Consider the following 57,671-nt stretch of genomic DNA (forward strand, 5'->3'; position numbering starts at 1 on the left):
TTTTCAGGTGAAAGAATTTGGCCAACAAACGGAAAGATGGTTCCGCGAAATGGCGTAACAAGAACGTCTAGAGGGGCAATAGAAGTAAAATCATCTTCTGTTAGCCCTAATTCTTCGCACAACTCTCTTTTCGCGGTTATTTCTTCAGTCAGGTCCGATTTGTCGACTTTACCACCAGGAAAGCAAATTTCACCAGGCTGATGGGTTAATCGTTTCGAACGGACTTCAAATAAAATGTGTAGCTCATTATCTTTTTCAATAAACGGAACAAAAACGGCTGATTTTAAAGCACGTGCATCTTTCAATACACCAGCATCTCTTTTCTCGAGAAGCTGCTTGATTTGATCTATAGTGACAGACATTTCCCCCATCTCCTTAAAGTTTTTATTCTTATTTTAACAAGAAAAGCTGTATGACGGAAGGTGTCATACAGCCTTAGACCTACAGTTTTTCGTTAAACCAGTTGACGATATGGTTTAAACGTTCGATTCGTAGATGTGGCGGGCCACTTCGTGAAAGTTCATGGTTCGATTCAGGGAAACGAACAAACATAGTGTCTTTCTTTTGATGTTTTAAGGCAATATAAAGCTGTTCCGCTTGTTCAATTGGACAACGATAGTCGTTTTCACCATGTAAAATTAAAAGAGGTGTTTCTACATTCTTCACATAGCGAAGCGGTGAGTGGTACCATAACTTTTCAGGATCGTCTTGGAAGCAAGCACCAATTTCCCATTTTGTAAAGAAGTATCCGATGTCACTAACACCGTAAAAGCTCGTCCAATTAGAAATCGAACGTTGCGTGACAGCAGCCTTAAAGCGATGAGTATGGCTGACAATCCAGTTTGTCATAAACCCACCGTAGCTACCTCCAGTTACACCTAGTCGATTTTCATCGATATAGTCGAGGTTTTCTAATGCATAATCGACAGCAGACATTAAATCTTCATAATCTTTACCACCATAATCCCCACGGCAAGCATTAACAAACTTTTGACCATAGCCATGGCTACCCCGTGGATTTGTATAAAGGACGACATATCCTTGAGCCGCTAAAAGCTGTAGTTCATGGAAGAATGAATTGGCATACATCGCATGAGGACCACCGTGGATTTCTAAAACCATCGGGTACTTTTTACCTTCTTCAAAGTTATAAGGTTTCATAATCCAGCCATGCACTTCCCAACCATCACTAGCTTTTGCAGTTAGTGGCTCTGGGATGGATAGGTGAACTGCTGAAAGGAAATCTTCATTTACATTGGTCAGTCTTATTTTCTTTTTCTCACCTACGACGATCTTGTAAAGGTCGCCGGGGTTTGAAGCATCGCTAAGTCCTATGATGGCAAATTCTCTTTCTTCGTCAAACGCATAACCGAATACATGACCTTCTTCTGCGAATATAGAAGTAATTTCATTATGTTCATCAATCGCATAAAGACTTGTATTGCCATTTTCACTAGCAGAGAAGTAAAGTGTTTTCCCATCTTTTGACCAGACAGGACCTGGGTTTGGATGACCTGAACGCATGTCCGAAATAGCTGCATCCGTAATATGAACATCCCATGTTTCAGTGATGCACTTTTTCTGTTTCGTTGTTATATCAATGATATAAATTTGGTTGATTGTTGCACCTAAAAATTCTCGTTCATTGCCGAAACAAGCAATATAGTTTCCATCTGGAGACCAAGATGGATTAAAGTAAACTCCGTTATGGTCTGTTAATAATGTGAGTTCTTTTGTTTTAACATTTAATAAATAGAGATCAGAAACAATTTGGAAATCTGCATCTTCTGTCATATTTGCTGAAAGCGCTATATATTTTCCGTTTGGTGACCATGAACTAGGCTCATAAGTGTATCTACCAGAAGTAAGTTCAGTGATTTCTTTTGTATTCACATCAATTAGTGCAAGTTGTTGATACGTTTCGTTATGGAAACCAGCACCGTCAGATTTATATTTTAGACGATTAATCACAAGGGGCTCTGATTTTTTCTTTTCCTCGTTCTTTTCCTCTTTATCAAATATAGATTCATCTTTGTCTATTTTTAAAGATGTTTTATATAACAATTGACTTCCACAAGGTGACCAAACTGGGTGCGATGCCCCGTTTTTATTTTCTGTAAGTTGTTGTGGCTCTCCGCCTTCAGTAGACATCACCCAAATTTGCGATTTTCCGGAACGGTTTGAAACAAAAGCTAGTTTTTTACCGTCTGGTGATAAACGTGGGGAATGATCTCTAACTTTTCCGAACGTCCACTGTACACTTGAAGAATCATCGAAGCGTTGGAAATATAAATGAGAACGGTATTCTTGATCTTCATCAATCGTTGTTTTTACAAATACAAACTTGCTGTTACATGGAGCAAGTTGCGGTTCCCCAACATTAGCGATTTTAAGTAGATCTTCACTTGTAATCGGTCGTTTATTTGGCATATGTATCCCCCTTAATGAATTTCAAATGTATTTTTGTTAACTTCTAACTGAATCATAACATTGGACTTGCTAATACCAGAAATGGCATTTAACTGTTTCAAATATAACGTTAAATCATCATATGTTTTAACATTTACTTGAATGAGCAGTTGATATTCCCCGGTAATTAAAGAAATATGTCTAACTTCTTTAAAAGCCGCAACTTGTTCCATCACATTATTTAACTGTTGGGAATCGACCGCGAGTTGAATAATAGCTGAAACTTTTAGCCCTAGAGATATTGGATTAACGACCCCCACCACTTCTAATATTCCTTGATCTACGAGAGCTCTATAACGCGTCCGAACGGTTTTTTCGGTTACATCCATTTGGTTAGCAATTTCTGTGAAAGACATTCTTCCATCTTTTGATAAAAGTCGAAGGATGCTCTTATCTAGGTGATCGATTTCCTTCAATTAGCATTTCCCTCCTTTAGGCGAAAATATGAAATAGTGGGTCTAATTAAGATATCAATATGCAATATTATTCCTAAAAATAGAAATAAGCAATTAAAATATGACTTAAATTAGGAATATATAAAGTATATAAAAAACATTTCTAAAACTCAAATGTTTTACTATTTTCTAGGAAGTTCTATTTCAATTACATATTTTTATCAACCTAAAAGAATGTGACATATTTTTCTTGTTCTTGTAAATCATATGATTAGGTAGAAAGGAAGGGTTGAATAATTATGGACAAAAAGCAACAAATGGAGCAAATCGTAAATCATTTTTTAGATCAAGCGAATACAATTCCTGAGGATTTGAACTCAAAATTAAATAATGTAAAAGAACAACTTCAATCTATGTCAGCAGACGACGTTCATATGATGAGTGACCATGTGTTTTCTTCTCCTGCGGGTGAGCATGATCACGAAGATAATCCTCAAGCAATGCTGCAATCGATGTATGGAGAAATGGAGAGAGTAGCTCGTCAACAAGGAGACAACCAGCAATTACAAGAAATCATGCGCCAAATGAGGTACTTTTTTAATATTCAGGAAAAAGATGGTTTTTTTCCGTAAACAAATCTCACATAAATACTGTTAAAGTTATTTTTATCTTTTATACTAACGTTACAAGGTGCTCCTTAACAATGAGTTGGCTTCTAACTGTTCTCTCTCCAACTCCCCCTTATTGGCTATCCAACTCCCATTGGATAGCTTTTTTTTTGAAATAAAAAGGCTCTTTTCTCAAAGATTGTTGCTTTTAGCTTTTGGACTGTAAGCCAAGCGGATGCTTGGCTCTTCACGCAAAGCGTGAAGGTTTTGAAAATAAAATAGCCGTTCAGACAAATGAATTTGTCTTGAAAAGGCTATTTTATTTTCAAAAAACGGTCCAAAAGCAACAAAGTTTACGAAAACAGCCAATAAAAAAAGTAATCGACTAAAGAGGAATGTTTTAAAAAAATATTGAATTGGTATGAATACCGAAAAAGTCTTGTCATTTGCTAATAATTAAAAGAAATGAATAATAGGGTGTTAGTATGAGACTTTTTCAAAGAGGGGGTCACAGCTTATGCAACTTACAATGAAAGATATTATGAATTTTGATTTGTTGGATTCGGCTCGTGTCCTTTCTGGAGAAAAGTATTTAAATGAACGTTTTGTTGAGTGGGTCTCCATAACCGAAAGTCCTGTTGAGAACTTTGTCCGGAAAAATGAACTTGTTCTTACAACAGGAATGGGCTGTGAACAAAGTATTGAAGCATTTGAGCAGTATGTTCAAGATGTTGTGGACTCAGAAGCGAGTGCATTGGCTGTTGCGACCGGGCGGTATATTTATGACATTCCTACAGAAGTTATTCAATTTGCCGAACAAGCACAGTTTCCAATTATCGAAGTTCCTTGGGAAATTCGTTTTGCAGACATTACTCATGAAGTAATGAAAGAGCTCACACGGCGGCAGCAGCAAGAATTGAAAGAGTCAGAAAAAGTGCAGCAACAGCTCCTAAATATTTTATTAAATGGTGGAAACCTTGAAAAAGTCGCTCAATACGTTGGAAAGCAAATTCATACGCCTGTGTTGATAACGGATAAGGATGGCCAAGTAAAGGGAAGTGCAAGACAAAATCAAGACATTCGAGTAATGTGGGAAGAGCTCAGGTCAAACAACAAAGTTCCTGAACAAGCCTCTATAACTGAAGAGACAACCCACCATCCATTTCACCAAAAAATTCATAAAATAGACCATTTCCCATGGACGATTGTCCAGCTCCCGATCATCCAAGATGTTCACCGAGTACTTGGTTACTTGTTTATTTTGTTACACTCTACGCATTCATTAAAAACCGAGCTTACTAGTTTTTCTATTAATCTATTAGAACATGCTTCAACAGTTAGTGCTTTATGGTTTTTACGTGAAAATGCGATTCTCGAAACAGAGCTAAAACTACGAGATGATTTTGTCTGTAGTATTGCTAAAGGTGATCTTACGTCTTGGGAGCGAATTAGCGAGAGGGCAAGATTACTCGGTTACGATGTGAACGTTCCTTATGTCTGTATTGTTGGCTATCCTGAAAACCTCCGGGCAATGTATGAAAATAGTGATCAAATCAAGCATTCGAGTTATGAAAAATGGCTGCATAGTATGATTCATTATATTGAAGAAGAAATTATTTTTGCGTCTCAATCGTTAGAAAAGCAAATTTTAATGACGTATCAGTTAGACGAATTGATCATTTTTTTAGAAGCGTCGGTAGTGACTAGAAAGGATGGAGTTCATTATTTTCTAGATCTCGTAGAACGCAGACTAGGCAACTTACTTCCAGGTGTTGAAATGTCATGGGGCATTGGTAGAGTATATGATGAAGAGTTGAAATTCACAAAAAGCTATCGCGATGCCCAGCAATCATTAGAAATTGGCAGACGACAAAAAGGCCCAGGACATAGGATGTATTACGACGATTCGAAGGTGGAACGAGTGTTGTTATCATTAAGTGATAACGAAGAAGTACAGCAACTATCAGATACAGTTATTACACCTTTGATTAAATATGACCGCGTCCGGCAAATGGAGCTCGTTCGGACATTTATTATTTTTACCCAACATCATTTCAATGTTAGTAAAACCGCGCGCACCCTGTCCCTTCACCGGCAATCACTACTATACCGGCTTCGAAAAATTGAAAAGCTTACGAGTTTGTCTCTTGTTAATCCAGACGATTTATTTTTACTAAACCTTAGTATCCGCATTTGGCTAGCGACCGCTGCCCCAGAAGATGCTAGGCACTATATTTACTCTCAAAAGCCCGCGATTGAATAAGGCGAAAATAACCATCACAGGATTTAACAAGTTAAATAGCAAAAGAAAAAGGGTGTCCCCAAGCTTAGCTTTAGGGGGCCCCTTAACACTTTTTTAAAATGAAAATGAAACCATCCTACAACTAAAATGAAATTAAAATGTTTCTGCATTAAAATTTTGAAAGACATATTTATTATAGATCGGAAAGACCTCTTTTCCAATTAAGTGGTTAATAATAATCTTATTTCTGTGAACGGCAAGCCCTAAGTTTGTTGACCCTACCCCGTGAGAATGAGATATCCCACTATGAACATAGATTTGATTGGGAATATCTAGACGTAAACGATAATCAGCCTCGACCTCATATCTTCCTTTATCATCCCAATGAATATGTGACTCAAGATTATGAATAAAATCAGGTATATTCGGCCGGTAGCCAGTCCCTACAATAACGATTTCACTTTCATGAGTAAAATCTTTCTTCTGTTGCCACTGGTGACATAGAATTTCGTAGTGATCCCCTTTTTCTTGAATTCTTTTAACTTCTGTTAACACCTGTAATCCGACATTTATTTCTTCACCTGAAACCGAATGTTCATAAAGTAAATTATAAATATCAGTAATCGTATGCGAACTAATTCCTTTATAAAGTAAATCTTGTGTTGCAAAAATTTGATCCTTTTGTTCTTGTGGAAATTGATAAAAATAATTCACATAATCGGGAGAAAATTGTTCTACACTCAATTTCGATTCATCCATGGATAAAAAGCTTCTCGATCGAGTAATCCAATTCAATTGATATTGATGCTCCATCTGTTCTTTTAACAGTTCACGAAACACTTCGGCTGCACTTTGACCGGACCCAATCACAGTAATGGATTTAGCTTTTCGGCATCGGTCTTGATGATTTAAAAACTCTGCCGTATGAAAAACATGTTCAGGAGAAAGACCTTGAAAGGATTTCGGCATAGCAGGAACACTGCCAGTACCTAATACAAGGTTTTTACACCGATAGGTTATTGTCTCCTTCGTTTTTATCTCCTCAACTCTTACTAAAAAAATTTCTTCATTTTGTATGTAATCTAACTCAACGACCTTATTTCCAAAACGACAATTTTTTAATTCATGTGCAACCCATTGACAATAATCATTATATTCTCTCCTTGGGATATCCAATCTTTGTAAAAAGTAAAAAGGGTATAAGCGATTTTTTTTTGACAAATAGTTCAAAAAGCTGTATTGATTCGTTGGATCAGCTAATGTTACCAAGTCTGCCATAAATGGAACTTGAAGCCTTGTCCCTACTATTAACATCCCTGGATGCCAATCAAATCGGGACTTTTGATCGAAGAAAATCGTTTTCACTTCCGGAATGTCATCGAGTAAGGCGGCAAGACTTAAATTAAAAGGCCCTATTCCCACTCCTACTAAATCATACACATGAGTTTCCAATATAATTTCCCCCTTAAGTTCTTTTCTTTCTATTATGAGGAAAAAAGGAAAAAGAATTCATAAGGGTAGTATTCAGTGCGTTTTTCCATAATGAACACAAGCTCAACAGCACGCATTAATAGGTCTTTCAATACAAAGTGTCAATATGTAATATGATAAAACAGAATATTCTTACACTTTTTACAATATCGTGTCCGCTATGTAGCGAGTATGATAATAACAAATAACGAAAAGGTAAGGAAAATTGAAGAAAGGGGCGAAAGGAGTGGAGGAAGATGCTCCATTTTACACATGGGGAATATCATGAGCGTTTGCGTCGTACAAAAGAAAAAATGATGGATGAGGGAATTGAAGTACTCATTGTCACCGATCCTGCCAACATGAATTACTTATCGGGATATAACGGCTGGTCGTTTTATGTACATCAAGCACTCGTTGTCATCATTGATGAACCACAGCCACTTTGGATTGGAAGAGAGATGGATGCAAATGCAGCGAAAGTAACGAGCTGGCTTTTCCATGAGCATATTATTCCGTATCCAGATTATTACGTAAACTCGCCAGCGAAGCACCCTTACGATTTTATCGGCAACATCCTGAAAGAAATTGGTCAAAGTAAGCGGGTCATTGGGCTTGAAATGGATAATTACTACTTTTCAGCGAAATGTTTCGAACGATTAGTTAAAATCTTGCCGAAAGCCGTGTTCAAAGATAGTACGAACTTAGTCAATTGGGTGAGAATAATTAAATCTGATACGGAAATTGAATATATGAAACGCGCCGGTCAAATTGCTGTTCGGGCGATGGAGGTAGGAATTGAAGCCCTCGATGTCGGTGTCCGCGAATGTGATGTCGCAGCTAAAATCTTTGAAGCACAAATTAAAGGTACACCTGAATTTGGAGGGGATTATCCAGCGATAGTTCCACTTATGCCAGCAGGTGAACGAACATCAACACCTCACATCACATGGACAGATGAAACGTACAAACCGAATACGACCGTTCTGATTGAATTAGCTGGATGCTATCAAAGGTATCACGCCCCACTTGCTCGAACAGTCACGATCGGCGAGCCAGAAGAAAAAGTGAAAGACTTAGCTGCAGTCGTCATTGAAGGAATGGAAGCGGCACTACAGGCTGTAAAACCAGGCACAACTTGTGAGGAAGTTGAGCTTGCTTGGAAAAAGTCTATTCAAAAACGAGGCTATAAAAAAGAATCAAGAATTGGCTATTCGGTCGGCTTAAACTATCCACCCGATTGGGGAGAGCATACAGCAAGCCTACGTCCTGGAGATAAAACGATCCTTCAGCCGAATATGACATTTCATATGATTCTAGGTATTTGGCTAGATGACTATGGAGTAGAGCTAAGCGAGTCATTCCGTGTGACAAATACAGGGTATGAATTATTAGCAAGTGCACCAAGAAAGCTGTTTGTGAAAGATGCAGGAAAGAAACTATGGCCAGGGGGAATGGGAGCGTAATTTAATTGAGGGAGGAGATCGCAAATGGAAAACAAAATGACGAAAGCACAGATGGGAACGAAAGCAGTTTGGGCTGGGGAGAAAGACTATCTTGTTCACGGGGCCACACAAGTCCCTGTCATACCGAGCGTCGCTTACAACTATGATGATATGGATGAGTGGTATGAGGTTGCTGTTGGACGAAAAAAAGGACATATATATGGAAGAAACACTAATCCTACAGTGCAAGCCTTTGAAGACAAATTAAAGAATCTAGAAGGAGCGACAGTGGCAACAAGCTTTTCAACAGGAATGGCTGCGATTAGTAATACTCTATATACGTTTTTACGGCCAGGTGATCGAGTTGTTACGATTAAAGACACGTACGGCGGCACGAATAAAATTTTTACTGAGTTTTTACCGCAAATGAACGTTGAAATTACGTTTTGTGAAACGGGCAACCACGAACATATTGAAACCGAAGTCGCCAAAGGTTGCAAAATTTTATATTTAGAAACACCAACGAACCCAACGGTAAAAATTACGGACATTGAGCAAATGGCGAAAGCTGGTCATGAAGCAGGGGCACTTGTTATTGTCGACAATACGTTTGCCACCCCATTAAACCAACAACCTCTAAAGCTTGGCGCTGATATCGTTATTCATAGCGCTACGAAGTTTCTCGGTGGCCACGCGGACGCATTAGGTGGAGTGGCGTGCAGTAATAATGAAGAATATATCGAAAAAATCTATCATTATCGCGAAATTAATGGCGCAACGATGGACCCGTGGGCTGCCTACCTCATTTTAAGAGGGATGAAAACACTAGAGCTTCGCGTTCGTCGGCAAGAAGAAAATGCATTAAAGCTAGCAAACTATTTAAAATCGGAGGAAATGGTTGAATCCGTTTTCTATCCTGGACTTGAGGAACATCCAAACCATGAAATTGCTAAAAAACAAATGGTTGGCTTTGGCGGTATGTTAAGCTTTGCTGTTAAAGGTGGAATGGAAACAGTAAAAGAACTTTTGCCTAATCTCACATTTGCTCACCGGGCCGCTAACTTAGGAGCAGTTGAAACGACAGTCGGTCCAGCGAGAACGACGAGTCATGTGGAATGCACACCAGAAGAACGAAAAGCGATGGGGATTCCAGAAGGGCTAATCCGTGTTTCGTGTGGAATTGAAAATGCTGAAGATATTATCAACGATTTTAAAGAAGCCTTTACGTACGTAAAAGAGGCAGTTCGCTAACCATTTCAAAAGGAGGCGAGGGTTTTGCAAAAACTAGCATTATTAGGGTTTGGCACCGTCGGCCAAGGATTAGCGGAAATTTTACTTCAAAAAAAAGCTGCATTAAAAGCTGAAACGGGTTGGGAAGGGCAGATCGTTGCCATCTCAGATATGATGAAAGGATCCATTTACGATCCAAATGGTCTCGACCTAGAAAAAGCATTATCGATAGTTAAAAAGACGGGGACACTTGATGATTATCCAGATAGTGAAGCACTTATCCGTGATTTAGACAGCTTTGAAACGATTGAACAGACGAATGCCGATACAATTGTGGAAGTAACATTTACCGATGTAAAAACAGGCCAGCCAGCGATCGATCATTGTAAAGCAGCATTTGCAGCAGGTAAGCATGTCGTGATGAGTAATAAAGGACCTGTTGCCCTTGCTTATAAAGACCTCTCACAATTAGCAAAACAACACGGTGTCAGGTGGGGCTTTGAAGGAACGGTGATGAGTGGTACACCTGCACTTAGAATGCCACTCACGGCTCTCGCTGGAAATGACATTAAAGAAATCTCAGGCATTTTAAATGGAACGACGAACTATATGCTACTCAGAATGGAAGAAGGGCTTTCCTATGAAGAAGCGTTAACAGAAGCTCAAAGCTTAGGCTATGCAGAAGCAGATCCAACGAGTGATGTAGAGGGCTTTGACGCGCGATATAAGATTGTTATCCTTGCCAATACGGTCATGAATGCGGCGTTAAAAGTCGAAGATGTCGCATGTGATGGAATTACTCAAATTACTCCGTATGATATTAAAAAAGCGCAAGAACAAGGAAAGCGCTGGAAGCTCATCGCACGAGTACGGAAGGAAGATGGAGATGTTAAGGCATCCGTTCAACCTGAAATGATAGATAAATCGCATCCATTAGCTCAGGTTCAAGGTGTTTTAAATGCCGTTTCATTTAACTGTGATTTAGCTGGGAACATCACGTTATCAGGTCCAGGAGCTGGGCGAACAGAAACAGGGTATTCGTTATTAATTGATCTTTTGAACATTTACAGAAACCATATATAACTTGAAATGGTTGTTGAGATGGAGCTTTGGTTCTCCATCTCACTGCGGACTTAATAAAAGGGACAAACCGGAAGATAAAAACTTTTAGCTAAAATGAAAGGTGGGAAAGCCAATGAAAGTACGAGTGGCACAACGGAAAATGTTTCTCGCCGGAAAGTGGGTGGACCGAGACAGGACGATTACAGTAACGAATCCAGGAAACAATGAAGCGATTGCTACCGTTCCAGCAGCGACTAAAGAAGATATGCTTGAAGCGATCCATGCCGCGAAACGAGGAGCTGAAATTTCAGCAAAGCTACCTGTTTTTAGAAGAATAGAGATTATCCAAAGTGCGGCATCATATATCGAGGAGGAAAAAGAGGATTTTGCGGTTACCATTGCTCTAGAAGGAAGTAAGACGATTCGCGAAGCACGTAAAGAAGTAGAACGATGCATCCAAACGTTGCGAATTAGTGCAGAAGAAGGTCGTAGACTAGAAGGAAAGACCATTCCCTTTGATCAAAGTAGTGGAAATGAAAACCGCTTAGGATATTACTCTCTTTTTCCAATCGGGATTATTGGAGCGATTACGCCATTTAATGATCCACTTAACTTAGTTGCCCACAAAATCGGCCCTGCAATCGCATCAGGAAATGCCATTATCGTAAAGCCAGCGACCGTGACTCCGTTAAGCGCATTAAAACTAGCTGATGTTTTTTCACGAGCAGGACTTCCAAATGGCATACTATCAGTCATTACCGGTAGAGGAGGAGAAGTGGGGGACACACTTGTGACTCACCCTGATGTACGGATGATTTCATTTACTGGTGGATTAGAAACAGGGACGGAAATTGCGAACAAAGCAGGTCTCAAAAAAATCAGCATGGAATTAGGATCTAACTCTCCAGTGATCGTACTCAATGATGCTAACTTGAAACACGCGGTTGAATCGACGGTTTCTGGTGCATTCTGGGCAGCTGGTCAAAATTGTCTAGGCGTTCAGCGAGTTTATATCGAGCAAGACAGCTATGAAGCATTTACTAACCAATTTATTGAACAGACAAAAACGTATCGAACCGGCGATAAGCTGCTAGATAGTACAGACATGGGGCCATTAATCAATGAAAGAGAAGCCATTCGTGTCGAAAAATTAGTCGAGGAAGCATTAAAGCAAGGGGCGAAGCTTGAATGTGGTGGTATTCGAGATGGGGCTTATTATGAGCCGACGGTATTAACGAATGTTCCAACTGACGTAACAATTGCTAGGGAAGAAATATTCGGTCCCGTCGTTCTCCTCTTTTCCGTAGACAGTTTACAAGAGGCAATTGAAAAAGCGAATGACGTGAATTACGGATTACAAGCAGGCATTTTTACAAATCATCTACAAGCGGCCTTTGAAGCGATTCAACAGCTCAATGTCGGTGGGGTAATGGTGAATGACAGCAGTGACTTCCGTATTGACAGTATGCCGTTTGGCGGTGTAAAAGGATCAGGACTAGGAAGGGAAGGAGTTAAACACGCTATTCAAGAAATGACAGAACCAAAGGTCGTATGTTTTAATTTATAACCAAGCTAAATGTAGTGATAGGACAGATTCATTTTGTTCTATCACTTTTTTGTTTACAAAAAAAGTGATTCATCAAGCCTGGATACTACCTGCTAGATTAAAGGGGAAAAATATTTCAATATAATATTATTATTCAATAATACCTTAAATCTCTTCCTTAACTGGTCTTAAGAGGATGTTTTTTTAATAAGTTAGAAATAAAGAGTTAATGTAAGCGTTTTTAAGATCAGTCGTTCTTTATAAAGAATTACAGTACCTTTGTATCATTTACTATAACGAACGTTTTATAATAAAATATTCTTTATAAAGAACATTGATGTTGTTGGGGGAGATGAAAGGAGGAAACATGATGCAGGCGATTAATTTAGGTAGGCCGCTCCAGGCTGAATTACTAATTCACGTCGTGAAAGATAAAATAGTCAATTCGAAACGAACGAATGTAAAAGTAGTCGAATTTACAACAACATCATTAGAATTTATTAGTTCTTTGCGCTTCCCAGTTTCAGAAGATGTAATATATAAATTAACGATAAAAATGTTTAGCAGAAATATTGAGGTATATGGGATGATTTTAACGTCGATAAAAAGAGATCATTCCAACGATTATTATTATGAAATGAACTTCAAGGTGAGTTAATAACAACGAATCTGAAATGAAGACTAAAATAAAAAGGGTGAGGTACATATGAATGGGGGGAATATCCGAGAGTTACGAAAAAGGAAAGGAATGTCTTTAGATCGGCTCTCTGAGTTGTCAGGTATATCAAAGTCGTACCTAAGCTATATTGAACGCGGTTTGCAAACGAACCCAAGTATTTCTGTGCTAGAAAAAATGGCACAAGCTCTTGGGGTGGAACTCGTCTTTCTAATTGAAGTCATGAATGCGCCAGAAGATAAATATCCCACCTCGATGTAATGAGGTGAGATATTTTTTATCTTTTAATTCTAATCGATAAAATGAAAAAAATCTAAACAGCTGGGAGATAATACAAGTTAATTATTGTTTTTACGCCATTTATTGAATTCTAAGTATTCACGGAATTGCTCTTTGCTCACACCAGACTCCATCGCTTCTTTTACTAACTCAACCCACGCAGAGTCTAAGTCATATTCTGTTGCAGCTTTCCTATCTTTATTTTCATTTAATAATGTTTCAACACTCACACCTAAAACTGAAGAAATCTTTTCCAGAAATTGAATGGAAGGATTAGATTGGATATTTCTTTCAATAGAACTTAAATAAGACTTTGCAACACCTGCAGATTCTGCTAATTCTGATAAAGATAAGCCTTTTTCTAATCGAAGTTTTTTGACTGTTTCACCGATCATCTGTATCGTTTCCTCTCTCAACCTTTATACTTATAGGAATTATAACAGTTTTAGGCGTGTTCTGTAAATAGAACTGAGAGATCATGTCTTTTTGCTTTCTTGAAGGTATTTTTTAACTTCTTCAATCGTTAAACCTAGATTTTTAGCTTCTACCATTAAAGCCGTCCACTCTTTGTCTAAAACTTCGCACGTCTTAGTGTTCATAATATTACCTCCCAGTTCCATTACACAGTATTATCTTTCAATTGGCTGTATGACATTAGTATATTTATCACATTGGATTTAATGACTAGATGTGAATTTGCGACTATATTTATTTAAGACATCTTAATCATATATAAAAATGTTAAAAACTTTTAGTTACTGAAGTCATAATTATAGTAATTTTTCTAAAAAATTCCATTCGACATTGTTCTACAAAACGCTTGAACACCTACTATAAAGATCCTACGTCAATTTTTATAGCCAGAAAGTGTGTTTAATAGGAGATAATTTCCGTAAAAATCTACTAAAAAAGGAAAAAATTCTACAAGCTTTATGTAGGTAAAAAGACGGTGTGACTAGTCAAATATACCTGCAATCTAGATGGCAGTAATCGTGTAAATTATAGATACGAAGCATTTTTCCTTTTTAAATGATATAAGGTATTTTGATATAAGACTATATTCGTATCTTTTCTTTGTTGCTACATTACAGGGGCTTGTTTTTCTCCTTGTTAGGATTAAATTGGTCTAAATACAATTGAATTTCACTTGGTTCAAAGCCAAGCTCTCTTGCGTGTTTCATAAGTAAAACCCATTCAAGGTCTAGTTTCACTTCTTCATGATTTGACTGGGAGCGATCCATATCGTTACCTCCATTACATTATCCAAAAAATTCAAATAACCCAATATACGTTCATTATATAGAACATATAATTAAAATCAATAGTAAACAAAATATTAATTACAGTTAACTAGATTTTAATGTTTTGTGTTCGTTTTAAAGCCCATAAGTCAAAAAAACAGTCAATATAAGTGTGTATAGTATTGATTATATTACTTGTGGTTCTATAAAAAGAACTAATGGTTGGATAAATAGAAAAAAATTTTGTTTTCATATTGTTCATTTTGACAATTGATGATATAGTTGTTTACGAAAGTTGTTCTTTTTAGTGAACGTAATGATTAAAATAGTATTAAACATTATATTAAGTAATACTGAGGTGAAAAGGTATTGAATTATATTGGTGAGAGAATTAAAGATTTAAGACTGAAACATGGCATGACTCTAAAAGAGTTAGGAGATGCAATTGAATTTAATTATAGTAATTTATCAAAAATAGAAAGAGGAAACCGCAAGCCTGCAATTGAAGTTTTAGAAAGTCTTTCAAAATATTTTAAAATTGACATATCCTATTTTTTTAATGGACATATAAGGTTACATAATGATGGAAAGACAGATGATAATCAATTGATTTACTTAACAGAAGAAATGAAACGGAAAAATATAAGCTTAGAAGAATTAAAAGAAATGATTCGAGAACTCGATCAGTCAAAGAATTCGGGATCGAACAACTATATGAATAAGTTTTCTGATAATGATTAATTTTCTATTGACATGTTCTTTATAAAGAACTAAAATGACACTATAAATATTTTCCAAACTGAACAATTTGTTGTTTTAACTAAGAATCGAATGGTGGGTCTTAGAAATTAAAGATTCGGGAGTTTTTTTTGGTCACGTCGTTCTTTAAAAAGAACATCATTGATATATTCAAATATTCATGTCTTGGTGGAGGATGATATGGCAAAGGAAATTAATTTAAGAGAAATATTTATCATTTTGAAGAAACGACTATGGATCATTATGATCATTACAGTAATAGCTACATTAGCTGGCTATTTGCAGAATTCATCTAATACCACCTTTCTTTATCAATCTTCTAGTCGAATTATCGTTGGAGCTAGTTCAGACTACATGAACACACTTAGAGTGATTATGAGAGATACCGTTATTATGGAAAAAGTAGTAGAGAAGTTAAACTTAACAAGAACTCCAGAAGCTCTAGCGGGACAAATTAGTGTAGATAGTATAGACAGTTCTCAAGTAGTAAGGATCTCTGTAGTGGATACAGATCCGAAACTAGCAGCTGACATAGCGAATACAACGGCTACTGTTTTTAAAAATGAAATTGGAAATATTGTAAATTTTAATGATGTCAGTTACTTATCTGAAGCTAAAGTTAACCCTCACCCGATTAATAGTCGAGGCAATCGCACCATTTATATTGCCTTTATTATGGGGCTTATTATAGGAATAGGGTTTGTATTTTTACTAAACTCCTTAGATGACACAGTCAATTCCGATCGTGATGTAGAGGAGTTAGTAGGGCTTACCGTTTTAGGATCGATATCAAAAATGAACAAAAAAAATATTAACAAGAAAAAGCAAAAGCAGCTCGAAATCGAATATCGAGGTGAGACAGTTGATCTTGAAAAAACTTAGAAGCTTAACTAATAAAAATCAAAAAAGAAATTTAATCACGTTCTCTAATCCAGAATCGATTATAACAGAAGAGTTCCGGACGATACGGACAAATATTCAGTTTTCATCTGAACAAAAAAGAACTAAGACGATCCTTATGACTTCACCATCTTTACAAGAAGGGAAGTCAACAACGGTCGCCAATCTAGCAGTTTCGATGGCACAACAAAAAGAAAAAGTTCTTATCATAGATGCCGACTTAAGAAATCCAAGAATACATTCTATTTTTAAGCTTGAGAACTCGATTGGCTTATCGTCTGTATTGACAAATAGAAACTGGTTTGAAGAAGCAATAAAGGAAACGAATATTGGAAAGCTAGAGATCTTAACGAGTGGACCGATTCCGGATAATCCAACAGAATTGTTAGGATCGAACGTCTTTTCTCGACTATTGGAAGCAGCATCACAAACGTATGATGTCATTCTAATAGATTCACCGCCAGTTCTAGAAGTTTCGGATACAAAGCTTTTAGCGAACCAATGTAAGAGTGTCATATTAGTTTTAAGACATGGAAAGAGTAAGGTAGACAAGGCAATAGAGGCAAAAAAAGTGCTCAAAATTGCTAAAGCTGAACTAATAGGCGTAATTATAAATGAAAGGTCGTAAATATATTTTTTTTACCCTTTTCGTTCTTTATTAAGAATAATAGTGTGCGTTAAAAGAAAAGATGTGGTGATATCTCCTTACCATTATCAACGGAGGTACTCGATCATGCTGTGGGTTGAACAAACCTTAGACGCAAGTCGTCGGTAGTATGGTGTGAGGAGGGGTTAGATGCCCCGCTTATTTTAATAAAAGTTCTTAAGTATGTGGTCTAGCAAAGACCGTATACTTAAGAACTTTTAATACCCAACTAAAGCAAGGAGTGTTTGCTATATGATGAAAGACTTTGATAAATTCCCTAAGTCAATTAAAAAGGCGATTAGGTACATAAAACAAGATGCATCGAAAGAGGAACTCGATGAGATAAAGAAATTAGTGGAATATGCGATTGAAAGAAGGACGTTAACGTTAGATTAAAACCTAGAGAAAGGAGGGGGATTATGACTTATCGGCAAAGGCTGTCATTATTTATTTTCATTGATTCATGTATTGTATTAACGGCGATTTTCTTCAGTCACTATCTAGTAAGTGCCGATTTCAATTTCATAACGCTCCCGATGATTACTAGTTTAGTAGTCATTTTACTTAGTCATCATTTTTTTGCAATTGGTTTAAAGCTATATAAAAAAGCATGGGAGTATGCAAGTATCGGGGAACTATTAATTATCTTTAAAGTCGTATCGTATTCAATATTAACTGCATTTCTTGTCCAGCAATTTATACTTCAAGAAACCTTCGTTCGAGTTCTAGTCATTACATGGATGCTTCATATCTTATTGATTGGTAGCTCGCGCTTTTTTTGGAGAATGTTCCGCGATACGTATATGAATAAGGAAGATAATAAAAAAAGAACACTCATTATTGGTGCAGGTTCTGCAGGCACAATGGTAGCTAGACAGCTCTTAAAAAGTAATGACGGAGAACTGCTGCCTGTTGCATTTATTGATGATGACATCAAAAAACAAAACTTGGATATATTAGGAGTTTCGGTTATCGGTGGATCTAGTCATATTGAGTCAGCTGTAAAAGAATTAGATATTGAACATATTATTATCGCCATACCATCACTTTGTAAGAAGGAATTAAATCGAATTTTCCAGGCGTGTGCGAAAACAAAAGCAAAAACCCAGATATTACCGATGCTAGAAGATTTAGTTACTGGTAAGGTATCGGTCAATCAATTTCGGGATGTACAAGTCGAGGATTTGTTAGGAAGAGAACAAGTGCAGCTGGATATTGATAAAATTTCTGGTTATGTAACCGAAAAAGTCGTCTTAGTAACTGGAGCAGGTGGATCGATCGGTTCTGAAGTATGTCGGCAAGTGTCCAACTTCAACCCAAAACAATTAGTACTGTTAGGTCATGGTGAAAACAGTATTTATTCGATTGAAATAGAGCTAAAAGAGACGTACGGTCATACAAACATAGAATTTATCACCGAAATCGCTGACCTGCAAGACGCAGACAAAATGATGACAGTAATGAATACATATCATCCAGATGTCGTGTATCATGCTGCAGCTCATAAACACGTTCCTTTAATGGAAAGAAATCCTGAAGAGGCAGTAAAAAATAATCTAATTGGAACAAGAAATGTAGCAAAAGCCGCTAGTCTCTATAATGTTGATACGTTTGTTATGATCTCTACGGATAAAGCAGTTAATCCTACAAGTGTTATGGGAGCAACCAAACGACTGGCAGAAATGATTATTCAAGATATGGATAAGCGAAGCAAAACGAAGTTCGTGGCCGTACGATTCGGGAATGTATTAGGAAGTCGAGGAAGTGTTATTCCATTATTTAAAAAGCAAATTGAAAAAGGCGGCCCCGTCACAGTAACTCATCCAGAAATGGTTCGGTATTTTATGACGATCCCTGAAGCATCACGGCTAGTCATCCAGGCGGGAGCATTAGCAAGAGGAGGAGAGATATTTATTCTCGACATGGGTGAACCCGTGAAAATCGTCGACTTAGCTAAAAACTTAATTAAATTATCTGGGAATTCTCTAGACGAAATAGAGATACAATTCAGTGGAATGCGGCCAGGAGAAAAGTTGTTTGAAGAGTTATTAAAAGAGGATGAAACAGAAGAGCAACAAGTCTATCCGAAAATATATATCGGAAAAACCGCACAATTGTATATGACAGAAATCGAAGAGATCATTAATCATTATTCCAATTTAGACAAAGAAAAACTCAGAGAGGCATTATTAAATGTAGCAAATAATAAAGTCTCACTTAAACCATTAATAACGATTCCAAGTTAAAGGGAGTGCATAAAAATGAAAGTTAGAAAAGCGATTATTCCAGCAGCAGGTTTAGGTACAAGATTTCTTCCTGCCACAAAAGCAATGCCAAAAGAAATGTTACCGATCGTTGATAAACCGACGATCCAATACATCATCGAAGAAGCAATAGAGTCCGGGATTGAGGATATTATAATCGTTACAGGAAAAGGAAAAAGATCAATTGAGGATCATTTTGATCACTCCTTTGAATTAGAGCAAAACCTACTGGAAAAAGGAAAACTGGAACTATTAAATGAAGTACAAAAATCGTCGAAGCTCGTTGATATTCATTATATCCGACAAAAGGAACCTAAAGGACTAGGACACGCCATTTGGTGTGCTCGTAAGTTTATTGGAAATGAACCATTTGCTGTCCTGTTAGGAGATGACATTGTCAGAGCTGAAAAGCCTTGTTTACAACAAATGATGGAGCAATACGAGCGCTATAATGCTTCTATTATCGGGGTCCAGCATGTAAAGGATGAAGAAGTATCAAGATATGGGATTGTCGATGCGAGTCCAATTGGTGAGCGCTTTTACAATGTTAGTAGTTTAGTAGAAAAGCCAAAGCAAGAAGAGGCACCATCAAACCTTGCCATTTTAGGACGTTATATTCTGAGTCCGAAAATCTTTGACATCTTAGGTCATCAAAAGCCAGGAACAGGTGGAGAAATTCAGCTTACGGATGCCATTAGTGGTTTAAATGAATATGAAGCGGTTTACGCTTATGATTTTGAAGGTATTCGATACGATGTAGGTGAAAAAATGGGCTTCATTCAGACAACAATCGAATTTGCGCTGCAACGTGAGGATTTAAAGCATAACTTACTCGAATATTTATCAAAAGTAATGGAAAAGGAACTCATTAAATAACCTAATGAAATTGAATGGGTGGTAAAAATGCCTAAAAAAATCCTATTTTGCGCAACCGTTGATTACCATTTCAAAGCATTTCACTTGCCCTATATGAAATGGTTTAAAGAACAAGGGTGGGAAGTTCATGTTGCAGCTAAAGGCGAGCTCGAATTGCCGTTTACCGATCAAAAGTATAACATACCAATTCAACGATCGCCCTTTAAGCTTAAAAATGTGAAAGCCTATAACGAATTAAAGTCGATAATTAATGACAATCAATTCGAAATTATTCATTGTCATACCCCATTGGGCGGAGTCCTTGCCCGTTTAGCCGCACGAAAAGCAAGAAAGCATGGAACAAAAGTGATCTATACCGCACACGGTTTTCATTTTTGTAAAGGGGCACCCCCTCTTAACTGGTTCGTCTATTATCCGATTGAAAAACAGCTGGCTAAATATACGGATTGCCTGATTACCATTAACCAGGAAGACTATGATCTAGCACTCAATCGGAAGTTTAAAGCAAACCAAGTTGACCATGTTCATGGGGTAGGTGTTGATACGAAGCGTTTTATGCCAGTCGATGAAAATACGAAAACAGTACTCAAAAAGTCATTTGGCTATCATCCAGATGACTTTTTAATATTTTATGCCGCTGAGTTTAACAAAAATAAAAATCAGCAATTACTGATCCGTTCGCTTGCATTAATACAAGACTATATGCCAAACGCCAAGCTGTTACTAGCGGGAGAAGGGCTCCAAGAAAACTGCCGGCAATTAGTTCATCAACTAGGTATCGATCATATGGTCGATTTTCTCGGATTTCGCAAAGACATTGATAGTCTCCTGCCGATGTGTGACATCGCGGTCGGTTCCAGCTTTCGAGAAGGACTTCCCGTCAACATCATGGAAGCGATGGCATGTGGCTTACCCATTGTAGCTAGTAGGAACCGTGGTCATGTCGAGTTAGTGCAGGATCAGGTGAACGGCTATATCGTATCACCAAAGGATTACGGCCAATTTGCAAGAAGCCTGCTAAGACTTTTTCAAAATGACGCGCTCCGTAACCAAATGGGAACAGCAAGTCTACATCTTGTAAACACCTATTCCCTATCACAACTCAGTCTCGAACTAAGTGACATCTATACACGCTATATGCTGGAGGAAACCAATGAAACCAAAAGTAAGTATCATCATGCCCATATATAATGTAAGAGTAGTTAAAGTAAAAGTGGAGGAAGGTACATGGAAAAGACATTAAGAGTACTGCATGTCGTTGTTAATATGAACCGTGGTGGTGCTGAAACTCTACTAATGAATTTGTTTCGAAACATCGATCGAACAAAAGTACAGTTTGATTTTTTAACTTGTAAGGAAGGGGTATTTGATGAAGAAATCAAAGCTTTAGGTGGAAAAATTCATCGAATACCATACATCACCGACCTTGGACACTTTGGTTACATTAAAGCATTAGAACAATTCTTCTCAACAAATAAAAACTATAAAATCGTCCACTCACATATGGACAAAATGAGTGGAATTGTCTTGCGAGCAGCCCAAAAGTATAAGATCCCAGTAAGAATAGCCCATAGCCACAATACGAATAGTGAAGGTAGTCTTCCTGCAAAAATTTACAAATGGTATGCAGGTCGAAACATTTTGTCGAGTGCAACCCATTATTTTGCATGTTCAACCGCAGCTGGAAAATGGTTGTATGGTGATAAAGCTAATAATGTCAGGATCCTGAAGAACGGGATCGAATGCGACCAGTTTAAATTTATACCAGAAATAAGAAAACAAGTAAGGGAAGAATTACAGTTAGAAGAAGCTAGCTTCGTGATTGGACACGTAGGCAGGTTTAATCAGCAAAAAAATCATGCATTTCTCATTGAGACTTTTGCTAAGTTGATTCATGACATCCCAAATGCAACTCTCCTATTAGCAGGAGATGGACCGCTTCGACTGGAGATTGAAAAGAAAATTAAGGATTTAAATATTGAAGGTAATGTCAAGTTACTAGGAATACGCAGTGATATCCATCGATTGTTCCAAGCAATCGATTTATTTGTTTTTCCTTCATTCCACGAAGGGTTACCCGTCACGTTAATTGAGGCACAAGGAGCAGGAGTACCATGTGTCATTTCCGATGTAATTACAAAAGAAGTGGATATGGGATTAGAATTAGTAAACTATTTGCCGTTAGACGACCAGTCAAAGTGGATTTCTACAATAAAAAGTGTAGCAACAAAAAACAACCTACGAATTAATTCGACTACTTATTTATCCAAGAAAGGCTACGATATAAAAAATACAGCCGAATGGTCGCAAGGTTTTTACTTGGCGTTGTAGTGTAAGAAAAAATAATTGGAAGTTAGGAGATCACTAATGTCTAAGGTTACATGTAGTCTAAAGTTGAGTGAAGTTCCACTTCATTTGTATCAAATTATCGCTGGTTTTAAACTTTTGTCAAAACAAGGCATAGTAGACCTCCATATCGATAGGGTAAGTAAAAATAGTCCTGATAAACTTCCTTATAACATGATGGAAGTCCGAATAAATAACCAAATAAAAGTACTATACGATGTGAACGATGGGTACGATAATTTGCTTACAGAAAATCATAGCTATGTAGATTTTATGGATGGGCTTCTTCAAAATTATGACATTTGTTTTAAAAGAAGTTTTAATAGACTCTATAATTCTAAACTAAAAAATGAACATAAAGTTTTCCCATTAGGATTAAATTATATGGTCACCATTCCTGGAAATATAGCACACGTACCAATGCCTAATGACCCTACCAATGAGAAAGTTAAGAAACTAATTCGAATGCTTCCTTTATCTCAACATTCGAATATAAAATATTATGTTCAATCTTTTGAAAGTGTACCTCTTCATAAAAAGGATCCTAAAATTCTTTTTATGGCAAGACTTTGGGACTTGAATGAAAAACATCCACTAGGAATTTCCGCTGCAAAAAAGGAAGAACGCTCCTATATTAACGATTTTAGGGCTGAGTGTATAAGACTTTGTAAAAAAGAGTTTGGAAACAAATTTTTTGGTGGTATAAGTCAAAGTGAATTTGCCAATCGGTATTACAAAGATATAGTAATTCAGGACAATAGTATTACAAAACGAAATAAATATTTGCAAATGGTGAAAAATTCTTCTATATGTATTTCTACTATGGGGTTACATCAGTCAATTGGCTGGAAATTTGCAGAGTATATTGCAGCTAGTAAAGCCATTGTTACCGAGGAACTGCATTATGAAGTTCCAGGAAACCTAAAGGAAGGGGAAAACTATTTAGTTTTTAAAACCCCGAGTGAATGTGTGGAAAAAATAAATTTGCTGTTGATTGATGAAGAATTTAGGTTTAGGATGATGAATAATAATTTTACTTACTACCAAGAGTATGTTAGTCCAGATAAATTAGTATTAAATAGTATATTGGCTACAGTACAAAAATTCAATTGCGAAAGAATATTAACGGGGTGAGTGGATGAAACCAAGTTTAACCGTTTTTACACCTACTTTTAATCGTGCTCACACGCTGCATTTATGTTATGAAAGTTTAAAAAGACAAACTTGTAAAGAGTTTATCTGGTTAATTATTGATGATGGGTCTACTGATCATACAAAGGAGTTAGTAGAAAAATGGATCCTTGAAGGAATGGTCTCAATCCATTACCACTATCAAGAAAATCAAGGGATGCATGGAGCACATAATGCAGCCTATGAACTTATTGAAACCGAGCTTAATGTATGTATAGATTCAGATGATTATATGGCTGATGATGCTGTAGAGAAGATTACTTCTTTTTGGAAACAATATGGGAGTAGTGATTACGCGGGGATCATAGGCTTAGATGCTACTCAGGATGGGGATATTATTGGAACAAAACTTCCAAGCCACATAAAGGAAGCGACTCTCACCCATTTACATGGAAAATACAAAGTGAAAGGTGACAAAAAACTCGTTTACCGCTCTGAACTTACAAGAAAGACACCTCCATATCCGCTTTTCTCGGGGGAGAAGTATTGTCCATTAAGTTATAAGTATATTTTAATTGATCAAGAATACCCGCTTCTGATAATGAATGAAGTACTTTGTCATGTTGAATATATGGACGATGGTTCTAGTATGAATATAATTAAGCAATACAAGAAAAACCCTAGGGGATTTTCTTTCTTTAGAAAGGTGGCAATGAAATATGCGCCAACTTATAAAGATAAAGTAAGGGAAGCTATACATTATGTATCTAGTAATTTGATGGTTAAAAATTATAAGTTCGTATTGGAATCACCTTGTAAAATAACGACAATACTAGCAACACCATTAGGTATTATACTTTATCTATATATACAAAATACAAATAAGTCAACAGTATTAAAAAATAGTTAGGCATAATCTATACACGCTTTATCTATGGAAAGGGTTTATTAAATGACGGTATTTTATCTTAATCTTTCTATAGTTTATTTTTTTTCGTTCTTATCAAGGTATTTTGCAAAACCGACAAATATAGGACTTACAGAGATAAAGCCAAATAAACTGTTGGCTTTTTTTGCATTATCAACTTTAGTACTAGTATCAGGGCTTCGCAACAATGTAGGTGATACTTATTTTTACATGCATTCATATAGAATAAATGATCATAGTTGGGGAGACATTGATTTTAAGGATGATTTTGGATTTGAGATTTTACAAGTACTTTTAAAGCACATTTCAAGTGATCCACAAATCTTAATTTTTGTGACTGCTTTATTAACAAATGCGCTAATAGTTATGACTTTATATCACTATTCCAGATTATTTGAAATAAGTTTATATGTATATGTAACGATAGGCTACTTCTTGGTCTCGATGAACGGTATTAGACAATATTTAGCAGCTGCCATCGTTTTTGCAGCGACAAAATTTATTATTGATGGTGACTGGAAAAAGTATATGCTTGTCGTTCTTTTAGCATCAACGATTCACCAAACGGCACTTATTCTTATCCCAATATATTTTGTCGTAAGAAGTCCTGCCTGGTCGAAGTCGACTTATATTTTATTAGCCTTTTCTATTTTTATAGTCATAGGCTTTAATGAATTTATGGATCTATTATTTAAAGCAATTGAAGACACTCAATATGGAGTCTATCAAAACTTCCAAGAAGGTGGAGCAAGTATACTAAGAGTAGCTGTAGGAGCTGTACCAGTGATCATTGCCTTTTTAGGTAGAGAAAAATTAAAGAAGCTATTTCCGAATAGTGATGTCATTGTTAATATGTCTATTTTAGGATTGGTATTTCTGGTGATTTCTACACAAAACTGGATTTTTGCTCGATTTTCGATCTACTTTGGACTATACCAACTTATTTTAATCTCTTGGATTGTAAAGGTGTTTAGAGAAAAAGACCAAAAGCTAATCTATTATGGAATTCTAGTTTGTTATTTTGTTTACTTTTTTTATGAACATGTCATTGCTTTAAATATGTACTACAGAAGTAATTATTTTAATCTTTAAAAAAATAAAAGGTTAGGTTGCGAAAATGAACATTTCAGAAAAGTTATCAGAAAAGCAATTAAAAGACATTTTAATTAACAATTATGATAAAGGACTGGAAGATAACAATGTAAATGTGATTGAACTAATAGAAGAGATTAAAAAGCAGATTATTATTTCAATAAATTCTTCAGTATAAACTACACTTTAAATTAATAAAGTAAATAGAAGTGGAGGTGATCATTATGAAACGACTATTTGATGTATTAATTGCATCAATAATACTAATTATTTTATCTCCAATTATTACTATTATTTCTTTACTAGTAAAGAAAAAATTAGGAACACCTATTCTATTTAAACAACAGCGTCCAGGGTTATATAGTAAGCCTTTTTATCTTTATAAATTTCGAACGATGACAGATGAAAAGGACCAGAATGGACAGTTACTATCCGATCATCAGAGGTTAACTCCTTTTGGGAAGTGTCTAAGAAAATATAGTTTAGATGAATTGCCTCAACTGATTAATGTGTTAAAAGGCGATATTAGTTTAGTAGGCCCGAGACCATTATTAATGGAATATGTACCATTATATTCAGAACAACAAATTTCTCGTCACAATGTGAAACCAGGAATTACAGGGTGGGCACAAGTTAATGGCCGTAATGCAATTACTTGGGAAGAGAAGTTCGAGTTAGATGTTTGGTATGTTAATCACCAATCTTTTTTTCTAGATTTGAAAATTTTGTTGTTAACGGTATACAAGGTAATAAAATCGGAAGGAATCAATCAACAAGGAAATGTTACGATCGAACGATTTAGAGGTTCAAACTATGCGATGAAAGAGGGAGTAAAATGAAAATAGTCATCGTAGGGCAAGGAGGTCATAGTAAAGTCATCCAAGATATTATCCACAAAAACGACGGGTATGAAGTGATCGGTTATTTAGATGACAAATACGATGATTTAGAGATTACAAAAAATATATATACGGGCCCGCTTTCGTTAGCACCTAAAATTATTGAATACTTTAATGATGCCAAATTTGTCATTGCGATTGGAAATAATAAAGTGAGAAAAGCTGTAATTCAACAATTTAACTTTTCCAGACACTATTATGCTACATTAATTCATCCAACGGCAGTAATAAGTCCGAGTGTTGAAATAGGGTATGGAACTGTTGTAATGGCAAATGCGGTAATAAATGCAGGAACATTAATTGGCAATCACGTTATTATTAATACCAATTCTGTTGTAGAACATGATAATCGGATAGGAAATTTTGTTCATATCTCTCCTAAAGCAGCAATTACAGGTACGGTAGAAATTGAAGAAGGTGTGCACATTGGAGCAGGTGCAACGGTTATACCAAACAAAAAAGTCGGTCAATGGTCTATTATCGGTGCAGGGGCAACAGTTATTCATGATATCCCACCTCGCTGTACCGCCGTTGGGACTCCTGCTCAAATCAAAATGAAAGAGGGGGTAAAAATTGTATAAGGATCATATGAAAAAAAGAATATATCTTTCCCCACCTCATATGAGTGGGGGAGAAAAGAAATATATAATGGAAGCATTTGAAACGAACTGGATTGCCCCACTAGGACCAAATGTCGATGCGTTTGAAAAAGAAATAGCGAATTATGTAGGAGTCAATGAAGCTGTCGCCTTAAGTTCAGGTACTGCAGCCATTCATTTGGCTCTTATTTTATTAGGAGTAGAAAAAGGAGATAAAGTATTTTGCTCCAGCTTAACCTTTGTAGCAAGTGCGAACCCGATCCTTTATCAAGAAGCGGAACCCGTATTTATTGACTCAGAGCCAGATACATGGAATATGTCGCCTGACGCTTTAAAAAGAGCATTACAAGATGCAGTAATTGAAGGAAAGCTTCCGAAAGCCGTCATCGTTGTGAATTTGTATGGTCAAAGTGCCAAAATGGATGAGATTGTGGCCTTATGTCATGAGTATGGAGTTCCGATCATTGAGGATGCAGCGGAGTCATTGGGGGCGAACTATAAAGGTCAACTGAGTGGAACCTTTGGTGAGTTTGGCGTTTTTTCCTTCAACGGCAACAAAATTATTACAACATCAGGAGGTGGAATGCTGGTAACTAATAATGAAGTGGCTGCAAAGAAAGCGCGATTTCTAGCAACACAAGCAAGAGATCAAGCACAACACTATCAGCATAGCATTCGTGGATACAATTATCGACTTAGTAATATTTTAGCTGGAATTGGGCGAGGACAATTAGAAGTATTAGAAGATAGAGTTAATACAAGAAGAGCTATATTTAACAGGTATTACGAGGAGTTAGCCGATATTCCAGGAATACATTTTATGCCAGAACTTCAGAGGACAAGATCGAATCGTTGGCTTACGGCATTAACGATTGATGAAAGAGTATTAGGTGTTTCAGTGCAATCAGTACTACAAAATATGGCGGATGAAAATATTGAAGCACGCCCTGTATGGAAGCCGCTTCATATGCAGCCACTTTTTGAAGGATCCCAATATTACCCTCACCATGAAGGTAATATTGTATCAGAGAAGTTGTTTTATACTGGGATTTGTTTACCATCTGGTTCAAATTTAACACAGTCAGACCAAATGAGGGTGATCGAATGTATAAAAAACACCTTGAAATTAACAGTTAAAACAGAAAGTAACATGTTTTAAAGGTGATAAATATGAATACAGCATTGAGTAAAATACCAAAAGTAATCCATTATTGTTGGTTTGGTGGTAAAGAAAAACCTGAGATCGTTAAGAAATGCTTGGAAAGCTGGGAGAGAAACTTACAAGGCTATGAAATTATAGAATGGAACGAGAATAATTTTAATTTAAGTTGTAACTCCTATGTTAAAGAGGCCTACCAAGCAAAAAAGTTTGCTTTTGTCAGTGATTATGTCAGAGTTTATGTCTTATACCACTTTGGCGGGATTTATTTAGATACTGATGTTGAAGTTTTTAAACCATTTGATGAGCTATTACATCAGGATTCCTTTTGGGGCTTTGAGCAAGAAAACTTTATCGCAACGAGTACCATAGGAGCTGTGAAAGGAAATGAACTGATTAAAATATTTCTAGATTCATATGAAAAGAAGAGCTTCATTCGAGATGATGGTAACTTTAATCAATTAACAAATGTTGCTATCATAACCGAAATCTTAAAAAGCAGAGGAATAATTCAAAATGGAGAATTTCAAGAGTTGGTAGGGTTAGGAGCTTTTTACCCTCAAACATATTTTTCTCCTTATGATTATATTAACTGTAGGAAATTAGTTACTGAAGAAACTTATGCTATGCATCACTTTTACAAGAGTTGGCTGCCTTGGCAAGTAAGGGTGAAAGGGAACTTAAAAGTAACAGCAGCTAAATTAATTGGTGGTAATAATATAGCAAGGCTTAGAAAATTAGTTTCGAAAACGTAGGAGGTTCTTATGAAAAAGATTTTGATTGCCTCCTTTGACATGGAAGTAGGCGGTGTTGAAAGAAGTTTAATCAGCATGCTCGAAAACTTTGATTACGATAATTATCAAGTAGATCTTATGTTATATCGTCACCAAGGTGACTTTTTGAATTTAATACCAGATCAAGTAAACCTTTTACCGGAAATACCACAATATGCAACGTTTCGAAAATCAATTAGTGAAATTATGAAAGAAAAACAGTTTACGATTGGTACTGCTAGACTACTTTCAAAAATAAACACAGAAATATTAAGAAGAGTAAAAAATATAGCTGAACCTGGATACTATCAGATGCAATTGATGTGGAAATATGCGTTGCCATTTCTTCCTCAACTAGAAAAAGAGTATGATGTTGCAATAAGTTATTTATGGCCACATGATTTTGTTGGAGAAAAAGTTAGAGCTAAAAAGAAATTTGCCTGGATCCATACCGATTATTCCACAGTGGATACTGATCCAAAAGTAGATAGACACATTTGGGGTAAATTTGATCATATTGTTTCTATATCAGAAGATTGTACAAAAGCATTTTTAAGCAAATACCCATACTTTGGTGAAAAAATATTACTAATAGAAAATATTACATCACCCACATTTGTAAAGAGAATGGCAAAAGAAGAAATCAATGATGTTGAATTTACTAGTGACTATTTTAATATTGTTTCAGTTGGTAGACTCTGTTATCAAAAAGCTTTTGATAACGCAATTAAAGCTTTAAGAATATTACATGATAAAGGCTATACGAATATAAAATGGTATGTGGTTGGGTATGGTGGTGAAGAACATAAATTAGAGGAATTAATACAAACTCACAAATTAAAGGATAGTTTTATTTTATTGGGTAAAAAGATCAACCCGTATCCATATATGGCAAAGTGTGATCTATATGTTCAACCTTCAAGGTATGAAGGAAAAGCTGTTACAGTTACTGAAGCCAAAATATTAGGTAAGTCAATAATAATTACTGATTATCCTACTGCAAAAAGTCAAGTTAGTGATAGAATAGATGGTTATATTACAGATTTATCCATTGAGGGAATTGTGGATGGAGTAGAAGAAGTTTATAACAATTTTAACTTGAGAAAATCGATGGCAAATTACTGTGAAAAGGCTAATTATAGTAATAGGAATGAATTAAAAAAATTATATGGGAAAATTGAAGGTGAAAAAAATCAATATCTCATTTCAGAAACGGTGTAAGGGGGATTTATTATGGATATAAAAGTAAGTGTAATAATACCCGTTTATAATGCTGAACAATATCTCTCACACTGTATTGAATCACTTTTAAAGCAAACACTCCAACAATGTGAATTTATTTTTATTAATGACGGATCAATTGATGATAGTCAGCAGATTATTGAAAAGTATAAAAAGAAGGATCCAAGAATTAGATTAATAAATCAAAAAAATCAAGGGGTAAGCATCGCAAGAAATACAGGCATTGAAATAGCGTCTGGAGAATATATCGGTTTTGTCGATGCAGATGACTACATTGAAAGTGATATGTATGAACAAATGTACACTGCAGCAATAACATGTAAATGTGATGTAGTAATTACAAATTTTGAAAGCGAAATTAAAGGGCAGAAAGTTATAACAACTTATCCATTTCCCCAAAATCAAATACTCAATCGAAATTTTATTGTTAAAGAGTTATTAGCTTATTTAATTAAGTCTGAAAACATGAATACAGTATGCAATAAAATCTATTTAAATCAAAGGGTTATTGATAATAAAATAAAATTTCCAGAAAAAGTGGCTCTTGGGGAGGATGGAATGTTTAACATGCTTTTTTTTAGTATTGCTTCAAGTTTAGTATATATTAGCTATACTGGATACCATTATAGAGAAGTGAGTGGAAGTGCAACAAAAAATCTAGCAAAATTTAATTATTTTGATAGAGCAGTTGAAGTATATGAAAGTCAGTTACCAAGCAGATTAGCTAATACATTAGGTGAAAAAAAAATTCAAGAGTTAAAAGCAATAAAGTTTATAAATAGTGTTCTATCATATATATATATTTACTTTACAGCAACCGAACAGCTCAGTTATAAAGAACGGTACAACTTTGTAAAAACAATGATTCATCATGAAAAAGTTCGAGAGGCACTAACTATTTATTCAAAGGAATTTAATAATTTAGGTAGGTATGAAAAGTTCTTATTAGATATGGTAAAAAGGAGATCTACTTTTAGTTTATACTGTGCAACTACATATAGTAAATTACGAAATTAACGGGGGCTCGATATGAAAATTATGATGTTTGCTCACTCGGGTAGTTTAAATAGGGGCTGTGAAGCTATAGTTAGATCTACCACTTCCCTTATTAAAGAAAAACTAGAAGGCGTGAATATGTTTTTAGCTTCTGATAATCCAGATTCAGACAAAATTATTTCGACACTTGATGGAATATACAATGGATCCAGTAGGACTTTAAAAAGATATTCATCTTCATGGTTCATTTCTTCATTAAGAGTAAAACTTTTAAAAGATGAAAGTTATGCCTTAGGAAAAATTCATGACAATATTATCAAACATATAAAAGAAATGGATATTTGTTTATCAATTGGTGGAGATAACTATTGTTATGGTGAACAACCTGGATGGTATGAAATCAATAAACGAGTAAAGAGTCAAGGGAAGAAATTAGTTTTATGGGGATGTTCAATTGGTGAAGAGGATATGTCTGAGAGAAAATTAGAGGATCTAAAATTATTTGATTTAATATTAGCTCGTGAAACACTAACTTATAATATGCTTAAAAATAAAGGGCTTAATAATGTAAAGTTATGTGCTGATCCTGCTTTTACAATGGAAAAGGAAGAACTACCATTGCCAGAAGGATGGCAGGAAGGTAATACGATTGGATTGAATTTTAGTCCGCTAGTTTTAAATAAAAATCAACAATCCAAAGACGCAGTTAGAGACCTCATTGAACATATTTTAAAAACGACTAATAGCACCATTGCTTTAACTCCACATGTCATTCAAGACGGTAATAATGATTTTACCGTTCTTCAGCAATATTTTAAAGAATTTAGTGATACACGTAGAGTGATTTTATTACCACCTCATTTAAATGCTATTCAATATAAAGGATTTATTGCTAGAATGCGATTTTTCATTGGAGCTAGAACTCATGCAACAATTGCAGCCTATTCCAATTACATTCCAACGATGGTTTTAGGTTATAGCGTGAAGTCTAAAGGCATTGCTAAAGATATTTTTGGTGAGGAAAAATTAGTGCTTAATCTTGAAGAAATATCAAATAGTAAAAAATTAATTGATAACTTTGAGGAATTGGTTAATGAGGAACAAGAAATAAAACAAATTCTCAAATCTAATATCCCAAATATCAAGAGAATGTCCTATAAAGCAGTAGAAGATTTAAAAGAATTGGTTAAATAGCTGAGGTGTTCCATGAAAGAAAATATACTATTTGTAATGCCCAGCTTGTCTGCTGGTGGTGGGGAAAAAAGTTTAGTTAATTTATTATCACAAATTGATTATAACCGTTTCAATATTGATTTATTTTTATTCAACCATAACGGAATATTTATGGAATATTTACCTAGTGAAGTAAATGTATTATCTTTACCAGACACCTACACAGATTTCACTTTGCCTCTCCATAAGTCAATTGCCAAATTTATTATGAAGAGAAAGTTTAATTTAGTGTTAAGTCGAATTACGTACACTAAAATGAACAGAAGTTCAAAAAGTACATCTATTAATGAACAGTACAGTTGGAAATACATGGCCCAATCTTTAGAAAAGCTGGAGAAAAAATACGATATAGCAATCGGCTTTTTAGAAAAAACGTCAACTTATTTTTGTGTAGATAAAGTGGAAGCTAATAAAAAAATTGGTTGGGTTCACATTGACTATGATAAATTAGGCATGGATCCCCAATATGATTTGCCGTATTTTAAAAAACTAGATAATATTATCACGGTATCTGAAGAGTGTTCCAATATATTAAAAGAAAGATTTCCTAGTGAAGGAGAAAAGGTTCAGGTTATTTATAATATCGTTTCACCGACTACGATAACTAAAATGGCTAAAATGGAAAAAGTGGATAACCCCCAAAAAAATAATGAAGTTAATATCCTTTCAATTGGTAGGCTTCATTATCAAAAGGGCTTTGATAGAGCTATTAAAGCATGTAAGATCATGGTAGATAAAGGTTATAATATACAGTGGCGAATAATTGGTGAGGGAGAAGAACGTCAAAAGTTAATGACTTTAATAAATGAGTATAACTTAAAAGACCACTTCCACTTAATAGGACTTAAATCGAATCCTTACCCTTATATCAAGAATGCTGAAGTTTATGCTCAAACTTCTAATTTTGAAGGGAAGTCAATAGCCATTGATGAAGCAAAAATTCTCCAAAAGCCTATATTAGTTACAAATTTTAGTACGGCTAAAGATCAAATTCAACATGGTAAAAATGGATTAATAGTAGAAATGGATCCTTCTGCAATAGCCGATGGAATAGAAAATCTAATAATTGATAAAGATTTAAGAAAAAAGTTAACTACTAATCTAGCAAATGAAAAACTGGGTACTGAGGCAGAAATCAATAAATTATATGAATTGTTTGCGAGGTGAGGTAATTGAAGAAAAATATCTTATTTGTTATGAATAATCTAACATGTGGCGGGGCTGAAAAAGCACTTATCTCACTCTTAGAAACAATCGATTATTCCAAATATAATGTTGATTTGTATCTTTTTAAACATGAAGGGTTATTTTTAACAAAAGTTCCTTCACAAGTAAATCTTTTAAATGAACCTATGTATTTCAAATATTTTGATATGTCATTTAAAAAAGCAACTTTGGAAAGTGTAAAAATGGGTAAATTTGTTTTAACATTATCACGTATGCAAGCAGGGTATATTTTTAAAACTGAGAAAAACCCAGCAAGGTGTGAACAACGTGTATGGAAATATCTCAGGAGAAATATTAGGCCATTAGATAAAGTGTATGATGTGGCAGTTGGCTTTTTAGAAAAGAACCCAGTTTACTTTTGTATAGACAAAGTAAAGGCTAAGAAAAAATTTGCGTTTATTCATACTGACTATGAAAAGCTTGGAGTTGACTTTAACCTGGACCAAAAATATTTTGATAAGCTAGATAGAATCATTACAGTATCTCAAGAATGTGCTAACATCTTAAAACGTAACTTCCCTACGAGCAAAAATAAAGTTTCTGTAATGCACAATATAATTTCTCCAAACATTATAAATAAAATGTCATTAGAGGCTATAGATCTCGACCAAAATCAAATTAACATAGTGTCTATTGGTAGGGTAGAATATGTTAAAGGATTTGATTTGGCAGTTGAAGCATGCAAAGCCTTGAAACAGTATGGATATAATTTTAGATGGACTATTATAGGTGATGGTGGGCAAAGGAAAAAGTTAGAAAAAATGGTTATAGAAAAAAAACTAGATGATACCTTTGTAATTATAGGTACGAAAGAAAATCCCTATCCTTATTTAAGAGTTGCTGATATTTATGTGCAACCTTCGAGATCTGAAGGGAAGTCAATAGCAATAGATGAAGCAAAAATACTTCAAAAGCCAATCATAACTACTAATTTCCCTACAGCTAAAGATCAAATTAATCACGAGGAAAATGGTTTAATCGTGGAGATGAATGGTGAAGCAATTGCAAAAGGAATACAAAGAATAATTGATGATGAAACATTAAAAAGTAAACTAATAAGAAATTTATCAAAGGAAAAGCTGGGTACCGAAAATGAGATTGTGAAACTATATCATTTTATTAATGCGGGCTAGAGAGGTACTTTTTAAATGACGTTATTACTAATAAGCTTATTTACGATACTTAGTGGAATTATCATTATTATTATAATTGATATCTTACCACTCTTTAAGGATTGGTTAGGAAGAATTCATATTGGTAGATTTACTAGTAAGGAATCTTGGAATGAAGCAATAGTTAGTCGTGGTACACAATGGTTAAATCGGATACCAAAAATAAAAGTAACTGATAATACAAGGCTAGTCTTTATTGATATGTTAAGAGGAAATTATACGAAGGATGCAATTCAGCATTGGCAGGAAGCTGCATTATTACTCGGCTTAAGTGAAAATTTAAAAGCGAAAGATGATGCTGACTTAAAGAAAGAGATTAATAAATTTCTAAATCGTAAGTTTGATCAATCAGGCCAATGGATTCAAAAACCAGAGCATGTAGATGGGGCTATTCTCGCTTATGCTGTTTTAAAGCTAAATCATATTGAAACAGGTCAATATAAAAAAGCTTTTGATTACACGTGGAACATGATTAAAGAACATATGGGTGAAGATGGATTAGTAGGATATAGGAAATCTATGATGGGCTACAGATATGTAGACACGATAGGTTTCGTATGTCCTTTTTTAGTGGCTTATGGTTTGAAATATCAAAAAGATGAATGTATTAACTTGGCTGTAAAGCAAATAAAAGAATATGAACATTGGGGTATGTTAAATGATCATTTTATTCCCTGCCATGCCTATAAAGTGGAGAATAAAGCTCCACTTGGTTTATATGGTTGGGGAAGAGGCCTTGGTTGGTATGCAATTGGACTTATTGATGCATGGGTTGAATTGCCACAAGATCATTATTATAAGGCCATTCTAGAAGAGAGTGTTAAGAAGTTTGCTAAAGCAGCTATGAATTTTCAGCAAGAAAATGGTAGTTGGAACTGGACAGTAACTCGAAATGAAAGTCGTCCTGATTCTTCAGCGACAGCAACTCTAAGTTGGTTTCTACTTAATGCAGCCAAAATTGAAAGCATTTCAGATGAATGTCTAAATAGTATCAAAAAATCTATTAGTTATTTAATGAGTGTTACAAGAAGAAATGGTGCAGTGGACTTTTCACAAGGAGATACAAAAGATATTGGAGTTTATTCGATACTATTTAATATACTTCCGTTTACTCAGGGTTTTTGTATTAGGTTACTTAATTCCTATAAAAGGGAAGAGTATTAAAAATTATTTATTTTCAAGGAGGTGTTTAGTATGGAGACGTTGCGTTTAAAGAGTATATTAGTTTATCTTTGGAACAAAGGAAACGATATAAAAATAGTAATAAATAACAATTTGAAAATTTTAAAGGATTTTATCTTAAGATCAATAGTAAAAGCACCTAAGATAAAAAATATAGACGAAAGTATAGACAATATAATAGCAAATAAAGCATCTGTATGTAGATATGGTGACGGTGAGTTCAAACTAATTGAAAATAAAAGTATTACATTCCAGGTATCGAATAAGCTTTTGTCTAAACGACTTAAGGAAATATTAAATTGTCAAGAAGATCAGTTGATGGTTTGTCTACCGGATGTCTTTGGAGATTTAAACATATATTCTGAAGAACCAAAAGCATACTGGAGGCTGCATATAGCTAAATTCAGATTACAATGGTACAAACATATTAATAAAAAGATGACGTATTATAATTCATTTCTATCTAGATTTTATTATACCTTTGAAGATAAATCTCGCTGTAGTGAATGGATCTCAAAGCTAAAACAAATTTGGAGTAATCGTGACATAGTTATTATTGAAGGGAAAAAAAGTAGATTAGGCATCGGTAATGATTTATTCGATAACGTTAGCTCAATTGAAAGAATTTTAGTTCCTGAAGAGAATGCTTTCAATTTTTATGATGAGATCTTAAAAGAAGCTAAAAAATGTGATAAGAACAAGGTAATACTTTTAGCAGCAGGTCCAACAGCTACTGTACTTGCATATGATTTGTATAAGGAAGGTTATCAATCTATTGATATCGGACATGTTGATATAGAATATGAATGGTTTTTAAGAGGGGCAAAAACGAAAGTTCAAATAGAAAATAAATATGTCTGTGAAGCAGGTGCTGGAAAAGACGTTGGGGAGTTAAAAGACGAAAAATATCTTAGTGAAATAAAAGTTGTAATTTAAATATTATCTAAAGGAGATGAGGTGATGGAACCAAAAATAAGCGTTGTAATACCCGTTTATAATGTTGAAAAATGGATCTCAGACTGTATCGAAATTTTGTTAAATCAACCTTATAACAATTTAGAGATACTGCTAATAAATGATGGCTCCACAGATTATTCAGGCATTATATGTGATAAGTTAGCTGAGAAAGATAAGCGGATAACGGTTTTTCATAAGAATAATGGTGGTGTCAGTAGTGCGAGAAATAAAGGAATTCAACTGGCAACGGGTGATTACATAGTTTTTATTGATGCTGATGATAAAGTAGATAGAGAGTTCTTTGTAAAGTTAGTTTCAATCGCCCAATCTAAAAAATGCGATGTAGTAATTAGTGGATACAAAACAATACCAAATAAGCAAAATATAGTACCAGGATATAAATTAAATGAACTTCTAGATGGTAAGAGCATGATATTAAGTTCAAATAATATTCATTCTAACAATGATTTGTGCTTTTCTTGGCGTTATTTTTATAAATTAAAAGTAATAACTGATAAAAAGATTAAATTTAGTGAGAAAATTTCTATAGGAGAAGATGTAATTTTTAATTTAGAAGTCTTACTTGCTTCTTCTAGAGTTTATGCAATCCCAGAGCCCTTATATTTTTATACAATTAATAATTCTGAAAGTGCAATGAGTAAACAACACAAACCGTTACTTAACCAAAGTTTAATAGAGCAATATAAATTAAGAAGAGAGTTATCAGAGAAAGCAGGTTTATTGAAGCAAGCAAACTATAGAAAAGACATGGCTTATTATTATATTAAGAATATCTATACCTTACTAATTAATAATATAAAACATGAAGAAAGTAATTTTACTAAGTTACGTGAAATAGTTAATTATGACATGATTACTGATAGTATAAGAGAAATTGGATTTTCATACGAATGTAATAATTATAGAGAGTACATATACTACTTATCTCTTAAGTTCAAAGTATATCCATTATTAAAGCGATCATTAAAAAATATTAGTTAAAAATATGTATTATGTTATTTCAGTTAATAATAACTAATTCCCTGAAGGAGAAAAGTATGGAGACTACTAAAATTAGTATTATTGTTCCTGTATACAAAGTAGAAAAGTACCTTCATAAATGTATAGACTCAATTCTGAACCAGTCTTACCCTAACTTGGAAATTATCTTAGTAAATGATGGTTCTCCAGATAACTGTGGATCTATTTGTGATGAATATGCTGAACAAGATCAACGTGTCAAGGTTATTCACAAAGAAAACGGTGGACTTTCTTCTGCTAGAAATTCAGGCCTTGATCTAGCTACTGGTGAATACATAGGTTTTGTGGACAGTGATGATTATATTGAAAAAGATATGTATGAGGAACTATATAAAGCAGCATATGAACATTCAGCAGATGTAGTAGAATGTAGTTTAAACATTATTGAAGGAACAAGTAATCGTACAATTGAGGGTCATGGGAATATGGAAATTGGTGATAATGTGTTCGCTCTCCAAAGGTTATTGGAATTACCATACCGTAACGTGACTTATAATAAATTATATAAAAAAACGTTGTTTAACGATATAAGGTACCCTAATAAAACCTACGAAGATGGGTTTGTTGCATACAAAATATTACATAATTTAAAAAAATATGTTTTTATTGGTCTGGGTAAATACAATTACATAAAACGAGAAGGCAGTATAATGGCCGATCAAAAAAAGTACTCAATAAAAAACTTAGATGGCTTAGAAGTACAAATAGAAAGATATAAATATTTTAAGGAACATAATCTTAATTCTCTTATTTTATACCTATCTCAAAAACACCTATTTGTACAATTAATGTTTCACTTTAACATGCTTCAAAAAAATCAACAGCTAGATAGAGAATATTTGTATAGAAAAATGATTCAGCGAGTCATTTCAGAATACTATGATGACTTTATTAGTAACGAAAACCTTAGTGAATATAAGAAGATCATACAAGCTTCAAAAAAGAGGTTTTTTTTATTTCAAAAAAATATAGATTGCTTCAATATGAAACAGAGAATGAGAGAAATTAAGTACAAATTAAAAATTTCAATTAAAAGATCAATTATAAAAGGAACTTGATAGAAAGGAGTTAACAGTGACTGCTTTAAAATTAAAAAAACAATTAAGTAAAATTAATGATGTTATTCCTAGAGGATCTAAAGTTTATTATTTTGACTACCCTGTTTACAATAATGTTGGTGATATGTTGATTTGGCAAGGAACTGAGAAGTTTTTTAAAGAAAATAATATTCGTGTTATAAAAAGGTTTAGTTATCATATGGTGAAATTCATGCTAGAAAAAAATGAAATCCAGGTCCAAAAGAATATAATAATTGTTTGTCAGGGTGGAGGGAATTTTGGTGATTTGTATAAAATACATCAAGAATTAAGAATTCTACTAGTGAAAAACTTTCCTTCAAATCGTATTGTTGTTCTTCCCCAGTCAATCTACTATAAAGACAAGAGTGAAAGCGAGAAAGATTTTAAAGTTTTTAGAAAGCATGATGACTTTCATCTTTATGTAAGAGATATTGAAAGTTTCAATATTGCCAGTAAATATCTTAAAACTATTTATCTTTCACAAGATATGGCTCATGCATTATACCCAATTAAAACTAATACAAAGCCAACTATTAAAAACCTTTATTTTCTAAGAAAAGATAAAGAAAGAGTAGATTCAGACTATATAAAAGAAATTAATCCAACTCAAGAAGAGTTTGATTGGCATTTACTCTACTCTCCTCTTGATCGGAAAATATTAAATTTGTTTAGTAGAGCGCATAATTCCTATAAAATCCAAAAGTTGCTATCATCATTTATTATTTCAAAATTATATTTCATCTATACAAGTTATATTATCAAGAAGGCAATAAAACTTTTTGAAAAGCATGAAAACATTATAACTTCTCGGTTACACGGACATATACTGGCATGTTTAATGGATAAGAAAAATATTGTAATTGATAATTCTTATGGAAAGAACTCAGGCTATTATAATTGTTGGACTAATAAAATTAAAAATGCAAAATTAATTGATGAAAAAAGGAAGTAGGGAGGAAATAATAATAATGAAATCAAAGCTTAATATAGAAAATGTTAAGGTTATAGATAATAGAGTGGAAGTGTCATACTCTTGTATTGGAGATATTGCTAACTATTTAACCAATGATACTTTCTTTGTGGAATATGATTGTAAAGTAATAAATGTACCATTAAGTGTATTAGCCATTCCCTTTTTAGCTAATGTATTACCTATAGTTTGGGCTTCGGATACTATAGTTTATTGTGAGGAGATAGATAGAGAATTCTTAACCTCTATGGCAATTGTAAAGAAATCATTTCAAAAAATGTACCCTTCGCTTAAAATGCGAGGGGAAATAAAACCTAATCAAATAGTAAATAATGAAGCACATTATAAAAATGCGGACCTAGCTGCTATGTTTTTTAGTGGAGGAGTGGATTCTTTAGCAGCTTACATACAAAAGAAACATAAGAAACCAGTTTTATTAACTGTATGGGGAGCAGATATAAAATTTGACAACGAATTAGGTTGGAGACCTGTAATAGATGAAATTCAGCAATTTGCAAATTCGGTCAACACAAAAGTAAGTACAATTAAATCTAATTTTAAAGAAATTCTTAATTATAGTAATTTAAGTATTTCTTTCAAAGAGCACGTCGGTGGTCATTGGTGGCCTCAGGTACAACATGGATTAGCCCTTATTGGTTTATCTGCTCCTTATACATATGAAAAAGAAATTAGCAATCTTTATTTTGCAGCTACACATAACCCTTCAATAGTCATACCTTTTGGTTCTCACCCTGAAATTGATAGTAATATTAAATGGGGCAGTAAGAGGTATATTACAATTCATCAAGGTTATGAATTAACAAGATATGAGAAAATAGCTTTAATTGGAGATTACATTAAGTCTGGAAATGGGGATTTAAAACTTAGGGTCTGTTGGCAATCTAGTGATGGCAAAAACTGTTCGGTTTGTGAGAAGTGTTCAAGAACAATTCTATCGATGATAGTTAATGGAATTAGTCCAGAAAACCATGGATTTAAAATTATAGATTATCAAGCGTTGCAAAGTATAAAAGATAAAATTGAAAATCACAGTTATGTAACTGACCATAATATGCATTACTATAAAGATATTCAATCAAGAGTAGCCACTAATAGTGAGGCACTTCCTAAATTCTCCTATGGATTTTTTAGTTGGTTTGAAAAAGCCAACTTTATTTTAATTAATAGAAAAAAAGAACGATTAGAAAATTGGTATTCTTTTAAAGGGAAAATAAAGAATACAATAAACAAGGTAATAAACTTGAACTAATTAATAATTATAGAGGTGTTAGACAGATGAAAGATACAGTCCATAAGTTGCTCATGTTATTTAATAGACAAGAACAGAAAAGGCTAGTGATCATATTTTTAATGATGATTATGGCGGCTTTATTTGAAACAATTGGAATAGGTCTAATTGTACCCTTTGTTGGCATTATAACAAACCCCGACATGATATTAGATCAACCAATATTATCATATATATATCACCTATTTAATTTTGGATCAACTAATGCCTTTATTATTTTTTCAGTGATTGTATTACTCTTCATCTTTGTCTTTAAGAATTTATATTTATTACTCTTTCAATATATTCAATATCGAGTTATACTCAATCAACAAGTAAGGCTTTCAAGAAAACTTTTTCAAAAATATTTAAGAAAAAAATATACGTTTCATCTGCAGCGAAATACATCGGATTTATTAAGAAATGTAACAGGAGAAGTCCCGAAGGTTTTCCAAGGGATCATTTTATCTTTTTTTCATTTAATGACGGAAGTATTAGTCATTACTTGCCTTCTAGCACTATTATTAATAACAGCACCACTCGCAACACTTACCGCTTCAATTCTATTAGGTGGAAGTGTTTTAATTTTCTTTAGTATTTTCAGAAATAAGATTAGCTCACTTGGAAAAGAACAACAAAAAGTTAATGGAAAAATGATTAAGGCAGTAAATCAGGGGTTAGGTGCAAGCAAGGAAATAAAAGTTTCGGGAAAAGAACGATTTTTTGTTAATGAGTACGCAAAATATATTAAAGTACAAGTAAACAACAGTAGGTATATGAAAATATTAGAACAGGTACCTAGGCTTTTTATTGAAACATTGTTAGTTTCAATTGTTCTCATTACTATGTTAATCATAATTTTTCAAGGTACATCTAAAACTGAAATTGTATCTACTATGGCTCTTTTTGCTATGGCTGCGTTTAGACTTATGCCTTCTATTAATAGAGTAATTGCATCAATAACTTCAATGAAATATAGTTACCCAGCATTAGCATTGGTTCATGAAGACTTGTTTGATGGGAATGATGAGTCTCAAAGTCTAGGGCACTCTACTCCTGTTGTAAATAAAATATCAGAAAACAAAACATTTACTAAGTCTATACAGTTAAGTAATATATCATTCCGATATCCCAAACAAGAAGATTATTCCGTAAAGAATGTTTCATTAAACATACCGATAGGAAAATCAGTGGCATTTATTGGAGAGTCAGGTGCAGGTAAAACAACAATAGTAGACATAATTCTGGGTCTTTTCCAACCTGAAGAAGGTAAGGTATTAGTAGATGGAAAAGATCTATTTGATCAAAAATCCTTATGGCAACAGAAGATAGGTTATATCCCACAAGCTATTTTCTTATCAGACGATACAATACGAGGAAACGTTGCATTTGGACTTGATAGTGATAGTATTGATGATGAACAAGTTTGGTATACTTTAGAGCAAGCTCATTTAAAAGAGTTTGTAATGTCCTTACCTGATGGATTGGATACTCATGTTGGGGAACGTGGAGTTAGACTATCAGGAGGGCAACGTCAACGGATTGGAATAGCAAGAGCATTATATTACAATCCAGAAATCTTATTTATGGATGAGGCTACATCAGCTCTAGATAATGAAACAGAAAAGGAAATCATGAAGGCTATTGATGGTCTAAAAGGTGAAAAAACATTAATTATTATTGCACATCGATTAAGTACTATAGAGAACTGTGATACGGTCTTTAAAATGAGTAAAGGAAGACTAGTTTCAATCGAAAATAAAAATGAAAGATCGGTTTTATAAAAATTTCTATCGATAAATTTAAAGAAACATCTCATTTAATGAGGTGTTTCTTTTTCTTTTTAGAGAGGAGTAGGAGTAGGAGTATGAAAATCTTAGTTACAGGCGGTGCAGGATATATAGGTTCACATACATGTGTTGAACTCTTGAATGCAGGATATGAAGTTGTTGTAGTTGATAATTTAATGAATAGTAAACAAGAGGCATTAGACAGGGTAAAACAAATCACTGGAAAGGATTTGTTGTTCTATAATGTAGACCTACTAGATAAAAAAGCACTTAGTAAGGTGTTCTTAGAACATGATATAAGTGCTGTCATTCATTTTGCTGGACTTAAGGCAGTAGGGGAGTCTGTCTCTTTACCATTGAAATACTATCACAATAATATTACTGGGACACTCAATCTATGTGAGGTGATGGAAGAGTTTGGAGTTGACCGAATGGTTTTTAGTTCTTCTGCTACTGTCTATGGACATCAGGATTGTGTCCCATTTCACGAAGAATTATCTCTTCAGGCAACGAACCCTTATGGTAGAACAAAACTGATGATTGAAGAAATATTACAAGATGTCTATGTTTCAAATAATAATTGGAGTATTGCTTTATTGCGTTACTTTAACCCAGTCGGTGCTCACTTGAGTGGGTTAATAGGAGAAGATCCAAATGGGATACCAAATAATCTGTTTCCATACATCACTCAAGTAGCAGTAGGTAAGTTGGAAAAACTAAGTGTTTTTGGTGGTGATTATTCTACACACGATGGAACGGGTGTACGCGACTATATCCATGTAGTTGATCTAGCTAATGGTCATTTAAAAGCATTAGAACATGTTTTAAATAAAACTGGAGTCAATGCTTATAATTTAGGAACAGGAAAAGGATATAGTGTTCTCGATATGATCAATTCTTTTGAAAAAACAACAGGCAAGACCATCCCTTACCAAATCACTGAACGTCGACCAGGTGATATAGCTATTAGTTATGCGGATCCTTCGAAGGCGAAAAAGGAGTTAGGGTGGGAAGCTTTAAAAGGAATTGATGAGATTTGTAGGGATTCATGGCGTTGGCAATCCCAAAATCCAAATGGGTATGATACAAAGTTAGAAAGACAAGTTACAAAATAGTGTTAGAATACGAGAACGCAAGAAATTTGAAAGAACTAAAGCTCTGTGTTGTAACGACAACATCAATAACAATTAGAAGCTTTCTATTAGAACAACTCGAATTCCTATACAATAATGGTTTTGATGTAACAGTTATTTGTGATGTAGATGAAGAGTTGAGAAGAGAGCTACCTAAAGGTATTTAATATCGTTCAAGAATGAAGAGAGCGTTGGATCCTTTAGGTGCTTTAAGGAGTATCTATCTCCTTTATCGAACTATATGAGACGCGAAAATATCGCCAGATAAACGTGTAATCGGCTTAGGTGTATTTTATTATACAAAAAAGGGTGCTGACATATTTAATCAGCACCCTTTTTTACTTACTTTTGAGTATTTGCCTCTGTATTTAAATCATTTTCCTTTAAATCAAGTGTTGCATTATAAAGTACATTATCTTCAATGATATATGGCGGGGCATTTTTACCAGAATAAATCGTAGAGATCCCTTTGTTTTCAAGATTGGATCTAATCGTATTTTTTCTTATCGTTAGATCTTTTACTTCATACGGTTCATCTTTTGTCCAATAGGAGCCTACTCTAAGTACTTCTAAATCCGAACGTTCCATATGGTTTGCATTAATGTTGTTTTTTTCTAATTGGACTTTATTAGCCGATGTTATGGTAATAGCATGCGTATCACCTAATGCATTAAATTCAGAGTTTGTAATAGCAACATGATCAGGAATACCATGAAAACTATTAATACTAAACCCACCATGTCTAGACTCAAAAACACAGTTATCAAAGATGTACTCTCCAGAGTTGTTGACCGCGACTGACCCATATACCGTTTCGTTTTCAGTAGCAATGAACTTGCAATCTTTATAAGTCCCTCTAGGGAGTTGCGAACGGTTATAACCTATAACTTCTAGGTTTTCAAAAATACTTCCGTTACTCGCATTACCAGAAAAGCTATCAAGGGCAGCTTCTCCAGTTATCGTCACATTTTTTAAATGCAGAGGATTATTATTTATTCCAAATGGAGTGTGCAATTTTTTAGTATTGTTGACGGTAATGTTCGAAGCCTCTATTCCAAATGACTTGTCACTAGCTAAATTCACAAGTGTGTCTGTAAAGGTCATGCTGTCAATAACAAGCTCGTGTCCTAAAAAAGCTGCTAATCCATCATTCATTTTGTTATTACGAAAGGTAGCATGATTGTATGCATAGATTTTTGTTCCATCAAAATGGTTATTATTAATCTGAGCATACTTAAACGGTTCAGAAATAGCTAGGCCGATCTCCCCTTTAGAAGCAAAGTGATTGTCCTCTACTACGGCATTTCGACCATCATATAGAATTAGATCGTATTTGGCGTTATTGTAAAACTGGTTCTCTTTAATATGGATATTATCATTTAAGTTGTACCCAGCTTCTAAATCAATTCCCGACTCGGGTGCAGCACCGCCCATATTGTGAAACTGACTATTTGTAATCAGTACATCCTGGGCTCCGCCAATCGTAATTCCTTGCCTACGGTTATGGGCAAACTCAGAATTTTTGACGGTAATATGTTTAGACACACCTTGCATCCAATATTCTAAATAAATATCGTTTGGAACCTCTGGCATTGGAAATACCGCATGAAAAAAAGCAGCTTCCTCAGGTATTGAGGTTAATCCCCATCCTACTGGTGTATTTGATTCTGTGCTGTCTTGTTTAGACAAAAATGTGCCATCTTCTTTATAAAAGTAAGCAACATATCCATAGCTGTCCTCAGGCATGTTTTGTTGATGGATGAATTGGAATGTTCTTTGAATATCAAAGTAAGAGTGATTAATTGGAAGATTTGTTAGCCTTGATTTTGTTCGATCATTCCTTAAATTACCTTCTTCATCGACACACCCTGATTCAAAATAGGGAGCATAAACATCTTGAATTAAAGTCCCGATTTTACCGATGGACAGGCCATCCCCTGTGAAATTGATCGCTTTTATGTTATCTAAAGTTATTTTATTTGCCCCACTTGTAATAATTCCATAACCATGCTCATGAGTTCCACCGCTTGCATAGTCATGAGTCTCTTTATCTCCTATGTATGTCCCCCCTTTTAAAATTACATTTTTAACACCAGGTCCAATGTGTAGCAATTTATAAGAAGAATAGTCATTTGTTTCTTTTTGCAGTACAGCCTTATCATCTAACCAAAATGTAATGTTTGAAACCATATCAATATGACTATCTTTGTCTATTAGATAATTGCCCTCAGGGACTTTGAACACCGTATAATCGTTTTCACTTGCCCATTGAAGTGCGTCATTAATCCCTTTAGTTGTTTCAATAGGGTGTGTACCATCGTTGTATATGTTCCACTTCTTTAAGTCTAATTCATAGGTTGATTCGTTCATTGCAAAAATTGTAGGAAACGCTTGTTTTCCTAAAACCGATGGAATTGCTAGTTGACTACTGTTCATTTGTACATAAGAAAGGGAAAATAAAAAACACGTGAATACAAATAGAATGATCTTTTTCATATAGATTACACCTCTCCTCATTTTTATATTTAAAGGGTATTTGATATAACATCTATATTTTCTGTTATCAAATTAAATATCCTGATATTTTACAGTATAGGTAGGTCTCCTTAGCAATAAACTTTTTGACATAAATTCAGTTTAAATAGTAAGGAGCACAAGAAGTTGAGTTTTTATTTAATATAGATAAATTAAGAGGAAAATTGGAGGTGCAAAAAATGAAGTTTGGAAATGTAATTAGAACCTCTATTCCATCCGATACTATGAAAATTGATGGAGGCACTTTCATAACGATTGTAATAGATGGTGGGGACTTTTTAAGTGAACTAACTAACCTTAGTATAAACGGAGGTTATTTTGACGAATCAGCTTAAGAATGACGCAAACTTTTGTGGGGGGATATAAATGTCTTATAAAATTCAAATAAGGCGTGGACTAAAAACTGATTTACCATTATTAGATGAAGGTGAGCTTGGACTTTGTACAGATACTGGTGAACTTTTTATTGGAACAAATGAAGGGAATCGTCAGTTAGCGGACCATATAGAGGTACACGAGTTACTAGGCTTAAAAGCAAATAAAGATGATGTTAATTCCGAGTTAGAAGTAATTAACAATCAATTAAGCACAAAGGCTAGTGCTGAGTATGTTGATAATCAATTAGTCAATAAAGCAGACATAAATCATAATCACACTTTAAAAGATATTACTAATATTGATGTAACTACAGTTGAACCAAAAAATGGGGATGTATTATCTTTTCAAAATGGAACATGGAAGCCTCTACAAATGGCTTCCGAAGCGCCTGAGTCAAGCTCTAGTGCAGCTTATATAATTGAGCTAGACCGTTGGGGAATTACAGAAGGGTTACCAACAAAACCTTATACTAGCGAAGATTATTATATGGCTGATGCTAATATTCAAGGGATTAATAACGCTCTAGAATATGCATATAACAATGGCTATACTCTAGTCGTGCTACCAAGAGGGGAGTATGCAATATGTTATCCTCGAACGATACAAATGCAAAGTCACTTGACCTTTCACTTAAATCAATCGGTACTAAAGGTTATTTATGATTCAGATAATAAATCTCCATTTGATACCCGGACGGGAACGGATTATTACAATTTTATTGGAACAAGTATAACTTTTAGTAATGTGACAAATGCACATTTAATGGGTGGAACAATTATCGGTTGTAGAGCTGACAGGAGTTTCGTGAATTCAAACGAGCGAAGACAGGAACACACTTATGGTGTCTTATTTTCTCGTGGAACCAATCATAGTTCGGTGAAGCACTGTATTGTTAGAGACTATATGGGTGATGGTATTTCTATGGATAGTAGGTCTCCATCAGAGTTAGCTGAATTTAATTTGAATCTGTCTTTAAATAGCATTGATAATTCCACAGGAGAACTAACGAGTTCCAATAATTCTTTAACCTCAGGTTTTATCACGTTACGAGATTACCCGCAATTTCAAATCGCAGGCTTTGGATATAACCGAACGACGAGCATTAATACAAAAGAAGTAGATATTTTTTTCTATAGAGAAGATAATAGCTACTTACAAAAAAGGCAAATGAATCGAAAAATTTATACTCCAATCACCGTTCCAGTAGGAGCGAAGAAAATGAGGCTTGTATTTAGACAAGAAACGAATCATTTGAAGAATATGAATATTACGATAAAGTTTGGGAATATTCCACATCATAATATAATTGAACACAATGAAGTATTGGCTAATCATCGAGGAGGAATTACATTAGGAGGCAGTTATAACATTGTTCAGCATAATGTCATTAGGGACAATGGGTTCCATCAATTAGATGATAAACCTTTATTTAATGACCCGACAAGGTACGGAATAAACCAGGAGGATTCCTATGGCGATAATTGTGTTATTAGACATAATATTATCTATAACACGAACCATGGAATTTTAGCAGGGTGTTACTCGGTTCACATTGATAACAATCATATTTATAATGTAACTGGGATAGGTATCAATTTATATTCCTTATCATTTGCTACAGTTAAAGGGAACTATTTATATCATTGTGGAATGAGTGCTTTTGGTTTAATGACAGCAAATTTACCTGGGGCGCATGTTCATATAACCGATAATAGTGTGCATAATAGTCGTGTCAACATTTCAGGTAGTGGATATACAGTATACGTAAAGGGAAATACTTTTGTTGATGTTGAAATGATTAATATGCCTGCAAATAGGATAACAGATGTATTTAAAGACAACACCTTTAAGTATACAGGACACTATACAGGTAGTGAACCAACCATGCGTATTGACAAAATAGAGGCTTGTATTTTTGAATCAAACACAACCAACCTTCGAAGTGTACGTTTAATTACTAACGGGATTTTTGGGTCCGTGTTTAATACTATTCGATTAAATTTAGATACTAGAACTAGTAATATAGAAAGTGGAAAAATCAGTATTTATGACTGCAACTTTAGAAGTAGTCTAATACACAATCATATTTACCTTAAGAAGAAAAGGGAAGTAAACGTGAATAACAGTGTATTACAAAACACTAGACTTCATGTAGGTAATATCAATACACCTCATGAAACCCCCATACTGTCTGTAAATAATAGTAGGTTTTTACTAGAATCTATTACTACCCTTATCAATAACGATATCAATAACGAAGACGGTTATGGGATTATTAAGATAAGTAACTGTGATATTGAAATTGCTAATGATAACTTTAATCCATTAATAACGAATTCGTTTACTTGGAGAACTTTTGAATTCCATATGAAAAGCTGTAACTTAACGTACACTGGTAGCGGTATACTAAATCTTGTGTACTATAGTAGATTAATTAGTATGAGAAAATTTGTTTCAGCCAATAATCGGTTTGTAAACATTAATTTGCCTGAAGAAGATCCTGAAATATTTATTAGCTATGATCCCGAAACTCATAGCATTAATGAGCCAAATTCAGGATATTATATGTTAAGCCAAATTGTAAAGGATGCAAGACCAGAAGAAGGAGGGCATATCGGCTGGGTCTGTACCCAGGAAGGGATCGCCACTCAAAGTATTTGGCAGGAAAATACTGACTACTCTGTTGGAACCGTTGTTTATACAAATAACAATGTATATGAATGTACAGTTGCAGGGACAACAGGAACGGAAGCTCCCTCGCATACAACTGGCAGCGCTGTTGATGGGACTGTCACCTGGATGTATTTAGGTCAAAGGGCTTTATTCTACCCGTTTGGTTTAATTGGGTAATAATGGGCAACAAATTACATTCAAGATTAGCTGTTTAATAAGCAACAACTATTGTAGGTAATAAAGATAATGATAAAAAGCAGTAACTCTAGTTTATTAAGCTGCTGTAAATCAGGAAAAAACAAGCTTATCGGCAAAGTCTCACCTTATGAGATAGTTGGTAAGCTTTTTTCTTAATAAAACGATGTATTCGAAGAAACATTTATTATTAAAAGGGAGTTAAAAGGTAAACCATAAAAATTGAACTTCTGATTAACAAAATATGACCACAATTAGTTGACTTTAGAGAAAGAAGATGGTATGTTTAAAATGTTCTTTATAAAGAACTGTAATTTGTTTTTTAAGCACATGTTGCGAAAACTAAATTTGTATCTCCCTTGGTATATATTTTTTTGTAATTATGTTCTTTTTAAAGAACGTAGATTGGTATGAACTGATGCAACTATGATTTTATTGGAGGTAAACAATGAGTGCTATTGCAGGCATTTATCATATAAATAAGGAACCTGTATCAATAGAACATATAAATAGCATCATGTCCTCTTTGCAAGTTTACCCTGCTGACGACATTCAAGTTTTCTATAAAGAAAACCTTTTTTTAGGCTGCCATGCCCAATGGATTACACCTGAATCAGTCGGTGAACAGTTACCTTTCTATGATCGTAATCGGCAAATAGCTATTACAGCTGATGCGATTATTGATAATCGCGATGAATTATTTGCTAGATTAGATGTAGAATTGTCTGAGCGTAAAGTGATGCCTGACAGTCAGTTAATTTTACTTGCATACTATAAATGGGGTGAAGAAACACCTAAGTATTTAGTGGGTGACTTTGCCTTTATGATTTGGGATGGGAGAAGACAACAACTTTTCGGTGCAAGGGATTTTTCGGGAAGTCGGACTCTTTATTATTCCCAAAATAAACAGTACTTTAATTTTTGCACAACCATCCAACCATTACTGTCCTTACCGTATATAAAACATCAACTTAACGAACAATGGTTAGCAGAGTTTTTGGCAATTTCAGGAATGATTGATACAGTAGATGCTTCTATTACGCCATATAAAGGTATTAAACAATTACCTCCATCGTATAGTATGTTAGTCAGGGGAGGTAAAGTAACTCTTAAAAGATATTGTTTATTAAATCTAGGGAGAAAATTAAAGTTAAAATCTAATGAGGAGTATGTAGAAGCATTTCAAGATGTTTTTCAAAAGGCAGTTACCTCACGTTTACGTACACATCGTCAAGTTGGTGCACAGTTAAGTGGTGGGTTAGATTCAGGATCTATTGTAGGATTTGCTGCTAAACCTCTAAAAAATGAGAATAAAATATTACATACATTTAGTTACATTCCCCCAAGTGATTTTAATGATTTTACCCCTAAACATCTAATGCCAGATGAGAGGCCTTTTATTAAATCTACCGTACAACATGTAGGGGGGATTAAGGATCACTATCTAAATTTTGATGGAAGAGATCCATATTCTGAAATGGATGACTTTCTTGACATTATGGAGATGCCATATAAATTCTTTGAAAATTCTTTTTGGTTAAAGGGGATGTATGAGAAAGCTTGTGAGGAAGATGTAGGAGTTTTACTCAATGGTGGTAGAGGAAATTTAACAATATCTTGGGGCTCAGCTATAGATTATTACGCTACCTTATTGAAAAGGTTGAAATGGATTCGGCTACTTCAGGAGCTAAATCAATACAGTCAAAAAGCTGGGGGAGCGAGGTTAAGAAGATTACCTATTATAACAAAAGTAGCATTTCCATTTATCAGTCAATTCTTTAATTTAAACAAAGATTATAATAATACTACACTTATTAATCCAGAGTTTGCAAAGAGGATTAATGTTTTCAAAAAGCTTAATGCATATGGCATGAGTAAAGAAGGATGGTTTACAACCTCAGATATCTATGAGCAAAGAAAAAGACATTTTGAAGATGTGTTCCATTGGAATGCTAGTAATACACTTGCGACCAAGTTGTCACTTCGTTATCCATTGTGGAAACGTGATCCTACTAATGATCTCAGAGTTGTTAATTTTTGTTTATCATTACCAGAAGATCAATATGTTCAAAAAGGTTTAGATAGGGCACTTATTCGTAGATCTACTAAAAATCTAGTACCAGATAAGGTTCGTTTAAACCAACATTTTCATGGTGTGCAAGGTGCAGACTGGGTACATCGTATGCTTCCTAAATGGAATATATTCATAAAAGAAATGAATAACCTTATTAAGGATGAGAAGGCTATGTACTATTTAGATGGCCAAACTATTAGAGAGGCAGTTGAGAAAGTGAACAAAGGCGTTGGTCCTGAATATGTTATCGACCCTGATAGTAAAGTTCTTATGCGTAGTTTAATTGTCTTTCGATTTCTTAGAAATTTTACTTGAAAGGGGGTGAAACAATATGAAAAAGCAATGGTATAAGCCTGAGTTAGAAGTACTTGATGTAAATGAAACAATGGCTTCTACTGATGATGGGCCATATACTGATGAAGCATATGTTCCAGGTCAAAAGTCTTCTGAACCTCGTTTTACAAGTTAAAAAGCATATAAAATTTGCACTTTTTTTAACTAAACTCATTGGGTTTCTTAATTTGAAACCCAATGAGTATTCAACTTTAAAGGTTTTTTAGTCTTCAAAGCTCTTACACTTAAATGTATAAGGGCTTTGGAGCAATATTTAACTTTAATGATTAGGATAGTAGAAATTAATAAGAAGTTATGTAAAAAATATTTTAATAGGGTAATTCAATATATTATTAAAGAGTAACATAACTTTTGTTATTGACTTACTATAGAGTTGATGATAATTTATGTATATAAGTTCGTTCTTAATAAAGAATATTGTTTAGAGTGTTAACTTAAGCAATGAGTAATTTACTAAAATATTATTGGGTTTTATTATTTTTTTATTAGTTTGTTCTTAATAAAGAATAATTTTCACAAAAAACATATATAAACAATATTTTATCTATTGTTTAATTATTGGAAATACAAAATGAATTAAAATTATATTTAGGTAAATTATGGAGGAAACAAATGAGCGCAATAACAGGTATTGTACATTTCAACAAAGAACTTATTGCACTAGAACATAGTTGTAATCTGATGCAACAGTTTAAAAAATATCCAGCTGATAATATACATACCTGTAATAAAGGAACTATTTTTTTTGGTTGTCATCACCAATGGATTACTCCTGAATCAATTGGTGAAATCCTTCCTTATTATAATTATGAGAGAAAATTAGTTATAACAGCGGATGCGATCATTGATAATCGAGATGAATTGTTTGATAAATTACAAATTAAACAAACACAGATACAATCTATTCCTGACAGTCAATTAATTTTGCTAGCTTATGAAATGTGGGGAGAAGAAGTTCCGAAACATATAACTGGTGATTTTGTTTTTATGATCTGGGATGAGAAAAAAAAGAAGCTTTTTGGTGCTAGAGATTTTTCTGGGTCTAGAACACTTTACTATTATAAAAATGAAAGCCAGTTTGTTTTTTCAACTACTATTAAACCATTATTTTCACTACCTTATATTGCAAAAAAGTTAAATGAAGAATGGTTAGCTGAATTTTTAGCTATTCCGAGTATGGTGGAAGCTGTAGATATGACTTCAACAGTCTATAAATCTATTTATCAAGTCCCTCCTGCACACAGTATAACTGTAGCTGATGGCAGAGTTAAGTTGACAAGATACTGTACGATCGATGTAAATGAAAAATTAAAGTTGAGATCAAATGAAGAGTATATTGAAGCCTTTCATGACGTCTTTAATAAGGCAGTAACAGCTAGACTAAGAACTTATGGTGAGGTTGGATCTCAATTAAGTGGTGGTTTAGACTCTGGGACTGTTGTTAGTTTTGCTGCAAAAGCACTGCAAAAAGAAAATAAAGTGTTACATACCTATAGTTACATCCCAGAAGATGATTTTGTTGATTGGACACCGAATTATTATATTCCTGATGAACGACCATTTATAAAAGAAACCGTAAATTATGTTGGAAACATATCAGACCAATATATAAATTTTCAAGGAAAAGATCCATTATCTGAGATAGATGATTTTCTTGAGCTAATGGAAATGCCCTATAAGTTTTTTGAAAATTCTTTCTGGCTTAAAGGGATTAGTGAAAAAGCACAGCAGCAAGGAATAAAAATCCTTTTAAATGGAGCAAGAGGTAATCATTCGATTTCATGGGGGTCTTGGGGATTAACTACTGATTACTATGCAAACCTTTTGAAACAACTAAGGTGGGTTCATTTATTTAAAGAATTAAATTATTATACCCAAAATTATCAAACAGGAAAATCTAACATTCTCCCTATTGTTGCGAAAAAGGCTTTTCCATTTATAGATCGTCTTCAAAATAAGAATGAACCTTTTTCGTATCAGTTCCCACAGTTTATAAATCCAGATCTTGCAAGAAAAACGAATGTTTTTGAGAAGCTCCAACAATATGATATTGATTTAACAGGTGGTTCTGCCATCGAAAACTTAACTGAATATCGAAAAGCATATTATAAACAACTCTATCCATGGAATAAAAGCGGTGTTGCAAATACTAACTTATCCTTACGTTATTCTTTATGGGATAGAGATCCTACTAATGATCTAAGAGTCATTCAATTTTGTTTAGCAATTCCTGATGAACAGTATGTTCAAGAAGGTATGGAGCGTTCATTTCTTCGTAGAGCTATTAAAAATATTCTTCCTGATAAAGTAAGACTTAATCAAAAGAGCCGCGGTATTCAAGGGGCTGACGTGATTCATCGCATGATTCCACATTGGGATATTTTTATCGAGGAATTACATCAACTAGCAAATGACCCAGTTGTATCTGAAATACTAAATCAAGATGTAATAAAGAGTGCAATCTTAAAAGTGGGAAAAAAACCAAGACCAGAATTAGTTTTTAATGATGATTTTAAAATATTAACAAGGTCTTTGATTGTCTATCGATTTATTAAAAGTTTTTAGGTTAGGAGGTGAGATGATGAAAAAGACATGGAAGAAACCAATGTTGGAAGTGCTTGATGTAAGTCTGACAATGAATGGACCAGGAAATGCAGTTCCTGATTGCTTTGATGTAGGTGAAAATAACGGTAATATGAATGGAAATCAAGACCCAACTACATCAAATAATAGTTGTAAAAATAATCTAGGTAGTTAATTATTAGATATCCAATCTGTCCCCTTATACCTTAAGCAAGTATAAGGGAAGTTGAGGGAGATTTTATTTAAAAATAGGATACGTGATTTTGATATAGGACTGTTCTAGAATACATAAAATGGGGGAGACATCATTGATTAGAAAAACTAGTGAAAATTTAGTTTACAAAGCATTCGGATTTAATGTACAAAGCGAATTTCTTCTACCGGAATTACCTCGAATAAACAGACAAGTAAAATCAGTAGATATAAATGTTAGTATAGCAGATTTGACAAGTTTATGGGAGGAGCTATCTGAACCGAATGATCCTTATTTCGTGATACAAGAAAATTTGATTATGTTCCACATGCCTGATACTGCTATTTTTTTAGTCCAGGAAGGTAAACGAATTTTAGTTTCTCCGTTGGAAGGGTCTCAAGATGACCATATGCGTTTATATCTCCTCGGTACATGTATGGGAGCACTATTAATGCAACGAAAAATTCTTCCTTTGCATGGGAGTGCTATCGCTATTAATGGAAAGGCGTATGCCATCGTTGGTGATTCAGGTGCTGGAAAATCAACGCTTGCTTCTTCATTTTTAAAGAGAGGTTATCGTTTACTTAGTGATGATGTCATACCCGTTTCCCTTAACGAAAATAATGTTCCAATTGTGACACCTGCTTACCCACAGCAAAAGCTTTGGTTGGAAAGTCTGAACGAATTTGGAATGGAATCGAAGCAGTATCGTCCAATTGTTGACCGGGAAACAAAGTTTGCTATTCCTGTAAAAGATCAATTCGCTCATGAAAAGATGCCTTTAGCTGGAATCTTTGAACTTGTTAAAACAACAGACGAAGAAATTCAACTTCAACCTATACAAAATCTACAACGTTTTCGTACACTTTTTTATCACACATACCGTAATTTTTTTATCGAGCGATCTGGTTTATTGGAGTGGCATTTTAATCAATCAGCAAAAATGTTGAGCTATATGGATCTTTACCAAATTCAAAGACCGATCTCACGCTTTACTGCTAACGACTTATCTGAGCTTATTTTAACAACTATTCATAAGGAGGCCAAAGTTGTATGATTAAAAATCAAAACATTGCAAAAACTCATATTGTTTCACAAGGAACTGGAAATATCGTTAGTGATATGGATGGAGAAAAAGTGATGTTAAGTATTTCAAATGGAAAATACTATAATCTAGGAGATGTTGGTGGTGACATCTGGGAGCTTATAAAAGATCCACTTTCTATTGGACAATTGGTTTCTACACTAACAACACAATATGATGTAGACCCATCTGAGTGTGAAGAACAAGTGTTGATTTTTTTAGGACTACTAGCTGAAGAAGGGTTGATTGAAGTTATAGAACAAACGAATTCATAATTACTTGCTAGTTTTATAAAGGGGATAAACCTATGCTCCAAAAAATCAAAGCATTTATACTACTAGATTTTAAAATGAAGTTAATGTTTATTGAGGCTTATGTTTATTTAGGATGGGCCCGTGTGTTTAAACTGCTTCCATTTTCGAAAGTAGTCTCATCATTAGGAGATCAGATGGAGGAAACGACTTTAACCCTGACTCCTTCCCACAAAAAAACATTACTTGAAGTCTCTCAAGCTATTCATATTATGAGTCGTTATACTTTTTGGGAGAGCCAATGCCTTGTTAAAGCTGTCGCTGGGATGAAAATGCTTGAAAAGCGTGGGATCGAAAGCACTCTTTATTTAGGTACGGCTAAAGATGAAAATGGTAAGTTAATTGCTCACGCTTGGTTACGCAGCGGTCCTTTTTATATCTCTGGTGTAGAAGGAATGGATAAGTTTACTGTGGTAAGTAAGTTTGCTAAAAAAGTAAGCAACCCACAGATCGAAGGGGAAAACTATGGATAATAATTGCATTCTAAACTTAAATCAAATACCAAAAGAATTGTTCCTCTTTTTAGAGTTAATCAAGGAGCATGGTGGTTCAGCTACTTCAACGAAAAATGAGAAACTATTTAAAGACATCAACTGGGACTTATTTTTAGAACTATCAATGCATCACAGAGCTTATCCTATGCTACATTCGAAATTAAAGAAAACAAATGAAACGGTCGTACCTGAATATGTTCTTCAGGAAATTAACCACCAATTCAGACGGAACACATTCAAAATGCTGAACTTGAGTGCTGAGATGGAGCAAGTTAACCAAATATTTTCTAAAAGAGGTATTCGACTTCTATTTTTAAAAGGTCCCGTGCTAGCCCAGTCCCTTTACGGAGATATTTCTCTTCGTACGTCAAGTGACTTAGATTTTCTTATTCCAATTGAAAACCTGGAAGAAGCTGAACAATTGCTAGTTGAGCTTGGCTATGAGAAGGATG

General features: G+C 34.4%; 56 protein-coding genes (2 of these 56 cut by a window edge). 48 read left to right on the top strand and 8 right to left on the bottom strand.

Annotated features, from left to right (window positions below; genetic code table 11):
• From J0N78_RS09830 to J0N78_RS09840, 3 genes are all read right to left on the bottom strand, one after another.
• Positions 1-362, bottom strand: the 5' portion of a protein-coding gene (locus J0N78_RS09830) for an NUDIX hydrolase (RefSeq protein WP_209122882.1). 268 nt of this gene lie to the left of the window's left edge; the window shows 362 of its 630 coding nt (coding positions 1-362); it begins with the start codon at positions 360-362; its stop codon lies off the left edge, out of view.
• Positions 363-441: 79 nt separating this feature from the next.
• Positions 442-2,430 carry a S9 family peptidase gene (locus J0N78_RS09835; RefSeq protein WP_209122883.1) on the bottom strand — a complete coding sequence of 663 codons (1,989 nt, stop codon included), beginning with the start codon at positions 2,428-2,430 and terminating at the stop codon, positions 442-444.
• 11 nt (positions 2,431-2,441) lie between these two features.
• Positions 2,442-2,885: an Lrp/AsnC family transcriptional regulator gene (locus J0N78_RS09840; protein ID WP_209122884.1), complete on the bottom strand. Its 444-nt coding sequence runs from the start codon at positions 2,883-2,885 to the stop codon at positions 2,442-2,444.
• A 278-nt stretch (positions 2,886-3,163) separates the two neighbouring features.
• Here J0N78_RS09840 and J0N78_RS09845 point away from each other — a divergent pair, with 278 nt between their 5' ends.
• Positions 3,164-3,496 (top strand): hypothetical protein, encoded by a 333-nt coding sequence (locus tag J0N78_RS09845; RefSeq protein WP_209122885.1) that lies wholly within the window; start codon positions 3,164-3,166, stop codon positions 3,494-3,496.
• Between the two features lie 493 nt (positions 3,497-3,989).
• Positions 3,990-5,735 (top strand): PucR family transcriptional regulator, encoded by a 1,746-nt coding sequence (locus J0N78_RS09850; RefSeq protein ID WP_209122886.1) that lies wholly within the window; start codon positions 3,990-3,992, stop codon positions 5,733-5,735.
• Positions 5,736-5,867: 132 nt separating this feature from the next.
• On the opposite strand, the gene J0N78_RS09855 is transcribed toward J0N78_RS09850, so the two are convergent.
• A complete protein-coding gene (locus J0N78_RS09855) occupies positions 5,868-7,166 on the bottom strand; it encodes a lysine N(6)-hydroxylase/L-ornithine N(5)-oxygenase family protein (RefSeq protein WP_247747229.1) in 1,299 nt (432 codons plus the stop codon).
• A 275-nt stretch (positions 7,167-7,441) separates the two neighbouring features.
• Between J0N78_RS09855 and J0N78_RS09860 the strand changes: the two genes are divergently transcribed.
• The 6 genes from J0N78_RS09860 to J0N78_RS09885 all read left to right on the top strand — a co-directional run bounded on the left by J0N78_RS09860 (position 7,442) and on the right by J0N78_RS09885 (position 13,404).
• Positions 7,442-8,650 carry a M24 family metallopeptidase gene (locus tag J0N78_RS09860; RefSeq protein ID WP_209122887.1) on the top strand — a complete coding sequence of 403 codons (1,209 nt, stop codon included), beginning with the start codon at positions 7,442-7,444 and terminating at the stop codon, positions 8,648-8,650.
• 24 nt (positions 8,651-8,674) lie between these two features.
• Entirely contained in the window at positions 8,675-9,880 is a 1,206-nt protein-coding gene (locus J0N78_RS09865) for a cystathionine gamma-synthase family protein (RefSeq protein WP_247747230.1), read from the top strand.
• A 24-nt stretch (positions 9,881-9,904) separates the two neighbouring features.
• Positions 9,905-10,942: a homoserine dehydrogenase gene (locus tag J0N78_RS09870; RefSeq protein ID WP_209122888.1), complete on the top strand. Its 1,038-nt coding sequence runs from the start codon at positions 9,905-9,907 to the stop codon at positions 10,940-10,942.
• Positions 10,943-11,054: 112 nt separating this feature from the next.
• Positions 11,055-12,488: an aldehyde dehydrogenase family protein gene (locus J0N78_RS09875; protein WP_209122889.1), complete on the top strand. Its 1,434-nt coding sequence runs from the start codon at positions 11,055-11,057 to the stop codon at positions 12,486-12,488.
• A gap of 349 nt (positions 12,489-12,837) precedes the next feature.
• The gene (locus tag J0N78_RS09880; protein WP_209122890.1) at positions 12,838-13,125 is read left to right on the top strand and encodes a hypothetical protein; all 288 of its coding nucleotides are present in this window, start codon (positions 12,838-12,840) and stop codon (positions 13,123-13,125) included.
• 48 nt (positions 13,126-13,173) lie between these two features.
• Entirely contained in the window at positions 13,174-13,404 is a 231-nt protein-coding gene (locus tag J0N78_RS09885; RefSeq protein ID WP_209122891.1) for a helix-turn-helix domain-containing protein, read from the top strand.
• Between the two features lie 77 nt (positions 13,405-13,481).
• Here the strand turns inward: J0N78_RS09885 and J0N78_RS09890 are convergent, their stop codons facing one another.
• The 3 genes from J0N78_RS09890 to J0N78_RS09900 form a co-directional block, all read right to left on the bottom strand.
• Positions 13,482-13,817, bottom strand: coding sequence for a helix-turn-helix domain-containing protein (locus tag J0N78_RS09890; RefSeq protein WP_209122892.1), 336 nt, complete (start codon positions 13,815-13,817; stop codon positions 13,482-13,484).
• 81 nt (positions 13,818-13,898) lie between these two features.
• Complete coding sequence (locus tag J0N78_RS09895) at positions 13,899-14,021, bottom strand: anti-repressor SinI family protein (protein WP_209122893.1); 123 nt, start codon at positions 14,019-14,021, stop codon at positions 13,899-13,901.
• A 486-nt stretch (positions 14,022-14,507) separates the two neighbouring features.
• The gene (locus J0N78_RS09900; protein WP_209122894.1) at positions 14,508-14,663 is read right to left on the bottom strand and encodes a hypothetical protein; all 156 of its coding nucleotides are present in this window, start codon (positions 14,661-14,663) and stop codon (positions 14,508-14,510) included.
• A gap of 369 nt (positions 14,664-15,032) precedes the next feature.
• Here J0N78_RS09900 and J0N78_RS09905 point away from each other — a divergent pair, with 369 nt between their 5' ends.
• The 30 genes from J0N78_RS09905 to J0N78_RS10045 all read left to right on the top strand — a co-directional run bounded on the left by J0N78_RS09905 (position 15,033) and on the right by J0N78_RS10045 (position 44,512).
• Positions 15,033-15,404: a helix-turn-helix domain-containing protein gene (locus J0N78_RS09905; protein WP_209122895.1), complete on the top strand. Its 372-nt coding sequence runs from the start codon at positions 15,033-15,035 to the stop codon at positions 15,402-15,404.
• A 198-nt stretch (positions 15,405-15,602) separates the two neighbouring features.
• Entirely contained in the window at positions 15,603-16,304 is a 702-nt protein-coding gene (locus J0N78_RS09910) for a YveK family protein (RefSeq protein ID WP_209122896.1), read from the top strand.
• On the top strand, positions 16,291-16,950 hold the full coding sequence (locus J0N78_RS09915; RefSeq protein WP_247747231.1) for a CpsD/CapB family tyrosine-protein kinase: 660 nt from the start codon (positions 16,291-16,293) through the stop codon (positions 16,948-16,950). The genes J0N78_RS09910 and J0N78_RS09915 overlap by 14 nt, the downstream gene beginning before the upstream one ends.
• 270 nt (positions 16,951-17,220) lie before the next feature.
• Positions 17,221-17,364 carry a hypothetical protein gene (locus J0N78_RS09920; protein ID WP_209123043.1) on the top strand — a complete coding sequence of 48 codons (144 nt, stop codon included), beginning with the start codon at positions 17,221-17,223 and terminating at the stop codon, positions 17,362-17,364.
• 23 nt (positions 17,365-17,387) lie between these two features.
• Positions 17,388-19,214 (top strand): polysaccharide biosynthesis protein, encoded by a 1,827-nt coding sequence (locus tag J0N78_RS09925; protein ID WP_209122898.1) that lies wholly within the window; start codon positions 17,388-17,390, stop codon positions 19,212-19,214.
• 15 nt (positions 19,215-19,229) lie between these two features.
• On the top strand, positions 19,230-20,108 hold the full coding sequence (gene galU / locus J0N78_RS09930; protein WP_209122899.1) for a UTP--glucose-1-phosphate uridylyltransferase GalU: 879 nt from the start codon (positions 19,230-19,232) through the stop codon (positions 20,106-20,108).
• A 27-nt stretch (positions 20,109-20,135) separates the two neighbouring features.
• Positions 20,136-21,299 carry a glycosyltransferase family 4 protein gene (locus tag J0N78_RS09935; protein WP_209122900.1) on the top strand — a complete coding sequence of 388 codons (1,164 nt, stop codon included), beginning with the start codon at positions 20,136-20,138 and terminating at the stop codon, positions 21,297-21,299.
• Positions 21,300-21,335: 36 nt separating this feature from the next.
• Positions 21,336-22,439 (top strand): glycosyltransferase family 1 protein, encoded by a 1,104-nt coding sequence (locus J0N78_RS09940; protein WP_209122901.1) that lies wholly within the window; start codon positions 21,336-21,338, stop codon positions 22,437-22,439.
• Positions 22,440-22,475: 36 nt separating this feature from the next.
• Positions 22,476-23,588, top strand: coding sequence for a glycosyltransferase family protein (locus J0N78_RS09945; RefSeq protein ID WP_209122902.1), 1,113 nt, complete (start codon positions 22,476-22,478; stop codon positions 23,586-23,588).
• A 4-nt stretch (positions 23,589-23,592) separates the two neighbouring features.
• Entirely contained in the window at positions 23,593-24,495 is a 903-nt protein-coding gene (locus tag J0N78_RS09950) for a glycosyltransferase family 2 protein (RefSeq protein WP_209122903.1), read from the top strand.
• A 42-nt stretch (positions 24,496-24,537) separates the two neighbouring features.
• Positions 24,538-25,605 (top strand): EpsG family protein, encoded by a 1,068-nt coding sequence (locus J0N78_RS09955; RefSeq protein WP_209122904.1) that lies wholly within the window; start codon positions 24,538-24,540, stop codon positions 25,603-25,605.
• A 25-nt stretch (positions 25,606-25,630) separates the two neighbouring features.
• Complete coding sequence (locus tag J0N78_RS26670) at positions 25,631-25,783, top strand: YwzD family small protein (RefSeq protein WP_483860598.1); 153 nt, start codon at positions 25,631-25,633, stop codon at positions 25,781-25,783.
• A 46-nt stretch (positions 25,784-25,829) separates the two neighbouring features.
• Complete coding sequence (locus J0N78_RS09960; protein WP_209122905.1) at positions 25,830-26,444, top strand: sugar transferase; 615 nt, start codon at positions 25,830-25,832, stop codon at positions 26,442-26,444.
• The gene (locus tag J0N78_RS09965) at positions 26,441-27,085 is read left to right on the top strand and encodes an acetyltransferase (RefSeq protein WP_209122906.1); all 645 of its coding nucleotides are present in this window, start codon (positions 26,441-26,443) and stop codon (positions 27,083-27,085) included. Before J0N78_RS09960 ends, J0N78_RS09965 begins: the two co-directional genes overlap by 4 nt.
• Before the next feature lie 7 nt (positions 27,086-27,092).
• Positions 27,093-28,262, top strand: a complete 1,170-nt coding sequence (locus tag J0N78_RS09970; protein ID WP_209123034.1) for a DegT/DnrJ/EryC1/StrS family aminotransferase — start codon at positions 27,093-27,095, stop codon at positions 28,260-28,262.
• Positions 28,263-28,273: 11 nt separating this feature from the next.
• Entirely contained in the window at positions 28,274-29,017 is a 744-nt protein-coding gene (locus J0N78_RS09975) for a glycosyltransferase family 32 protein (protein WP_209122907.1), read from the top strand.
• A 9-nt stretch (positions 29,018-29,026) separates the two neighbouring features.
• A complete protein-coding gene (locus J0N78_RS09980; RefSeq protein WP_209122908.1) occupies positions 29,027-30,256 on the top strand; it encodes a glycosyltransferase in 1,230 nt (409 codons plus the stop codon).
• 12 nt (positions 30,257-30,268) lie between these two features.
• Entirely contained in the window at positions 30,269-31,294 is a 1,026-nt protein-coding gene (locus tag J0N78_RS09985) for a glycosyltransferase (protein ID WP_209122909.1), read from the top strand.
• 12 nt (positions 31,295-31,306) lie between these two features.
• Complete coding sequence (locus tag J0N78_RS09990) at positions 31,307-32,467, top strand: polysaccharide pyruvyl transferase family protein (protein WP_209122910.1); 1,161 nt, start codon at positions 31,307-31,309, stop codon at positions 32,465-32,467.
• A 12-nt stretch (positions 32,468-32,479) separates the two neighbouring features.
• The gene (locus J0N78_RS09995) at positions 32,480-33,673 is read left to right on the top strand and encodes a glycosyltransferase (protein WP_209122911.1); all 1,194 of its coding nucleotides are present in this window, start codon (positions 32,480-32,482) and stop codon (positions 33,671-33,673) included.
• 5 nt (positions 33,674-33,678) lie between these two features.
• Positions 33,679-34,866 carry a glycosyltransferase gene (locus tag J0N78_RS10000; RefSeq protein WP_209122912.1) on the top strand — a complete coding sequence of 396 codons (1,188 nt, stop codon included), beginning with the start codon at positions 33,679-33,681 and terminating at the stop codon, positions 34,864-34,866.
• 15 nt (positions 34,867-34,881) lie between these two features.
• Positions 34,882-36,069 (top strand): glycoside hydrolase family 88 protein, encoded by a 1,188-nt coding sequence (locus tag J0N78_RS10005; protein ID WP_209122913.1) that lies wholly within the window; start codon positions 34,882-34,884, stop codon positions 36,067-36,069.
• 30 nt (positions 36,070-36,099) lie between these two features.
• Positions 36,100-37,023: an SP_1767 family glycosyltransferase gene (locus J0N78_RS10010; protein WP_209122914.1), complete on the top strand. Its 924-nt coding sequence runs from the start codon at positions 36,100-36,102 to the stop codon at positions 37,021-37,023.
• A 24-nt stretch (positions 37,024-37,047) separates the two neighbouring features.
• A complete protein-coding gene (locus J0N78_RS10015; protein WP_209122915.1) occupies positions 37,048-38,046 on the top strand; it encodes a glycosyltransferase in 999 nt (332 codons plus the stop codon).
• Positions 38,047-38,102: 56 nt separating this feature from the next.
• Positions 38,103-39,143 (top strand): glycosyltransferase family 2 protein, encoded by a 1,041-nt coding sequence (locus tag J0N78_RS10020; protein WP_209122916.1) that lies wholly within the window; start codon positions 38,103-38,105, stop codon positions 39,141-39,143.
• A gap of 16 nt (positions 39,144-39,159) precedes the next feature.
• Positions 39,160-40,116: a polysaccharide pyruvyl transferase family protein gene (locus J0N78_RS10025; protein ID WP_209122917.1), complete on the top strand. Its 957-nt coding sequence runs from the start codon at positions 39,160-39,162 to the stop codon at positions 40,114-40,116.
• A gap of 16 nt (positions 40,117-40,132) precedes the next feature.
• A complete protein-coding gene (locus tag J0N78_RS10030) occupies positions 40,133-41,404 on the top strand; it encodes a hypothetical protein (RefSeq protein WP_209122918.1) in 1,272 nt (423 codons plus the stop codon).
• A 26-nt stretch (positions 41,405-41,430) separates the two neighbouring features.
• Complete coding sequence (locus J0N78_RS10035) at positions 41,431-43,206, top strand: ABC transporter ATP-binding protein (protein WP_209122919.1); 1,776 nt, start codon at positions 41,431-41,433, stop codon at positions 43,204-43,206.
• Positions 43,207-43,289: 83 nt separating this feature from the next.
• A complete protein-coding gene (gene galE / locus J0N78_RS10040; protein ID WP_209122920.1) occupies positions 43,290-44,327 on the top strand; it encodes a UDP-glucose 4-epimerase GalE in 1,038 nt (345 codons plus the stop codon).
• Between the two features lie 26 nt (positions 44,328-44,353).
• Positions 44,354-44,512 (top strand): hypothetical protein, encoded by a 159-nt coding sequence (locus J0N78_RS10045; protein WP_209122921.1) that lies wholly within the window; start codon positions 44,354-44,356, stop codon positions 44,510-44,512.
• Positions 44,513-44,687: 175 nt separating this feature from the next.
• Here J0N78_RS10045 and J0N78_RS10050 read toward each other — a convergent pair whose 3' ends face one another.
• Entirely contained in the window at positions 44,688-46,841 is a 2,154-nt protein-coding gene (locus J0N78_RS10050) for a right-handed parallel beta-helix repeat-containing protein (RefSeq protein ID WP_209122922.1), read from the bottom strand.
• Positions 46,842-47,059: 218 nt separating this feature from the next.
• On the opposite strand from J0N78_RS10050, the gene J0N78_RS10055 reads away from it, so the two are divergent.
• From J0N78_RS10055 to J0N78_RS10100, 10 genes are all read left to right on the top strand, one after another.
• Positions 47,060-47,215 (top strand): hypothetical protein, encoded by a 156-nt coding sequence (locus J0N78_RS10055; RefSeq protein WP_209122923.1) that lies wholly within the window; start codon positions 47,060-47,062, stop codon positions 47,213-47,215.
• 31 nt (positions 47,216-47,246) lie between these two features.
• Positions 47,247-50,108: a right-handed parallel beta-helix repeat-containing protein gene (locus J0N78_RS10060; protein ID WP_209122924.1), complete on the top strand. Its 2,862-nt coding sequence runs from the start codon at positions 47,247-47,249 to the stop codon at positions 50,106-50,108.
• Between the two features lie 466 nt (positions 50,109-50,574).
• Positions 50,575-52,515 (top strand): lasso peptide isopeptide bond-forming cyclase, encoded by a 1,941-nt coding sequence (locus J0N78_RS10065; protein WP_209122925.1) that lies wholly within the window; start codon positions 50,575-50,577, stop codon positions 52,513-52,515.
• A 16-nt stretch (positions 52,516-52,531) separates the two neighbouring features.
• Positions 52,532-52,669 (top strand): paeninodin family lasso peptide, encoded by a 138-nt coding sequence (locus J0N78_RS10070; protein ID WP_209122926.1) that lies wholly within the window; start codon positions 52,532-52,534, stop codon positions 52,667-52,669.
• 497 nt (positions 52,670-53,166) lie between these two features.
• A complete protein-coding gene (locus J0N78_RS10075) occupies positions 53,167-55,119 on the top strand; it encodes an asparagine synthase-related protein (protein WP_209122927.1) in 1,953 nt (650 codons plus the stop codon).
• A gap of 16 nt (positions 55,120-55,135) precedes the next feature.
• Positions 55,136-55,312 carry a paeninodin family lasso peptide gene (locus J0N78_RS26500; protein ID WP_209122928.1) on the top strand — a complete coding sequence of 59 codons (177 nt, stop codon included), beginning with the start codon at positions 55,136-55,138 and terminating at the stop codon, positions 55,310-55,312.
• A 136-nt stretch (positions 55,313-55,448) separates the two neighbouring features.
• Positions 55,449-56,387 (top strand): HPr kinase/phosphorylase, encoded by a 939-nt coding sequence (locus tag J0N78_RS10085; RefSeq protein WP_307794921.1) that lies wholly within the window; start codon positions 55,449-55,451, stop codon positions 56,385-56,387.
• The gene (locus J0N78_RS10090) at positions 56,384-56,689 is read left to right on the top strand and encodes a lasso peptide biosynthesis PqqD family chaperone (RefSeq protein ID WP_209122930.1); all 306 of its coding nucleotides are present in this window, start codon (positions 56,384-56,386) and stop codon (positions 56,687-56,689) included. Before J0N78_RS10085 ends, J0N78_RS10090 begins: the two co-directional genes overlap by 4 nt.
• 32 nt (positions 56,690-56,721) lie before the next feature.
• Positions 56,722-57,198 (top strand): lasso peptide biosynthesis B2 protein, encoded by a 477-nt coding sequence (locus J0N78_RS10095; protein ID WP_209122931.1) that lies wholly within the window; start codon positions 56,722-56,724, stop codon positions 57,196-57,198.
• Positions 57,191-57,671, top strand: the 5' end (the start) of a protein-coding gene (locus tag J0N78_RS10100) for a nucleotidyltransferase domain-containing protein (protein WP_209122932.1). It continues 707 nt past the right edge of the window; only the first 481 of its 1,188 coding nucleotides appear in the window; it begins with the start codon at positions 57,191-57,193; its stop codon lies beyond the right edge, outside the window. Before J0N78_RS10095 ends, J0N78_RS10100 begins: the two co-directional genes overlap by 8 nt.

The sequence above is a fragment of the Alkalihalobacillus sp. BA299 genome (assembly GCF_017745675.1).
Taxonomy (GTDB): domain Bacteria; phylum Bacillota; class Bacilli; order Bacillales; family Bacillaceae_F; genus Alkalihalobacterium.

Excerpts from the sequence above, each read along its gene's own strand:
- J0N78_RS09960 (WP_209122905.1), top strand. The coding sequence starts at position 25,830 with ATGAAACGACTATTTGATGTATTAATTGCATCAATAATACTAATTATT.
- J0N78_RS09875 (WP_209122889.1), top strand. The coding sequence starts at position 11,055 with ATGAAAGTACGAGTGGCACAACGGAAAATGTTTCTCGCCGGAAAGTGG.
- J0N78_RS10090 (WP_209122930.1), top strand. The coding sequence starts at position 56,384 with ATGATTAAAAATCAAAACATTGCAAAAACTCATATTGTTTCACAAGGA.
- J0N78_RS09890 (WP_209122892.1), bottom strand. The coding sequence starts at position 13,817 with ATGATCGGTGAAACAGTCAAAAAACTTCGATTAGAAAAAGGCTTATCT.
- J0N78_RS09850 (WP_209122886.1), top strand. The coding sequence starts at position 3,990 with ATGCAACTTACAATGAAAGATATTATGAATTTTGATTTGTTGGATTCG.
- J0N78_RS10060 (WP_209122924.1), top strand. The coding sequence starts at position 47,247 with ATGTCTTATAAAATTCAAATAAGGCGTGGACTAAAAACTGATTTACCA.
- J0N78_RS10050 (WP_209122922.1), bottom strand. The coding sequence starts at position 46,841 with ATGAAAAAGATCATTCTATTTGTATTCACGTGTTTTTTATTTTCCCTT.
- J0N78_RS09990 (WP_209122910.1), top strand. The coding sequence starts at position 31,307 with ATGAAAATTATGATGTTTGCTCACTCGGGTAGTTTAAATAGGGGCTGT.
- J0N78_RS10075 (WP_209122927.1), top strand. The coding sequence starts at position 53,167 with ATGAGCGCAATAACAGGTATTGTACATTTCAACAAAGAACTTATTGCA.
- J0N78_RS10015 (WP_209122915.1), top strand. The coding sequence starts at position 37,048 with ATGGAACCAAAAATAAGCGTTGTAATACCCGTTTATAATGTTGAAAAA.
- J0N78_RS09920 (WP_209123043.1), top strand. The coding sequence starts at position 17,221 with ATGATGAAAGACTTTGATAAATTCCCTAAGTCAATTAAAAAGGCGATT.
- J0N78_RS26500 (WP_209122928.1), top strand. The coding sequence starts at position 55,136 with ATGAAAAAGACATGGAAGAAACCAATGTTGGAAGTGCTTGATGTAAGT.
- J0N78_RS09975 (WP_209122907.1), top strand. The coding sequence starts at position 28,274 with ATGAATACAGCATTGAGTAAAATACCAAAAGTAATCCATTATTGTTGG.
- J0N78_RS09955 (WP_209122904.1), top strand. The coding sequence starts at position 24,538 with ATGACGGTATTTTATCTTAATCTTTCTATAGTTTATTTTTTTTCGTTC.
- galE (WP_209122920.1), top strand. The coding sequence starts at position 43,290 with ATGAAAATCTTAGTTACAGGCGGTGCAGGATATATAGGTTCACATACA.
- J0N78_RS10020 (WP_209122916.1), top strand. The coding sequence starts at position 38,103 with ATGGAGACTACTAAAATTAGTATTATTGTTCCTGTATACAAAGTAGAA.
- J0N78_RS09900 (WP_209122894.1), bottom strand. The coding sequence starts at position 14,663 with ATGGATCGCTCCCAGTCAAATCATGAAGAAGTGAAACTAGACCTTGAA.
- J0N78_RS09965 (WP_209122906.1), top strand. The coding sequence starts at position 26,441 with ATGAAAATAGTCATCGTAGGGCAAGGAGGTCATAGTAAAGTCATCCAA.
- J0N78_RS10065 (WP_209122925.1), top strand. The coding sequence starts at position 50,575 with ATGAGTGCTATTGCAGGCATTTATCATATAAATAAGGAACCTGTATCA.
- J0N78_RS09985 (WP_209122909.1), top strand. The coding sequence starts at position 30,269 with ATGGATATAAAAGTAAGTGTAATAATACCCGTTTATAATGCTGAACAA.
- J0N78_RS10095 (WP_209122931.1), top strand. The coding sequence starts at position 56,722 with ATGCTCCAAAAAATCAAAGCATTTATACTACTAGATTTTAAAATGAAG.
- J0N78_RS09950 (WP_209122903.1), top strand. The coding sequence starts at position 23,593 with ATGAAACCAAGTTTAACCGTTTTTACACCTACTTTTAATCGTGCTCAC.
- J0N78_RS10055 (WP_209122923.1), top strand. The coding sequence starts at position 47,060 with ATGAAGTTTGGAAATGTAATTAGAACCTCTATTCCATCCGATACTATG.
- J0N78_RS09925 (WP_209122898.1), top strand. The coding sequence starts at position 17,388 with ATGACTTATCGGCAAAGGCTGTCATTATTTATTTTCATTGATTCATGT.
- J0N78_RS09995 (WP_209122911.1), top strand. The coding sequence starts at position 32,480 with ATGAAAGAAAATATACTATTTGTAATGCCCAGCTTGTCTGCTGGTGGT.
- J0N78_RS10010 (WP_209122914.1), top strand. The coding sequence starts at position 36,100 with ATGGAGACGTTGCGTTTAAAGAGTATATTAGTTTATCTTTGGAACAAA.
- galU (WP_209122899.1), top strand. The coding sequence starts at position 19,230 with ATGAAAGTTAGAAAAGCGATTATTCCAGCAGCAGGTTTAGGTACAAGA.
- J0N78_RS09935 (WP_209122900.1), top strand. The coding sequence starts at position 20,136 with ATGCCTAAAAAAATCCTATTTTGCGCAACCGTTGATTACCATTTCAAA.
- J0N78_RS09880 (WP_209122890.1), top strand. The coding sequence starts at position 12,838 with ATGCAGGCGATTAATTTAGGTAGGCCGCTCCAGGCTGAATTACTAATT.
- J0N78_RS10070 (WP_209122926.1), top strand. The coding sequence starts at position 52,532 with ATGAAAAAGCAATGGTATAAGCCTGAGTTAGAAGTACTTGATGTAAAT.
- J0N78_RS10005 (WP_209122913.1), top strand. The coding sequence starts at position 34,882 with ATGACGTTATTACTAATAAGCTTATTTACGATACTTAGTGGAATTATC.
- J0N78_RS10030 (WP_209122918.1), top strand. The coding sequence starts at position 40,133 with ATGAAATCAAAGCTTAATATAGAAAATGTTAAGGTTATAGATAATAGA.
- J0N78_RS26670 (WP_483860598.1), top strand. The coding sequence starts at position 25,631 with ATGAACATTTCAGAAAAGTTATCAGAAAAGCAATTAAAAGACATTTTA.
- J0N78_RS09970 (WP_209123034.1), top strand. The coding sequence starts at position 27,093 with ATGAAAAAAAGAATATATCTTTCCCCACCTCATATGAGTGGGGGAGAA.
- J0N78_RS09945 (WP_209122902.1), top strand. The coding sequence starts at position 22,476 with ATGTCTAAGGTTACATGTAGTCTAAAGTTGAGTGAAGTTCCACTTCAT.
- J0N78_RS09835 (WP_209122883.1), bottom strand. The coding sequence starts at position 2,430 with ATGCCAAATAAACGACCGATTACAAGTGAAGATCTACTTAAAATCGCT.
- J0N78_RS10035 (WP_209122919.1), top strand. The coding sequence starts at position 41,431 with ATGAAAGATACAGTCCATAAGTTGCTCATGTTATTTAATAGACAAGAA.
- J0N78_RS09865 (WP_247747230.1), top strand. The coding sequence starts at position 8,675 with ATGGAAAACAAAATGACGAAAGCACAGATGGGAACGAAAGCAGTTTGG.
- J0N78_RS09860 (WP_209122887.1), top strand. The coding sequence starts at position 7,442 with ATGCTCCATTTTACACATGGGGAATATCATGAGCGTTTGCGTCGTACA.
- J0N78_RS09940 (WP_209122901.1), top strand. The coding sequence starts at position 21,336 with ATGGAAAAGACATTAAGAGTACTGCATGTCGTTGTTAATATGAACCGT.
- J0N78_RS09845 (WP_209122885.1), top strand. The coding sequence starts at position 3,164 with ATGGACAAAAAGCAACAAATGGAGCAAATCGTAAATCATTTTTTAGAT.
- J0N78_RS09980 (WP_209122908.1), top strand. The coding sequence starts at position 29,027 with ATGAAAAAGATTTTGATTGCCTCCTTTGACATGGAAGTAGGCGGTGTT.
- J0N78_RS09895 (WP_209122893.1), bottom strand. The coding sequence starts at position 14,021 with ATGAACACTAAGACGTGCGAAGTTTTAGACAAAGAGTGGACGGCTTTA.
- J0N78_RS09885 (WP_209122891.1), top strand. The coding sequence starts at position 13,174 with ATGAATGGGGGGAATATCCGAGAGTTACGAAAAAGGAAAGGAATGTCT.
- J0N78_RS09910 (WP_209122896.1), top strand. The coding sequence starts at position 15,603 with ATGGCAAAGGAAATTAATTTAAGAGAAATATTTATCATTTTGAAGAAA.